Source organism: Bifidobacterium sp. wkB338 (genome assembly GCF_003688325.1).
GTDB lineage: Bacteria > Actinomycetota > Actinomycetes > Actinomycetales > Bifidobacteriaceae > Bombiscardovia > Bombiscardovia polysaccharolytica.
Window position 1 is genome coordinate 1 of the sequence record NZ_NPOR01000018.1, and the last position, 57,671, is coordinate 57,671.

General features: G+C 59.6%; 49 protein-coding genes and 2 pseudogenes (1 of these 51 running past the window's edge). 36 read left to right on the forward strand and 15 right to left on the reverse strand.

Going from position 1 to position 57,671, the window contains the following annotated elements:
- Positions 1-246, reverse strand: a pseudogene (locus tag CI603_RS04020) (IS256 family transposase); the annotation flags it as partial.
- A 208-nt stretch (positions 247-454) separates the two neighbouring features.
- On the opposite strand from CI603_RS04020, the gene guaB reads away from it, so the two are divergent.
- The 3 genes from guaB to CI603_RS04035 all read left to right on the forward strand — a co-directional run bounded on the left by guaB (position 455) and on the right by CI603_RS04035 (position 4,345).
- Positions 455-2,002 carry an IMP dehydrogenase gene (guaB, locus tag CI603_RS04025; protein WP_029678705.1) on the forward strand — a complete coding sequence of 516 codons (1,548 nt, stop codon included), beginning with the start codon at positions 455-457 and terminating at the stop codon, positions 2,000-2,002.
- 194 nt (positions 2,003-2,196) lie between these two features.
- A complete protein-coding gene (gene orn / locus CI603_RS04030; RefSeq protein ID WP_046323853.1) occupies positions 2,197-2,898 on the forward strand; it encodes an oligoribonuclease in 702 nt (233 codons plus the stop codon).
- 40 nt (positions 2,899-2,938) lie between these two features.
- Positions 2,939-4,345 carry a PIF1 family DEAD/DEAH box helicase gene (locus tag CI603_RS04035; protein ID WP_121913137.1) on the forward strand — a complete coding sequence of 469 codons (1,407 nt, stop codon included), beginning with the start codon at positions 2,939-2,941 and terminating at the stop codon, positions 4,343-4,345.
- 45 nt (positions 4,346-4,390) lie between these two features.
- On the opposite strand, the gene CI603_RS04040 is transcribed toward CI603_RS04035, so the two are convergent.
- From CI603_RS04040 to CI603_RS04055, 4 genes are all read right to left on the reverse strand, one after another.
- Positions 4,391-4,861: an N-acetyltransferase gene (locus CI603_RS04040; protein WP_121913138.1), complete on the reverse strand. Its 471-nt coding sequence runs from the start codon at positions 4,859-4,861 to the stop codon at positions 4,391-4,393.
- A 265-nt stretch (positions 4,862-5,126) separates the two neighbouring features.
- Entirely contained in the window at positions 5,127-5,825 is a 699-nt protein-coding gene (locus CI603_RS04045; RefSeq protein WP_147438278.1) for a hypothetical protein, read from the reverse strand.
- A gap of 80 nt (positions 5,826-5,905) precedes the next feature.
- Positions 5,906-7,351 carry a hypothetical protein gene (locus tag CI603_RS04050; RefSeq protein ID WP_147438279.1) on the reverse strand — a complete coding sequence of 482 codons (1,446 nt, stop codon included), beginning with the start codon at positions 7,349-7,351 and terminating at the stop codon, positions 5,906-5,908.
- Between the two features lie 56 nt (positions 7,352-7,407).
- Complete coding sequence (locus tag CI603_RS04055; RefSeq protein ID WP_121913141.1) at positions 7,408-8,193, reverse strand: ABC transporter ATP-binding protein; 786 nt, start codon at positions 8,191-8,193, stop codon at positions 7,408-7,410.
- 430 nt (positions 8,194-8,623) lie between these two features.
- On the opposite strand from CI603_RS04055, the gene CI603_RS04060 reads away from it, so the two are divergent.
- Positions 8,624-10,438, forward strand: a complete 1,815-nt coding sequence (locus CI603_RS04060; protein WP_121913142.1) for a proline--tRNA ligase — start codon at positions 8,624-8,626, stop codon at positions 10,436-10,438.
- Positions 10,439-10,567: 129 nt separating this feature from the next.
- Here the strand turns inward: CI603_RS04060 and CI603_RS04065 are convergent, their stop codons facing one another.
- Positions 10,568-11,422 carry an exodeoxyribonuclease III gene (locus CI603_RS04065; RefSeq protein WP_121913143.1) on the reverse strand — a complete coding sequence of 285 codons (855 nt, stop codon included), beginning with the start codon at positions 11,420-11,422 and terminating at the stop codon, positions 10,568-10,570.
- A gap of 1,171 nt (positions 11,423-12,593) precedes the next feature.
- Between CI603_RS04065 and CI603_RS04070 the strand changes: the two genes are divergently transcribed.
- On the forward strand, positions 12,594-13,109 hold the full coding sequence (locus tag CI603_RS04070; RefSeq protein ID WP_121913144.1) for a single-stranded DNA-binding protein: 516 nt from the start codon (positions 12,594-12,596) through the stop codon (positions 13,107-13,109).
- 119 nt (positions 13,110-13,228) lie between these two features.
- Here CI603_RS04070 and CI603_RS04075 read toward each other — a convergent pair whose 3' ends face one another.
- Complete coding sequence (locus CI603_RS04075) at positions 13,229-15,322, reverse strand: M13 family metallopeptidase (RefSeq protein WP_121913145.1); 2,094 nt, start codon at positions 15,320-15,322, stop codon at positions 13,229-13,231.
- A gap of 174 nt (positions 15,323-15,496) precedes the next feature.
- Here CI603_RS04075 and CI603_RS04080 point away from each other — a divergent pair, with 174 nt between their 5' ends.
- The 3 genes from CI603_RS04080 (at position 15,497) to CI603_RS04090 (ending at position 18,714) form a co-directional block, all read left to right on the forward strand.
- A complete protein-coding gene (locus CI603_RS04080) occupies positions 15,497-16,195 on the forward strand; it encodes an HdeD family acid-resistance protein (RefSeq protein ID WP_121913146.1) in 699 nt (232 codons plus the stop codon).
- A 103-nt stretch (positions 16,196-16,298) separates the two neighbouring features.
- A complete protein-coding gene (map, locus tag CI603_RS04085) occupies positions 16,299-17,075 on the forward strand; it encodes a type I methionyl aminopeptidase (RefSeq protein WP_046323210.1) in 777 nt (258 codons plus the stop codon).
- A 349-nt stretch (positions 17,076-17,424) separates the two neighbouring features.
- Positions 17,425-18,714 (forward strand): citrate synthase, encoded by a 1,290-nt coding sequence (locus tag CI603_RS04090; protein ID WP_121913147.1) that lies wholly within the window; start codon positions 17,425-17,427, stop codon positions 18,712-18,714.
- 19 nt (positions 18,715-18,733) lie between these two features.
- Here CI603_RS04090 and dapD read toward each other — a convergent pair whose 3' ends face one another.
- Positions 18,734-19,693 carry a 2,3,4,5-tetrahydropyridine-2,6-dicarboxylate N-succinyltransferase gene (gene dapD / locus CI603_RS04095; RefSeq protein ID WP_046323208.1) on the reverse strand — a complete coding sequence of 320 codons (960 nt, stop codon included), beginning with the start codon at positions 19,691-19,693 and terminating at the stop codon, positions 18,734-18,736.
- Positions 19,694-19,838: 145 nt separating this feature from the next.
- Here dapD and CI603_RS09155 point away from each other — a divergent pair, with 145 nt between their 5' ends.
- From CI603_RS09155 to CI603_RS04150, 12 genes and pseudogenes are all read left to right on the forward strand, one after another.
- Positions 19,839-19,970: a hypothetical protein gene (locus CI603_RS09155; protein ID WP_255297770.1), complete on the forward strand. Its 132-nt coding sequence runs from the start codon at positions 19,839-19,841 to the stop codon at positions 19,968-19,970.
- A gap of 107 nt (positions 19,971-20,077) precedes the next feature.
- Positions 20,078-21,211, forward strand: a complete 1,134-nt coding sequence (gene prfB / locus CI603_RS04100; RefSeq protein ID WP_110425579.1) for a peptide chain release factor 2 — start codon at positions 20,078-20,080, stop codon at positions 21,209-21,211.
- A gap of 97 nt (positions 21,212-21,308) precedes the next feature.
- Positions 21,309-22,340, forward strand: a pseudogene (gene ftsE / locus CI603_RS09160) (cell division ATP-binding protein FtsE); the annotation flags it as partial.
- A gap of 770 nt (positions 22,341-23,110) precedes the next feature.
- On the forward strand, positions 23,111-24,034 hold the full coding sequence (gene ftsX / locus CI603_RS04110) for a permease-like cell division protein FtsX (RefSeq protein ID WP_046323206.1): 924 nt from the start codon (positions 23,111-23,113) through the stop codon (positions 24,032-24,034).
- An 87-nt stretch (positions 24,035-24,121) separates the two neighbouring features.
- Positions 24,122-25,510, forward strand: coding sequence for a CHAP domain-containing protein (locus CI603_RS04115; RefSeq protein WP_121913195.1), 1,389 nt, complete (start codon positions 24,122-24,124; stop codon positions 25,508-25,510).
- Positions 25,511-25,602: 92 nt separating this feature from the next.
- Entirely contained in the window at positions 25,603-26,079 is a 477-nt protein-coding gene (gene smpB, locus CI603_RS04120) for an SsrA-binding protein SmpB (RefSeq protein ID WP_046323204.1), read from the forward strand.
- 309 nt (positions 26,080-26,388) lie between these two features.
- The gene (locus CI603_RS04125; RefSeq protein WP_121913149.1) at positions 26,389-27,327 is read left to right on the forward strand and encodes an ABC transporter substrate-binding protein; all 939 of its coding nucleotides are present in this window, start codon (positions 26,389-26,391) and stop codon (positions 27,325-27,327) included.
- Between the two features lie 107 nt (positions 27,328-27,434).
- Positions 27,435-28,409 carry an amino acid ABC transporter permease gene (locus CI603_RS04130; RefSeq protein WP_121913150.1) on the forward strand — a complete coding sequence of 325 codons (975 nt, stop codon included), beginning with the start codon at positions 27,435-27,437 and terminating at the stop codon, positions 28,407-28,409.
- Positions 28,410-28,425: 16 nt separating this feature from the next.
- Complete coding sequence (locus CI603_RS04135; RefSeq protein ID WP_183122239.1) at positions 28,426-29,238, forward strand: amino acid ABC transporter ATP-binding protein; 813 nt, start codon at positions 28,426-28,428, stop codon at positions 29,236-29,238.
- Between the two features lie 87 nt (positions 29,239-29,325).
- Complete coding sequence (glmS, locus tag CI603_RS04140) at positions 29,326-31,218, forward strand: glutamine--fructose-6-phosphate transaminase (isomerizing) (protein ID WP_121913197.1); 1,893 nt, start codon at positions 29,326-29,328, stop codon at positions 31,216-31,218.
- Between the two features lie 9 nt (positions 31,219-31,227).
- The gene (locus CI603_RS04145; RefSeq protein ID WP_121913151.1) at positions 31,228-31,980 is read left to right on the forward strand and encodes a pseudouridine synthase; all 753 of its coding nucleotides are present in this window, start codon (positions 31,228-31,230) and stop codon (positions 31,978-31,980) included.
- A gap of 110 nt (positions 31,981-32,090) precedes the next feature.
- On the forward strand, positions 32,091-34,193 hold the full coding sequence (locus CI603_RS04150; protein WP_121913152.1) for a beta-galactosidase: 2,103 nt from the start codon (positions 32,091-32,093) through the stop codon (positions 34,191-34,193).
- Here the strand turns inward: CI603_RS04150 and CI603_RS04155 are convergent.
- A complete protein-coding gene (locus CI603_RS04155) occupies positions 34,150-34,947 on the reverse strand; it encodes a type III pantothenate kinase (protein WP_121913153.1) in 798 nt (265 codons plus the stop codon). The genes CI603_RS04150 and CI603_RS04155 overlap by 44 nt on opposite strands.
- Positions 34,948-35,146: 199 nt before the next feature.
- On the opposite strand from CI603_RS04155, the gene CI603_RS04160 reads away from it, so the two are divergent.
- The 10 genes from CI603_RS04160 to CI603_RS04205 all read left to right on the forward strand — a co-directional run bounded on the left by CI603_RS04160 (position 35,147) and on the right by CI603_RS04205 (position 45,442).
- Positions 35,147-36,739, forward strand: coding sequence for an ABC transporter substrate-binding protein (locus tag CI603_RS04160; protein WP_183122243.1), 1,593 nt, complete (start codon positions 35,147-35,149; stop codon positions 36,737-36,739).
- 2 nt (positions 36,740-36,741) lie between these two features.
- Complete coding sequence (locus CI603_RS04165; protein ID WP_121913198.1) at positions 36,742-37,719, forward strand: ABC transporter permease; 978 nt, start codon at positions 36,742-36,744, stop codon at positions 37,717-37,719.
- Positions 37,719-38,759 carry an ABC transporter permease gene (locus CI603_RS04170; RefSeq protein WP_395947967.1) on the forward strand — a complete coding sequence of 347 codons (1,041 nt, stop codon included), beginning with the start codon at positions 37,719-37,721 and terminating at the stop codon, positions 38,757-38,759. The genes CI603_RS04165 and CI603_RS04170 overlap by 1 nt, the downstream gene beginning before the upstream one ends.
- Positions 38,759-39,553: an ABC transporter ATP-binding protein gene (locus tag CI603_RS04175; RefSeq protein ID WP_121913155.1), complete on the forward strand. Its 795-nt coding sequence runs from the start codon at positions 38,759-38,761 to the stop codon at positions 39,551-39,553. Before CI603_RS04170 ends, CI603_RS04175 begins: the two co-directional genes overlap by 1 nt.
- Positions 39,540-40,388 (forward strand): ABC transporter ATP-binding protein, encoded by an 849-nt coding sequence (locus CI603_RS04180; RefSeq protein WP_121913156.1) that lies wholly within the window; start codon positions 39,540-39,542, stop codon positions 40,386-40,388. Before CI603_RS04175 ends, CI603_RS04180 begins: the two co-directional genes overlap by 14 nt.
- A gap of 217 nt (positions 40,389-40,605) precedes the next feature.
- Entirely contained in the window at positions 40,606-40,971 is a 366-nt protein-coding gene (locus tag CI603_RS04185) for a GntR family transcriptional regulator (protein ID WP_015022206.1), read from the forward strand.
- Positions 40,968-41,828, forward strand: coding sequence for an ATP-binding cassette domain-containing protein (locus tag CI603_RS04190; protein WP_121913157.1), 861 nt, complete (start codon positions 40,968-40,970; stop codon positions 41,826-41,828). The genes CI603_RS04185 and CI603_RS04190 overlap by 4 nt, the downstream gene beginning before the upstream one ends.
- A 131-nt stretch (positions 41,829-41,959) precedes the next feature.
- Positions 41,960-42,787, forward strand: coding sequence for a hypothetical protein (locus CI603_RS04195; protein WP_147438280.1), 828 nt, complete (start codon positions 41,960-41,962; stop codon positions 42,785-42,787).
- A 90-nt stretch (positions 42,788-42,877) separates the two neighbouring features.
- A complete protein-coding gene (locus CI603_RS04200) occupies positions 42,878-44,881 on the forward strand; it encodes a RecQ family ATP-dependent DNA helicase (protein WP_121913159.1) in 2,004 nt (667 codons plus the stop codon).
- Positions 44,882-44,959: 78 nt separating this feature from the next.
- Positions 44,960-45,442 carry an S-ribosylhomocysteine lyase gene (locus tag CI603_RS04205; RefSeq protein WP_029678668.1) on the forward strand — a complete coding sequence of 161 codons (483 nt, stop codon included), beginning with the start codon at positions 44,960-44,962 and terminating at the stop codon, positions 45,440-45,442.
- Positions 45,443-45,522: 80 nt separating this feature from the next.
- On the opposite strand, the gene CI603_RS04210 is transcribed toward CI603_RS04205, so the two are convergent.
- From CI603_RS04210 to CI603_RS04225, 5 genes are all read right to left on the reverse strand, one after another.
- Positions 45,523-46,422: a dihydrodipicolinate synthase family protein gene (locus tag CI603_RS04210; RefSeq protein WP_121913160.1), complete on the reverse strand. Its 900-nt coding sequence runs from the start codon at positions 46,420-46,422 to the stop codon at positions 45,523-45,525.
- Between the two features lie 2 nt (positions 46,423-46,424).
- The gene (locus CI603_RS04215; protein WP_121913161.1) at positions 46,425-47,222 is read right to left on the reverse strand and encodes an amidohydrolase; all 798 of its coding nucleotides are present in this window, start codon (positions 47,220-47,222) and stop codon (positions 46,425-46,427) included.
- Position 47,223: 1 nt separating this feature from the next.
- Positions 47,224-47,358, reverse strand: a complete 135-nt coding sequence (locus tag CI603_RS09165; RefSeq protein ID WP_259465469.1) for a hypothetical protein — start codon at positions 47,356-47,358, stop codon at positions 47,224-47,226.
- 8 nt (positions 47,359-47,366) lie between these two features.
- The gene (locus tag CI603_RS04220; protein WP_046323190.1) at positions 47,367-48,158 is read right to left on the reverse strand and encodes an SDR family oxidoreductase; all 792 of its coding nucleotides are present in this window, start codon (positions 48,156-48,158) and stop codon (positions 47,367-47,369) included.
- Positions 48,159-48,239: 81 nt separating this feature from the next.
- The gene (locus tag CI603_RS04225) at positions 48,240-49,523 is read right to left on the reverse strand and encodes an enolase C-terminal domain-like protein (RefSeq protein WP_046323189.1); all 1,284 of its coding nucleotides are present in this window, start codon (positions 49,521-49,523) and stop codon (positions 48,240-48,242) included.
- A 150-nt stretch (positions 49,524-49,673) separates the two neighbouring features.
- On the opposite strand from CI603_RS04225, the gene CI603_RS04230 reads away from it, so the two are divergent.
- The 6 genes from CI603_RS04230 to dnaG all read left to right on the forward strand — a co-directional run bounded on the left by CI603_RS04230 (position 49,674) and on the right by dnaG (position 56,891).
- Positions 49,674-50,729, forward strand: coding sequence for a LacI family DNA-binding transcriptional regulator (locus tag CI603_RS04230; protein WP_046323188.1), 1,056 nt, complete (start codon positions 49,674-49,676; stop codon positions 50,727-50,729).
- 146 nt (positions 50,730-50,875) lie between these two features.
- Positions 50,876-51,511, forward strand: coding sequence for an N-acetyltransferase (locus CI603_RS04235; RefSeq protein WP_121913162.1), 636 nt, complete (start codon positions 50,876-50,878; stop codon positions 51,509-51,511).
- Between the two features lie 42 nt (positions 51,512-51,553).
- On the forward strand, positions 51,554-52,912 hold the full coding sequence (gene alr / locus CI603_RS04240; protein ID WP_121913163.1) for an alanine racemase: 1,359 nt from the start codon (positions 51,554-51,556) through the stop codon (positions 52,910-52,912).
- A 70-nt stretch (positions 52,913-52,982) separates the two neighbouring features.
- Positions 52,983-53,441, forward strand: a complete 459-nt coding sequence (locus CI603_RS04245; protein WP_024626651.1) for an Ohr family peroxiredoxin — start codon at positions 52,983-52,985, stop codon at positions 53,439-53,441.
- 18 nt (positions 53,442-53,459) lie between these two features.
- Positions 53,460-54,743, forward strand: coding sequence for a deoxyguanosinetriphosphate triphosphohydrolase (locus CI603_RS04250; protein WP_121913164.1), 1,284 nt, complete (start codon positions 53,460-53,462; stop codon positions 54,741-54,743).
- A 57-nt stretch (positions 54,744-54,800) separates the two neighbouring features.
- Entirely contained in the window at positions 54,801-56,891 is a 2,091-nt protein-coding gene (gene dnaG, locus CI603_RS04255) for a DNA primase (RefSeq protein ID WP_121913165.1), read from the forward strand.
- A 93-nt stretch (positions 56,892-56,984) separates the two neighbouring features.
- Here dnaG and CI603_RS04260 read toward each other — a convergent pair whose 3' ends face one another.
- Positions 56,985-57,671, reverse strand: partial view of a CocE/NonD family hydrolase gene (locus CI603_RS04260; RefSeq protein ID WP_121913166.1) — the 3' portion only. 1,233 nt of this gene lie beyond the right edge of the window; only the last 687 of its 1,920 coding nucleotides appear in the window; its start codon lies beyond the right edge, outside the window; it ends in the stop codon at positions 56,985-56,987.

Here is a 57,671-nt window from a genome sequence, read left to right on the forward strand (position 1 = left end):
GCCGACCCGTTTACGCCAGGCCCTGGCGCCCATGGCCCCCATCTGTTCCCGGGTCCTGCCCGTCAGCAGCCGGTCCAGGAACTCCCTCAACTGCGCGGCGCGGGCCCGGTCCTGCCTGCGCGCGGTGGACGTGATCGAGCAGGACGGACACATCCAGCGCTGCGTGCCTGATCTGTTGCGCCCATGCTTGCGCATCCGCCCATGGCATATGGGGCAATGCCTGGCCCTCTTCGATCTGGTTCTCATTCCCCGATCGAACAGGAACGGGCACCCCTGCAAGACCCCTATTAACAACCCGACCTATTAACAACCACCCAACACGCTTACAGCCACAAGGCCAAACCCCCAACATAAACAACGCGTTTAGTTCCTATAGCCCCTGAATCACTGGATGAAATAGTACGGACACGGTACCGTTCCGTTAACGGTCAAGAAGCACTTGTAGCATGGTGCTATGGCTATGGAAAACCCACAAAGCGAACCCTCCTCCTACACTCAACTCCCCGACGCCTTCCAGAAAATCGGTCTGGCCTATGACGACGTCCTCCTGCTACCCAACGAATCCGATGTCATCCCCTCCGAAGTAGACACCACCACCCGGCTGACTCGGAACATCACCATGAAGTCCCCGGTCCTTTCGGCTGCCATGGACACCGTCACTGAGGCCACCATGGCTGTGGCCATGGCCCGTAACGGCGGCATCGGCGTCCTCCACCGCAACCTCAGCATCGAAGATCAGGCCAATCAGGTCGACATTGTCAAGCGGTCCGAATCTGGCATGATCTCCGACCCCCTGACGGTAACTCCAGATGCCACACTGACCGACCTGGACAAGCTCTGCTCCACCTACAAGGTCTCCGGTCTGCCCGTGGTGGATCGTCGGCAGCGGCTGGTGGGCATCATCACCAACCGCGACATGCGCTTCGTCAATCCCGCTGACTTCGACCGGCTCAAGGTCAGCGACATCATGACCAAGGACCACCTGATCACCGGTCCGTCCAACATCACCAAGGAAGACGCCCACCAGCTTCTGGCCAAATACAAGGTGGAGAAGCTTCCCCTTGTTGATGATGAGGGCAAACTGACCGGGCTGATCACCGTCAAGGACTTCGTCAAGACCGAGCAGTACCCCGAGGCCACCAAGGATGAGCGCGGCCGTCTGCGTGTGGCTGCCGCCGTGGGCTTCTTCGGCGATGCCTGGCAACGCATCACCGCCCTGGCCGATGCCGGGGTCGACATTCTGGTCGTGGACACCGCCCATGGTCACGCCAAGCTCATGCTGGACATGATCCGCAGGATCAAGGCTGATCATGCCTTCGACCATGTGGATGTGATTGGCGGCAACGTGGCCACCCGCGAGGGTGCTCAGGCTCTGATCGATGCCGGTGTTGACGCGGTCAAGGTCGGTGTGGGCCCTGGCTCCATCTGCACTACCCGCGTGGTGGCTGGCGTGGGTGTGCCCCAGCTGACTGCCGTTTACGATGCCGCCCTGGCCTGCCGGCCTGCCGGGATTCCTCTGGTGGCCGACGGTGGAATCCATTACTCGGGAGACATTGCCAAGGCCATCGTGGCCGGGGCCGATTCGGTCATGCTGGGCGGTCTGCTGGCAGGCACTGAGGAGGCCCCTGGCGAGAAGGTCCTCCTGCATGGCAAGCAGTACAAGGTCTACCGGGGCATGGGCTCGCTGGGCGCCATGGCCCCGCGCGGCAAGAAGAGCTACTCCAAGGACCGCTACTTCCAGGCTGACGTCACCAGCTCCGACAAGGTGGTGCCCGAAGGTGTCGAGGGCGAGGTGCCCTACCGTGGTCCGCTCAACTATGTGCTCTACGAGCTGGTCGGCGGCCTGCATCAGACCATGTTCTACACCGGTGCCCGCACCATTCCCGAGCTGCAGCGCAAGGGCCGGTTCATTCGGATCACCGATGCCGGTCTGCGTGAATCGCACCCCCATGACATCGTCATGACCAAGGAAGCTCCCAACTACTCAGGCTTCCACAACTGAGCCTACGTAGGCAGGTGATTGGCGCAGGATCTCATCAGGACCTGCGCCGATTGCATATCTCAAGTCAGTCATGGTCCGGTCGGACGGCCTGGCGAACCCTCCGCCAGTCACGTGCTGGCGGTATCTTGTAATGTTCCGCCCGAGGCGGCGGAAGGAGCGATCCGGTGCGCGACCCGGATCTGAAAGGCGTACAGATGAGCGACAAGAATGATCTGACCTTCACTGCAGAAGAATCCCGCATGATCTGGATAGACTGCGAGATGACCGGTCTGGATATTTTCCATGACGAGCTGTGCGAGGTCTCCGTGGTTCCTACCGACTTCAACATGAAGGTCCTGGACAAGGGCATCGACCTGGTCATCAAGCCCTCCCAGGCGGCCCTGGACCATATGGGGGACTTCGTCAGGAAGATGCACACCTCCTCCGGTCTGATTGAGGAGATGAAGACCGGTCTGGACCTGGAGGACGCCCAGCGCCAGGTGATCGAGTACGTCAAGCCCTTCCTGCCCAAGAACGGCAAAGCCCATCTGGCAGGCAACTCAGTGGGCTCCGACAAGAAGTTCCTTGACCGGTACATGCCCGACCTTATGGCTCTTCTGCATTACCGGGTCATCGACGTGAGCACCCTCAAGGAGCTGTCCCGCCGCTGGTACCCGGACGTCTACAAGAACAAGCCAGCCAAGCATGGCGGCCACAGGGCTCTGGCCGACATCATCGAGTCCATGGACGAACTGCGCTACTACCGCTCCATGTTCTTCCTTCCGGCTCCCGGACCTGACGGGGCGCAGTCCAAAGCCGGAGCGGAACAGATCGAGCAGACCAGCCTTCTGCGCCATTACGAAGAGTCCGGCGATCCGGTAGAGGATGCCAACAAGCCTGAGAAGACCGACTACTGACAGGCGTAGCCATGTACCTCTGACGTGGCACCATGGAGGCATGCAGCAATCCGAAGCCTTGACCATATTGAGTGCGGGGGCCAATGCCTTCATCACAGGCGCCCCCGGGTCAGGCAAGACCTTTGTGCTCAATGAGTTCGTCGCCCAGGCTCGTCAGGCCGGGGCGGTTGTGGCGGTGACGGCCTCGACCGGCATCGCCGCCACGCACATCAACGGCCAGACCATCCATTCCTGGAGCGGTGTGGGAATCGCCACCTGCATGACCGAATCACTCTTGAAGCGGATCAAGACCCGCCGTCGTAGACAGATAGAAGGCACCGACATCCTGGTCATCGATGAGGTCTCCATGATGCATGCCTGGCTCTTCGACATGGTGGACCAGGCCTGCCGGGCGGTTCGTCACAGCCCCGAACCATTCGGAGGGATCCAAGTGGTTCTTTCCGGGGACTTCTTCCAGCTGCCACCGGTGACTCGATCCAACCGAGCTGCAGGAATACTGCCCAGCCCTGAATTCCAGGCAGCACGGGAACGCTATGCCCAGGCCGGCAAGGACCCGGACGGGTTCGTCACCGAATCACTGGTCTGGCAGGACCTGGACCCGATCATCTGTTACCTGACCGAGCAGCATCGCCAGGACGATGGCCAGCTGTTGACTGTCCTTACTGACATCAGGGAGGGCGGCGTCACCCAGGAGGACCATGAGGTCCTGGCCTCCCGCGTCGGCGCAGTGCCCGCACCCGGTCAGGTGGCAGTCCACCTCTTCCCGGTCAACAAGCAGGCAGACACGCTCAATGACCAGCGCCTGGCCGCCATCAACGAAGAGGCCCACCATTACCAGGCCACATCCCGAGGCGAGGCCAGACTGGTGGAGCGGCTGAAGAAGAACATGCTGGCCCCCGAGGATCTGGCCCTGAAGACCGGAGCCGCAGTAATGGCCCTGCGCAACGACCAGGACCATCAATATGTCAACGGCTCTATTGGTACAGTCAGCGGATTCACCAACTCGGCCAAGGGGGGATGGCCGATCGTCTCCTTCCAGAACGGCAACATAGTCACCATGAAGCCGGCCGCCTGGGAGACCATGGATGGGGACACCGTCTTGGCCGCCGTCAACCAGGTGCCTCTTCGCTGTGCCTGGGGGATCACCATCCACAAGTCCCAGGGGATGACCTTGGACAGGGCGGTCATGGACCTGAGACGGACCTTCGCGCCGGGGATGGGCTACGTGGCCCTCTCCCGTGTGGAAAGCCTGGATGGGCTCTACCTGACGGGCATCAATGAGCATGCCTTCCTGGTCTCTCCCGATGCCGTCGTTCTGGATGCGGGATTGAGGGCCGAGTCCAAGGCGGCCTGCGCCCGTCTAAAGGATGAGGGTCCTGAGTCCTTCACCAAGCGCGCCGTCGGTCAGGAACCAGAAGACGAATTCAGCCAGGACGAACTTTTCTGATTGGTCGCCCTTACCGGTCTTGGCCCGGTGTAGTCATCCGGGTCGCTAGAGGCACCATGACAGACGGACCATGTCTCTCAGGGTGATTCCGTTCTCGACAATGGGCTGCTGGTAGCGGTCTACAAAATAATCCCGTTCAATGCGGTCCATGCGAAACCCGCATGTTTGGTAGAAGCAAAGGGCCTCAAAACTGGTGGATCCGGTGCCTACTTCCAATCTTCTCAGACCCAGCCTGACGGTCTCCATCTTGGCTCGGTCTATTAATCTGCTTCCAAGTCCCTGTCGGCGATAAGCACGGCCCACACTGATATTGGCGATTTCCAAGGTATCCGTGTTTGGTCTGACAAGCAGCATGACACCAGCCAGAGCTTGTCCCACTCGGATTTCAAAAGCACAGGAATGGGTGAAAACGTCACGGATTATCGGTTCTGAAGGATCGGCCTCCAGGAGGAGTGTCATGTGCTCTGCGTCAAGGTTGGTAAAGGTCTGGATGGTCACACCTGGCTCTGATGACATAGGTGCCCGCCTTGTCCTTGTAAATCAGAAAACCTGTTCGATATACAACCATCATATCTTGGCTGTCCGTAAGGGGAGGGTAGGGCTTGAGAGATGTCAGGTTGCGAATTTACTGACCTTTTCCTGTATGCGCCATTTGGCTTCGGTTTCGGTTGTGCTGGTCATATATGTAGGTCCTGTTGACAGCTAGGTGGACTCGGACAAACTCCTGCGCCGTTAAAGTCGGTAGGGTCTCACACATCTCACAAGCAGCTGTGCTGGCGCTTTATTTCTTGTCCAAGATCATTCCCCGTCCTCCGGTGACCGTCCAGAGTAAGACGGCGAAGACTGTCAAGACCGCTGCAATCGCCGGCCAAGTCCCCTGTCCAGGAACGGGCGGTTTGATGTCCTCGGGGTATAGACGGAGCGTCATTCCCATGCCTACCTGCATACCTTGGCTGGCGATATTGATCACTGCCAGTCCTACGCCCAGGCCAAGCCCGTAGAAACGACCAAGCAATGCGATGCCGAGCATGACCAAGGACGCGTCGACCAGGCCATTGCAGGCAGCCAGCCTGAGCAGCGACTGCACGCTGGTTGGGCTGCCGTGGGAGTTCGGTATGGTAAAGAGAACGCTGAGAAGAAACGGCAGCATCAGCACGCCTGTACCTGCGGCCAGGGCTCGCCAACGGACGCGTGCCAGGTTCAGGCGCTCCCAGGTGGGCATAAGCGGGGCAAGCATGACCAAGGCGCATGCGCTGAACGCTGCGTAGGCCAGTTCGGCCATGGGCACCATACTGGGCACGGCGCTTTTGCCTTGTGGGCATTGGGTATGCACGGCGCTGTTGAATACCGCTGCATGTGGATCAGGAACGCAGACGTACCCATAATAGGCTGGCCGGGCATAGATCTCCCCGCCGGTAGCGGAAGCGGAGGCGGTGGCAAGCAGGAAGGGCACGGTCACAGCCAGCACGACAAATGCCAAAGCCGCCCATGGGCGTCGCCCAGCCAACCATCCGACCGGGATTCCGCCTTTCAAGGTACCACGTCGATGCCGGCCGCCCATCAGTGGTTCTTCCCCAGATTATTGATGACATCGGACGGCGTGATGGCGCAGCGTTCGAGCCCAGAGAGGTTGCGACGCACATAGGCATGGAACTCTTCATTAGTGGCATCGTTGAGCAGATCGGCGGCAGGGCCTCGGGCGCTTCCCATCCCGGATGCCCCGCTTCCTCTGCTGCCCATCGACTCGTAGACGGTCTCTCTCATGCGCTGGGGCAACTGCTCCAGCATGAAGGCGGACACGCTGGCACCATCATCCAATGTCCGTTGTTTATACACGTTTTTAAGTGCAGTAGCCGCGCAGTCGGCATGAATAAATTCCTTCACGATGGCCTCTGTGACATCAGCTAGGTCGCTGTATCGTCCAGTGCGTTCGGTGACTGTGTCGGTCATTATCTGTATCTTCTTGCCGCCCAAGTGCTCCAGTTCGGCCAGGCCTTGGCCGGTGAGATTCCACGCCTGGCCGTGGGACGTAGGCGTAAAGGCGTTGCCCAGCAAAAGCACAAGACCCGAGCTGCTTTCCACACTGTCTCTGGGGAACCATGAGGCGACCGACCGCATATACCGCATGTAGCGTCTCAGGTGGGCGCCATCATCCGGGTGGGAGCACACTGACAGCGGCACGCCGTCTATGCTTTTGCACACCGGGGTGAACGGAGCGGACCGTTGCCATTCCGCCGGGCCGGACATGGCTACCAGGCCCCCGGCAGCAGTCGGAACTAAAAGAAGCACAGCCAATGGGGCGACTATCCATGACAGGCCGGGCCGCCACTGGTGTGTGGTCAGCACGCATGCCGCTATGGATGCGGCCAGCACTACTGCGACCAAGATCCAGCGCACTGTCACCGCTGAAAGGTTAATACTGAGTCCCGGCTCGGCACCGATGCCCGTGTCCATCATCGGCATCACCACGGCCAGCGGCGACCCCCAGGCTCGGGGAAACACGTCACCCTTGGGTATGCGCGGCATCAGCAGCACTAAGCTGCCCCAACACAGGGCGGCAGGCAAAAGCGTGGCCGGCACCAGGGACCAGCGGCTGCCCATGATGGCCCCGAGCGCATAGCCGAGGGCGAACATGGCCGCCGGCACTGCCATACCCATGAGCAAGGCCCCCACGGGAACCGACCCGCCTGTGAACCGCAGTGTCTGGACGATGGCGGGAAGACAACCTGCCGCATAGGCCAGGGAACCCAATGCGGCACCTTTGAGGACAGGCACGCCATACCTGCGGACAGACGGGCCCCCGATCCAGGGCGGCGCGACCATGGACCGCGGGGAACACGCTTTCCAGGCGCTCCATGCGCCGAACATGCAGGCGATTACATCCGTCACCAGATGCATCCAGGTCAGGTCGAACTGCAAGGCCGCATCTGTCAGTGCCCACGGGGACGCATCTGATTGGCCGACTCCGTAGTTGCGCACCGATAATGCGGCCGGATACGCCATCATTGACAGAAAGAACACCAGCGAGCTCACAGGTGACAAGGGATTGAGCAGACGGGCCATCATGAGACCTCACCCTGGTCGGATGGCAGGTGTTCGGATCCCGTCAGCAGCCGTCGATAACCGGATTCCCAAGGCGATGCCATTGAGTCCTCAGAATCGGCCAAGGCAGCGAGATCATCCATGCGCCCGTCCAGGAGCAGACGCCCGTGGTCGAGCACCAGCACGCGGTCGGCGATTGCGGCCAGATCCTCGACCAAATGCGTGCTCACCAGCACTGTGTGGCTGTCCGCATATGCGTCGAGGAATTTACGCACCTCAATACGTTGCACTGGATCGAGGCCGACGGTTGGCTCGTCCAAGACAAGCACGTCGGGACGGGCCACAATTGCGCACGCGATGCCCGCACGTTGACGCATGCCACCGGACAGGCTGCGCACCGGGCGGCGAGCTTCCCCGGACAATTCCACCTGCTCCAGGGCCCACACCGCTGCATCACAGGACGCCTTCCATGACAGACCGCGCGCCCATGCGGCGTACCGTACATTGCGCATCAGGCTGGAAGCATTCATCAACTCGAACGATTGCGGCAAATATCCGATCCGGCTCCTGGCCCGACGTCGTCCAGCGCTTGTCAGCACATTCGCCCTGGCTATCCTTACACTGCCCGAGGAAGGATGCGACAAGGTGGTCACAATATTCATCAGGGTTGTTTTGCCGGCACCATTGGGACCCAAGAGCCCGAATACGCCGTTGCCGAAGCTCAAGGACACATCCGACAGCGCCTGTTTACGGCCGTAGGAGAAAGACACGTGCGAGAGGGAAACATCTACTTTATAATTCACCATTGAACCAAACTAATAAAAGTTGAATCTTTACTTCAAAGTTAAATCAAACGTACATTACATAACCGCTTGAGTCAAATTGATGTGCCTGGCAAGGCGCATGAACGGTGTTCGGAAATGTTCAAAGAAGATGCAATCGCGGTGTTCTGCAGCGTCATGATTGATCTCAAGTGATGATCCGGGCGTGGCCGCCAGAACTACGTATGATTGGCGCGATGAATAATGTTGGTTTTCAAGAGCTTCCACCTGCTAGTGGTGAGCGCGAGTCAACCCACCGCTAGTCCTCGACGTTGTCGAGCGGCCGTATGCGGCCATAGTGACTTTCTCTGTGAAAGCGTCCGTAATCATAGGGGTTTCTGGCTTGCTTTCAACAAATCGTCATAAGGCGTCCTTTATGGTTGCTTGTCCCTTTGCGCGCATATCTTTAGGAGGTATGAGAACCAAAGCCATGCGCATGTCAACCCTCTTTTTGCGGACCCTCAGGGAGGATCCGGCCGACGCCGATGTGGACTCGGCCAAACTCCTGCAGCGGGCAGGATACGTTCGCAAGGTGGCCCCGGGCATCTTCACCTGGCTGCCACTGGGTCTGAAAGTCCTCGACAAGGTCCAGGCCGTGGTTAGGGAGGAGATCGACGGCATTGGCGCCCAGGAGGTCCACTTCCCGGCCCTGTTGCCTCGCGAGCCCTACGAGGCCACCCACCGCTGGGAGGAGTACGGTGAGAATCTCTTCCGCCTCCAGGACAGGCACGGCGCTGATTACCTGCTGGCTCCCACCCATGAGGAGATGTTCACCCTTTTGGTCAAGGACATGTACTCCTCATACAAGGACCTGCCGGTTGTCCTCTACCAGATTCAGACCAAGTACCGCGACGAGTTCCGTCCCCGTGCCGGGCTGATCAGGGGTCGCGAGTTCATCATGAAGGACGCTTACTCCTTCACTGTGGACAAGGAGGGGCTGAAGAAGGCCTACCAGGATGAACGCGGCGCCTATGAGCGAATTTTCAAGCGTCTGGGTGTCAACTACGTAATCGTCCATGCGGTCTCCGGACCCATGGGGGGATCTGAGTCCGAGGAATTCCTGGCTCCGCTGCCTATAGGCGAGGACACCTTTGCCCTGGCGCCCTCGGGGAAGGCGTGGAATGTGGAGGCGCTGACCACCCCGCGTCCTGATCCCGTCGACTATGCTGAGACCCCAGTTATGCAGGAGCTGAATACTCCCGACTCGACCACCATCGATACCCTGGTGGATCGGTTCAACCAGCTGCATCCTCGCGAGGACGGCCGGGACTGGACCGCTGCCGATACTCTGAAGAACCTGATTGTGGCTGTCAAGCATCCTGCAGATGATGACCATCCAGAGGGCTGGCGGGAACTGGTGGCCGTCGGCCTGCCGGGTGACCGTCAGGTGGACATGAAGCGGTTGGAGGCCCAGTTCGCTCCGGCCGAGATTGAAGAGGCCAATGAAACTGACCTGGCGGCCCATCCCGAGTTGGTCAAGGGATATATTGGCCCCCGTGTTCTGGGCCCTCAGCGTTCGGATACTGAGTCCGCTTCTCATATCCGCTACTTCCTCGATGCCCACGTGGCACCTGGATCTGCCTGGGTGACCGGGGCTGATTCTGAAGGTGTGCATCTGGCCAATGCGGTTTATGGGCGTGACTTCCAAGCTGACGGAGTAGTGGAAGCCGCCGAGGTGCGTCACGGGGATATGAGTCCTGATGGTTCCGGGCCGCTCAGTTTCGAGCGTGGCGTGGAGATCGGACAGGTCTTCCAGCTTGGGCTGAAATACTCTGACGCATTGGGGCTGAAGGTCCTGGACCGCAACGGCAAGGCTGTGCCGGTCTGGATGGGCTGCTATGGCATTGGCATTTCCCGTGTACTGGCTTGCATCGCTGAGATGCATCACGATGATAAAGGTCTGGCTTGGCCCAAGGCTGTCGCTCCTGCCGCGGTCCATGTGGTGGCCACCGGCAAGAAGCAGGAGGCCTTCGATGCCGCTGAGAAGCTGGTCACCGACCTGGAGGACCGCGGCGTTGAGGTCATCTACGACGACCGGCCCAAGGTATCTCCCGGGGTCAAGTTCAAGGATGCCGAGCTAATCGGGGTCCCCCTGGTCGCTATTGCTGGTCGCGACACCATCGCCAACGGCACTATTGAGATTCGCAACCGCGATGGCTCGGATGTGCAAGCTGTTCCTGCTGATCAGGCCGATCAGGTGATCGTGGATCGGATTACGGCCTTGCAGTAGGTTATGCCATGCTCATAGTTGCTTATTCGCAACCAACGTAGAGGGGTGGGGCCTAGGCCGCGTCAAGATGCACGCGACCAAGGCCCCACCCTTTTGGTTGTATCGGTTTGGGTTCGGGTATCTATCCAGTCAGATGCGCAGCAGAATGGGCAGATGATCCTGGCGCTCGCCTGTGTCCACGGGTTCGCTGGTGCTGACTTGGTCAGCGATCCGGTTGGAGGTCAGCCAGTAGTCGATGCGCCAGCCGGAGTTGTTGATCTTGCTCTTTGGGGCACGCTGTGCGAACCAGGTGTAGACGCTGCGGTGATCGTCGTAGAAGCCGGCGGCATCGCCATGAATTTTTCGGAAGGTGTCGGTGAAGCCTGCATCCAGCAGAAGGCCGAACTTCTCACGTTCCTGATCAGTGAAGCCGGCGGAATGGTGGTTGGATGCCGGGTTGGCGATGTCGATCTCCTCGTGGGCCACGTTGAAGTCGCCACAGGCCAGGACCGGCTTGCGGGCATCCAGTTCCTGCAGGTAGCGACGGTAGCAATCATCCCAGACGCCGCGCGGCTTGAGCCTTACCAGTCCCGATCCGGAATTGGGAGTGTAGACCGTGGTGACGAAGCAGTCCGGGAACTCCAGAGTGAGCATGCGGCCCTCGTCATCCATGGTGTCGGGAGCGCCGATGCGGGGGCGGGTCACGGTAGGCTCTGGCAGGCTCTTGCGGTAGAGCATGAGCGTGCCTGCGTAGCCTGTGCGGGCCGGGGCCGCGGAACGGCGGTCCACCTCCTGATAATCGGGAAAGTAGCGCATGAGTGCCTTAAGGATACCCGCCGATTTCTTCTGATCGCCGTTGAGTTTGGTTTCCTGGATGGCTACGACATCGGGGTCCAGATCCCGAATGGTTTCCACCACCTTCAGGGAGAGGGCGCTGCGGCTGCTCTTGCCCAGCAGGGCGGCGTTGAGCGAATCGATGTTCCAACTGACCAGCGTGTGAACCATGACTGCGGGTCCTTCCAAACCGTGCCGATGTATCTGCTTTCACAGTTTAGCCCAGGACCAATGCTCGATGGTCCTGGGCTGTGAAGGGACATTGCGGATCCAGTTATGGGTTCCGCTGATGTGTCCTTCGGCATCAGCACAGAAAGCATTGGTAAATCAGGCCTCAATCGAGATACCCGGGTGAATGCCATCTTCGAACGTAGCTCACCTGGTTCCTCTCGTCGATCTTGCGGCCTTGTCTTCAGGCCTGCGCGTCAGCCTCGGCCAGAATGATTCACACCTAGTGACTGTTCGGGGATGCTGCTGCCTTCTCCGGTTCGGAAAGGAGTTGCCTGAGTCTTGAGTCTCTCATTCTTTTTGTACAGTCGTGTGTTCCTGACGGATAGTGACTGGTTGTGATTGTCCATCTGGAGTGTTCATAAGGTAATCGGATCGGTATCGCTGAAAGCGGCCGGGAACAAGATAATGGGTGGCGGCTTGTTTTATAGCGCAGGCAGCCACCCATTGTCGGTGATGAAGTCATAGGAATTAAAAGCCAGTGCCGCCCATAGGATATTGTCTGGATTCATGTATGCTGTGTTCTGTTCTTCCTGAAGTACCGAATCAACAATGTAACGGGTATGGCAACTGCCGCTATCCCTGCTACTCATCCCACTATCGCTACTACGCCCGCAATCGCTCCTGTAATCATGTTGTGTCCACCTCTCTCCTTGAACAATCAGCAATTATGAGTCGTCGAGGCATTATCGCCATTGACGTCTACCTGCATCCGAGCCGTTCATTTTTCGTTATCAAGTTTTCCTCTGTTCTCGATTTTCATAATTATGGGTAAATCCACTCCACTTTACCTGATGAGATAGGTATTACTGACAAGAGACCTGTCTCAAGTTTTTATGGAAGAAGGTTGGTTTGTCCACAATCTGAATCAGTCCGAGTTCGTTCGACCACAATGGTCTGCAGGTCGTGTACGTGGACGTGGGCGGAGGCAGGATGGACTCACCGTTCGACGGAGGGTTCCTGGCCGGGGCCAGTCCCTTCCCCCGCTCCGATTATCCGCGCTCTGGTCGGGGATTCTCCGTCGAATGGCCTCGCCGCTGCAAAATCAGGAATCCAGGAATCGACTGGCAGATTTACAGCGTCGGATTCATAACATCAACAGAGAGGTTTCGGTATGGCCATCAACGAAATAAAAACGACTGTCTTCGGCTTTATGGGGACCCAACCAACGCGTCTGGGACAGCCGGGGTCTACGGCTGTCTGCTCCTTCAGGCTGGGCTCTACTCCGGCCCATTACGATGCTGCGGCTGGAGTGTGGAAACGAAAATCCACTACTTGGCTTACTGTCAAAGCTTTCAGGACTCTGGCGGTCAATGCCCTGGCCTGTCTGCATAAGGGCGATCCGGTCATGGTGACGGGATCTTTGGTGACGGAGGAGTGGATCAGCGATGGCCAACCGCACAGCAGTCTGGTTTTGGTGGCAGATGGCATCGGTCACGACCTAGCCCGGGGGCAGGATACCTTCACCAGGACCCGATCGGATACCGCGCCTATTGATGAGGGAGCTGACGGTCCGGACCCTTGGACCACGCCGCCATCGTCTTTATCGTCCGAAACTGCATCTGTCTCTGCATCATCTGCGTCATCTGCAGCCAAGGAGACATCGGTGAAGGCTTCCGATGCCGAATGAGCACAGGTTGTTTCGGCCTAGCAAAACGAAAGCGGGAGACCGACTGATTTTCGTCGGCCTCCCGCCTTGAACAGTAGGCTGATTAAAACCGTCAACCAACGGTTTTAATCAGAACAGGTTTACCAGATCTTGACTCGTGCGTCGGGTTCCAGCCACATGCCGTCGTCGGCGGTGACTCCGAAGGCCTGATAGAAGCGATCCACGTTCCTGACGATGCCGTTTGTGCGGAATTCAGCAGGGGAGTGGGGATCGATCTGCAGATACTGTTCGGCCAGCTGATCCCTGTTCTTGGTCCTCCATATGGAGGCATAAGACAGGAAGAACCGTTGCAGGCCAGTGTAGCCGTCCATGACTGGAGCCGAGGCTAGCGCCTGGTCCATGGCAGCATCGTCTGTCTCGGCTGTGCCGCCCTCCTTCTTCTGCAAGGAGATGGCATAGGCCTTGATGGCGATGTTGACGCCTCCCAGGTCCCCGATGTTCTCGCCAATGGTCAACGCTCCATTGACATGAGGTGCTTGCTCGGGCTTGTCGGCGTACTTCTCGGCAAGTTGCTGGGGGACAAATCCGTTGTACTGCTCAATGAGTGCTTTGGTCCGTTGTTCGAAGTTTTCGCGGTCCTGCGGGGTCCACCAGTCCTGCAGACGTCCGTCACCGTCGTACTTGGAGCCCTGGTCGTCGAATCCGTGGCCGATTTCGTGGCCGATGACCGACCCGATGCCTCCGTAGTTGACGGCGTCGTCGGCGTCTGGGTCGAAGAAAGGCGGCTGCAGGATGGCTGCGGGGAAGACGATGACGTTCAGGGTGGGCTCGTAGTAGGCGTTGACCGTCTGAGGATTCATCAGCCACTCTTCCTTGTCCACAGGCTGACCGGCCTTGCAGAACTGGTAGCCGGACTCGTAGAGGTTGGCCTGCCGCACGTTGTCGACCAGACCCAGCTTTTCGTCCACAGCCAGGGCCGTATAGTCGCGCCAGTGCTCGGTGTAGCCGATCTTGGGCGAGAATTTGTCCAGCTTGGCCAGAGCCTTGACCTTGGTCTGTTCTCCCAGCCAGTCGCTGGAGGTGATGGAGACCCGATAGGCATCGATCAGGTCTGAGACCAGGGCCTCCATGCGGGCCTTGCTGGAGGCAGGGAAGTGCCGGCGTACATATTCGCGTCCGACCTCCTCGCCGCAAATGCCATTGACCAGGGAGACAGCCCGCTTCCAGCGGTCACGCATCTTGGTCGTGCCTGAAAGAACCTTGCCATAGAAGTCGAACCTGGCCTGATCGAAGTCGCTGCTGAGCAGGCCTGCCCACTCGATCAGGGTGTGCACGCGGGCCCAGAGTTTGAGATCCTCCAAATCGCTGGTTTTCCAAAGCTCGTTCAAACCCTGCAGGAAGGAGGGTTCGTGCACTATGGTCCTGGACAGGGCTGAGCTCAGATCGACCGGTTGCAGATTGGCGACAGGACTGGCTGCATATGCATTCTGCCAGGACTCGATCCAGGTGTGCAGATCGAAATCGGCGAGTGTAGACTCCAGGTCGGCCAGGGTGGTGGGATTATAGGTGCGATCTTCGTCTCGGGTCGACACGTTGTCCCAGTGGCGTGCCGCTATGCGCGTCTCGACATCAAGGAAAGACTCCGCCTGTCTGTGGGCAGCCTCCTGGTCATCGGCGTAGCCGGAGATCCTGAGCAGGGAGGCCACCATGTCGGTGTAGGACTGACGGACCGGAGCGTAGCTCTTCTCCCGGTAGTAGGCTTCGTCGGGAAGTCCCAACCCGGCCTGTTCCATATGAGCCACGTTGACGCCAGCGTTGCCCGGATCGCCATAGATGGCGATGCCGAACAGATCAGGTCCGCCAGTGGGGTTGAGCCGGCCCAGCAGGCTGGTCAGCGCCTTTTTGCCGGACACAGCGTCAATGGCCTGCAGGTCTGGGCGGATGGGTTCCATTCCCGCGGCTTCTATGGCATCAGTATCCAGGAAGCTGCGGTAGAGCAGGGCTGATTTGACTGCCGGGGATTCCGGGTCCTCGAGGATTTCACGGATCTGTGCTTCGGCATCCTCGGCAAGCTTGTCGAAGGAGCCGAACCGGGAGCGGTCCTCGGGCAGACTGTAGGTGTCGATCCAGGGACCGTTGACAAAACGAAAGAGATCGTCCTGCGGCCGAATGACCGAGGAGAAGGAGGCCGGATCAAGTCCGGAGGAGGTCTTGGGTTCAGTAGATTGTGCCATGCCACAAGCCTAGCCATCTTTGATGACATGCCAAGCCCTGGGTTGCCGGCAATCAGCGGACCGGCGAACCATCGCCAAAGGGGAAAAGCCGCGATTGCCCCCTTGGTGATTTAAACTTGGAAGACAGTAACAGGACGGCCGCTTGGCCGCCCTGAGCGAATGAAAGAGGACGGTATGACGGATCCCATGCAGGGCGGTCAGCCCAATCAGTACAGTGGTCAGGATTCTTCGCAGAATAACGGCCAATACCAGAATAATTATGGTCAGTATGGGCAATACCCCGGCTATCAGGGGCGCCCGCCACGGATGGATCCATTTTCCATGATTGCCGAAGATCTAGGATTCAGAACCTTGCGGGCCATCCGAGTCATCATGGGTGTCATGGGTGTGATTGGAGTCATCCTGGGCCTGGCTCTGCTGCTCAGGCCGGATAAGACCCTGATTGCCGTGACTGTGGTGCTGGGCATCTACTTCATCATCTCCGGCGTGGTCCGTCTGGCCACTTCCATCGTGTCCAAGGGACTTCCCGGTGGATGGCGGGTTCTGGGTGTCCTCTTTGGCGCCCTGATTGCCGTCGGCGGCATTGTCATCGTCAGGAACACGGCCCTATCCGCTTCAGCGCTGACCTTGCTGGTCACCATCATTGTGGGCATCAGCTGGATCATGGAGGGCGTGATGAGTCTGGCAGCCTCCTGGGGGCTCCCGCATTCAGGCTGGGCCATCTTCTCAGGCGTCGTCTCCATCATCGCCGGGATCATCGTCATGATCTACCCGCTGAGCTCCGTCATCTTCCTGGTCATCTTCAGCGGGTGCGCTCTTCTGGTGCTGGGAGTCGTTTCCATTATCAGGGCCTTCACCTTCGGCCGGAACTGAGAGCCGGACTCGTCCGACTGACCCGATAATACTGAGTGGTAGTACTTGGGCAGGATCCTGAGGGGCGGCACCCGCGGGCACCAATCATGAAAGGACGCAGAGGATGATCGAGCTCAAAACCAAGCAGGAGATCGAACAGATGAAGCCGGCGGGCAGGTTTGTCGGCAGCATCCTCAAGGAGCTCAAGTCCATGAGCAAACCCGGGGTCAACCTGCTGGAGCTGGATGACTACGTCAAGGACAGGATCAACGCCCGCAAGGGAGCCACATCCTGCTACGTGGACTACGCGCCTGACTTCGGCACCGGCCCCTTTGCGCACTACATCTGCCTATCCGTCAACGATGCCGTTCTCCATGGAGTGCCCTATGACTACAACCTCAAGGATGGCGACCTGCTCTCCCTGGATCTGGCCATCAACGTGGACGGCTGGGTGGGTGATTCGGCTATCAGCTTCGTGGTGGGCGAGCATGCCGATCCAGAGGATCTGCGACTGATTCGAACTACCGAAGAGGCCTTGAAGGCGGGCATCGCCCAGGCTCAGCCCGGTAACCGCCTAGGTGACATCTCCGCTGCAGTCGGTGAGGTTGCCCATGAAAACGGATACAGCGTCAACCTGGAGTTCGGCGGACACGGGGTAGGGCGGATTATGCATGGTGATCCCCATGTGCCCAACGACGGCACTCCTCATCACGGTTACAAGCTGCGCCCGGGTTTGGTCATTGCCATTGAGCCCTGGTTCCTGGCAACCACCGATCAGATTTACCAGGATCCCAAGGATGGGTGGACCCTCCGTTCTGCAGACGGATCGCGCGGCGCCCACAGCGAGCACACCATCGCCATCACTGAGCAGGGGCCTGTCATCCTGACGACCCGGGACTGAGTCAGAGGTTGTTCGAGGTCGAATTAGGACTAAAAGGGATTTAGGAATGTCCACGATGTGGATGCTCCTGGATCCCTCTTCGATACCGACCTTCTTTGATACCGGCGCTTTCCTCCCGGGCCTTGTGCCCGCAGGCTGGTGCGGGAATGAAGACGGCGCTGGCTTGGACCTGCGCCTCGTGGCTGGAGGTGACGGGTTCATGCTTGTGGTTACAAGCCGGTAATCGAAGTCGTGGTTGTTTCTGCTAGCATGTCGGCAATTCCACGCCGGTACAGGTGCCGGTAGCCTGATCCGGCACGACCGTCGACTCCCACTGGCACCTCACTGGTTGATTAACAGGAGGTGCGTGATGTCTACAGCACGGTTGTCCATCGATTCCGAACAGGTAGATCTTCCCCTGGTTCGCGCCACCGAAGGGCCCGACGGCATTCTGGTCTCCTCCCTGCGCAACGACGGTTGGGTTACGCTGGATCCCGGCTTCCAGACCACGGCCCAGTGCGTCTCGGGAACCACCTTCATTGACGGCAAGCGGTCCATACTGCGCTACAGGGGCTATGCCATAGAGGATCTGTGCGCTCAGTCCAATTTTCTCGAAGTAGCCTGGTTGCTGTCCCACGGTGAGCTGCCTGATGCCGAGCAGTACCAGCGGTTCCGCAGCCATGTCTTGGGTCACACGGTCGTAGGGGAGGACTTCCGTCATCTGCTTTCGTCCTTCCCTCGCCAGGCTCATCCCATGAGTGTGCTGGCTGCTGCGGTCAACGCCCTTGCCGGCTTCCATCCGGACACCTGTGATGTGGACGATCCCGACCAGCTGGATGAGGCCAGCGCCATCATCATGGCCAAGGTGCGCACCATCGTCTCCTTGATCCACCGTCGTCGCCGCGACCAGCCCCTGCTCTACCCGGATAGGACCTGGGGCTATGTGGAGGACTTCCTGCGGATGAGCTTCGCCATGCCCTATCAGCCCTATCAGGCTGATCCTCTCAAGGTGCAGGCCCTGGACAAGCTTCTGATCATCCATGCCGACCATGAGCAGAACTGCTCCACCTCAGTGGTCCGGATTGCCGGATCAGCCCGAGCCAACCTGTATTCGGCAGTGGCTGCCGGCATCAATACCCTGTCAGGCCCCCTGCACGGCGGCGCCAACGAAGCCGTGCTGCGCCAGCTGAAGAGCATACGGGATTCCGGTCTGGGTGTGCGAGGCTATGTGGACCAGACCAAGAAGGAGGGTCGGAAAATCGCAGGTCTGGGCCACCGGGTCTATAAGTCCTATGACCCGCGCGCGGCCATAGCCAAGCAATGGCTCTACAAGCTCATGGATGAACCCGACCAGAATAGAAATACGGATGATGCAGGACTTTTCGACGTGGCCCTGGAGCTGGAGGATCTGGCCCTGCACGATGACTACTTCGTCGAGCGCCACCTCTATCCCAACGTGGACTTCTACACCGGGCTTATCTACCGCGCCATCGGCTTCGACCCGGAGATGTTCACCACGCTCTTCGCATTGGGGCGCATCCCCGGATGGATCGCCCAGTACAGGGAGATGCTGGACGATCCAGACACGAAAATCGGTCGTCCCAGGCAGGTCTATACCGGGCAGGGCCCACGCGACTACCTGCCCATGGAGCAGCGCTGAGTCCGATGACCGACTGGGCTCAGTTGGCGTGCAGCCGCTCGTTCAGCTCGATGCCCTTCTTACGGGGCAGGGCTTTGACCTGGCCGGTGCGGGAGTCGCGGATGAAGAGCAGATGATCCCGTCCGCTCAGTTCCGCTCCCTTGACCACATGGTCGCCCAGACCGATCTTGGTGCCGGCGGTGACGTAAAGACCGGCTTCGACCACGCAGTCGTCGCCCAGGGAGATGCCGATGCCGGCATTGGCTCCCAGCAACGAGTGCTCACCGATGGAGACCCGATGGCGACCTCCGCCGGATAAGGTGCCCATGATGGAGGCTCCGCCGCCGATGTCCGAACCGTCGCCGACCACGACCCCCTGTGAGATCCGGCCTTCGACCATGGAGTGGCCGAGGGTTCCGGCGTTGAAGTTGACGAAGCCCTCATGCATGACCGTCGTTCCCGGCGCAAGATGGGCGCCGAGCCGAATCCGATCAGCGTTGCCGATGCGGACGCCCTCGGGAACCACGTAATCAACCATGCGGGGGAACTTGTCCACGCTCAGCACCGTTACCTGCGTCACCGGGATGCCTGGCATGGATCGGCTGGCTGCGGCCATGACCTCTGACCTGCGCAGGGCGAAGTCCTCCACGGCGAAGGGGCCGTAGTTGGTCCACACCACCGTGGTCAGCTGTTCAAAGATTCCATCAAGGTTCATGCTGTTGGGCTGGGTCAGACGCATGCTGAGCAGATGGAGCCGCAGATAGGCATCGGCGGCATCCGCTATCGGGCCATCCAGATCGGCCACGGTGAAGACCGGCACCCGGCGGATGCCGCGTGCGTCGGGCTGGTTGTGGACTTGGTCACCGAAGTCGTGATTGGGACGGTTCGCCGGGGTCGGCGGCGTCGAGATCTCGGCCTTTGGATACCAGACGTCCAAGGTCCGGCCCTGCTCGTCCTGGCTGGCCAGGCCCCAACCCCATGCGGTGCGTGCTTTACTCATCGTTCCTCCCTCAGGCGGTGCAGTCAATTGATATAAGTTGTCTTACAGAATAAACCGGTCGACGTTCAAACAGACACTATCCGTCCGACAGTCGGGTCTGGATCGTCGCCAGCCAGGTCCCAGCCGATAGGTAAAATTATCAACTATGAGTGCCTACAGTCATGAGCGTGAGCGCCGAGAGCGTCGGCGCCGCAATACGGCCAGAGCGGTCTGCCTGGTCATTGCCGTGGCTTTGCTGGCCAGCCTTGTCATCCCTGCTATCTTCAGCGGCCTTTGACCTGGCCCGTCCGGTCGGCGGGAATCCGGCCGTCACAGGCAAAGGCGGATGGGAATGAAGACAGCGGTCGGCTCGTGTGGAGCCGGTCTGGAAAGCGGTGAGACAGTATGGCAGAGATGGATTTTGCTCAAGCATTGGAGCAGGCCAAGGCCAAGTACGAGATGATTTCCAAGGCGCTGGACCCGGAGGGCCTGCGCTCGCGAATTGCTGATCTGGAGCGTCAGGCCAGTGCGCCTGGACTCTGGGACGACCAGGAGAACGCCCAGAAGGTGACCAGTAGGCTCTCGGCCTTGCAATCTCAGCTCAAGCATTTGGAGTCAGCATCCTCCCGGCTGGACGATGTCCAGGCTCTTGAGGAGCTGGGCCAGGAGGAGCATGATCAGGACACTCTGGTGGAGGCCCGCAAGGAGATCGACTCTTTGAGGTCCGACCTGGCTGACATGGAGATTCAGACCCTGCTGGACGGTGAGTACGACGAGCGTGCTGCCGTGGTCACTATCCGCTCGGGTGCCGGCGGAGTGGATGCAGCCGACTGGGCGCAGATGCTCCTGCGAATGTACATGCGGTGGGCTGAGAGGCATGGTTTCTCTACCAAGGTCATGGACACCTCCTACGCGGAGGAGGCCGGTATTAAGTCGGCCACCTTCCAGGTGGACGCCCCCTACGCCTACGGCCGTCTGTCGGTGGAGGGCGGCACCCATCGTCTGGTGCGGATCTCGCCCTTTGACAACCAGGGTAGGCGGCAGACTTCTTTCGCTGCTGTCGAAGTCATCCCCCTGGTGGAGCCCACCGACCACATCGACATCCCAGACTCGGACATCCGAGTGGACACCTACTGCTCCTCCGGCCCGGGGGGCCAGGGAGTCAACACCACCTATTCGGCCGTGCGCATCACTCACCTGCCGACCAACATCGTGGTCACCATGCAGGATGAGCGCAGCCAGATTCAGAACCGTGCGGCTGCCATGGCTGTTCTGCAGTCCCGGCTGCTGGTTTTGCGGCACGAGGAGGAAGCCAAGAAGAAGAAGGAGCTGGCCGGTGACATCAAGGCCAGCTGGGGGGACCAGATGCGTTCCTACGTGCTGCATCCCTACCAGATGGTCAAGGATCTGCGCACCGGATACGAGACCTCTGACACCCAGGGGGTTTTCGACGGTGACATTGATGCCTTTATCGAGGCCGGCATCCGTTGGCGGCACCAGCAGCGGGTCCAGGCTCGCGAGGAGGAAGCCAGTAAGTAGAGCTTTTTCCGGCCGCGGTTTGGTCGGTGTTTCATGAGTGAGTAGTGTCAGTCTTCTTGATAGCCTCTGTAGGTGAATACCGAGGAACGGAGTGTCAATGGCGTTGATTTCGCTCAAGGACGTGACCAAAATCTATCCCAAGGGGTCCCGCCCAGCCTTGGATGACATCAGTCTGGATGTCAATCGTGGGGATTTCGTTTTTCTGGTAGGCGCCAGCGGATCGGGCAAGACCACATTGCTGCGCCTGCTCCTTCGTGAGGAGGAGGCTACCGAGGGCGAGATCCGTGTGGCCGGCAACGACCTAAGACGTCTGCGCAACCGCGAGATCCCAGGGTATCGGCGCTCCATCGGTTTCGTTTTTCAGGATTACAAACTGCTCAACAACAAGACCGTATGGCAGAACGTGGCCTTCACGCTGGAGGTCATCGGCGCCCGTCGGTCCACCATCAAGACTCTGGTGCCGCAGGTGCTCAAGACCGTGGGCTTGACTGGCAAGGAGCACAACTACCCCCACGAGCTTTCCGGCGGCGAGGCCCAGCGAGTGGCTCTGGCCCGGGCTTATGTAAACAACCCGGAAATTCTGCTGGCGGATGAGCCCACCGGCAATCTTGATCCCACCACCTCCCTGGGCATCATGGAGGTCTTGGATGCCATCAACAGGACCGGCACCACCGTGGTCATGGCCACCCACAACGAGGAGATCGTCAACTCTATGCGCAAGCGGGTGGTGGAGTTGCATACGGGTCGGATCATGCGCGACGAAGCCCACGGTTCCTACGATTCTTCGCGATTTTTCCCAGATGCCGAGGTTGCGGCGCGCTCTCATCACGCCATCGGGGATCCCAATGACGGTGATGCCCTGGACCGTGCACGCGAGGCTGGAGTTGCAGGGCGCCGTCCGGTGCAGATCGTCGTGCAGGATGGGAACAACTCGGCTACCGGGCCCATCGCGGATGGAACCAAGGGGGCCAAGCAGGTAGTCCAGGCGGCGGCACAGGCTGTCAACCAGGGCCAGTATGGCGACGAGGGAATCGCACGTCTAGCCAAGTCCATGCATTCGGGGAGAACCGGACGCTATGGAAAGGTCTTCACCTCGGTGGAGGACACCCTGACCTGGGGCAAGGGTCTGGGCAGTCTTGAATCCGCGCAGGAAGATTCCAATCGGCATGAAGATGTGGCTGCAGGGCAGCCCGATCAAGGGAACGACTCTGGCTCGGATGAGCGATTCCGCAGGCCTGCGACCCATGGCGGCCAGGATCGGTCAGGTCAATCAACTGACGGTTCCGGCCACAGAGGACACGACAAGGCAGGAACTGATCGTGATGAGTCTGCGAAACACCTCCAGGCTGAACATACAGCTTCCCGGAAATCCCGGAAGTCTGCCCCTGATTCTGATGCTGCTCGGCCCAAGCCGACCGCCGAAAGCAGGTTCCAGGATCGGCAGACTGGAGATTCGAACAGTCGGGATCGGGACAAGAACCAAGACGATGACCGCAATCGTGATCGTGGCGAAAAAGCGTCTCAGAAAAACGTCAACGCCAAAGATCGCCAACCGATGAAGAACTCCTATGCCAAGACTTCTGCTTCTGGGCAACAGAGTAAGAGGCCCGATCAGCATTCGAGGTCTGATGGTTCCGGCCCAGCGGAATCGACCGGCAAATCCGGTCAGACTGCAGGCCAGATGAAGCAGGACGTCGCGAAATCCTCAAAACAGACCTCCAATAAGAGCAGGGCCAATAAAAAGGTATCAATGGGCGAGAATCATCATGGTATCGAGTCCATGGGGGCCCCACCGGCACCTCCTGCACCGCCTGAAGCCCCCAAGCAATCAAGGAAGTCCCAACGAAAGAATGATGCATCGGCTCGGGATGAGCGAGATGACGAGAAGAAGGCGGCACGATGAGACTGCGGTTCATCCTTTCCAGCACCTGGGACAACCTGCGTCGCAACGGGTCCATGATTCTCTCGGTCATGCTGGTCACCTTCATCTCTTTCCTGTTCATAGGCGCCTCAGGCCTCATGCAGGCTCAGATCAGCAAAGCTAAGGGAGACTGGTACGACCAGGTGGAGGTAGTGGTCTGGCTCTGCCCGGATGGCACCAGCCAGGCGGCTTCATGCGCGACCGGCAAGGCACCCACCAACGACGAGATCGTCAAGCTGGAGAACACCATCAATACCGAGTTGCGCGACTCCGTAGCCAAGATCACCTACCAGAGCCGTGAGGACTTCTTCAAGAACACCTTCCTCAAGCAGTACCCTGAAGGCACTTATGAGGGAAGGACCATGACTGCGGCAGATATGCAGGCCTCCCTGCGTCTAAAGCTCAAGGATCCGACCAAGTACCAGGTGGTCTCCGAGGTGTTGTCCGGACGCGATGGGGTGGAGGAGGTCTCCGATCAGCGTCAGATATTCGACCCGGTCTTCAAAATCCTCAATAGAGCCACAGCGGTCACCTTGGTCCTTGCCGTGGTCATGGTGATTGTGGCTATTCTACTGACCGGCACCACCATCAGGATGAGTGCCGCCTCCCGTCGAAACGAGACGGAGATCATGAGACTGGTGGGAGCATCCAACTGGACCATCAGGTTGCCTTTCATCCTGGAGGGGGTGGTGGCATCCTTGCTGGGTTCGCTTCTGGCTGTCGGCGCTTTGAGCGCCATCGTCAAACTTTTCATCACGGATTGGCTGGCTCAGACGGTCCAGTGGATGCCCTACGTGGACCAGTCCACAGTCCTGCTCATGGCTCCGGTGCTGATCCTAGGGGCCATGCTGTTGTCCGCATTGGCCTCTTCCATCTCCCTGCGGAGGTACCTGCGAACCTGATCCGCAGCGACGGGCCGACCGACCTTATGGGCACGAGCTCTGCCATAATGATGACTAGCATGGATGAGTGATAGTGAGGACTTGACCATGAATCGCACGAAACATTTGGAAGCCATCTGTGGCCTGGTGGGGTCGTTGGCCATGATGTTCGGGGGAGGAATACTGGGATTGACAGTGGCCCCCGCACCGGCGCAGGCTGATTGGAGCAGCTATCAACAAAAGGTACAGAACCATGAGGCCCTGAAGAGCAAGCTGGCGGGTGTCAGCAACGAACTGGCTAACCAAATTTTGAGTCTCAACGATTTGACCGCCAACCAGATTCCGGCGGCGCAGCAGAAGGCTGTCGAAGCCCAGCAGCAGGCCGAGCAAGCAGACAGCTTGGTTCAGGCCACCAACGATCGTCTGCAGGCGGCCCGGAAGGATCGAGCCGACTTGGAGACCAAGATCCGTCAGACAGGCATCGACTATGACGACGCCAAGGCTGGTGTGGCACAGATGGCAAGAAAGAGCTTCCGCGGCTCTGAGGTCTCCCAGGTCATGGACGTGGTGACTAAGTCTTCCAGCACCAAGGACTTTGTGGACAAGATGCAGGCTGATGCAGCCGTGACCCGGTCCGAGGCCAACGCCGCCAATGATGCCGCCAACACACTCAATTCCTCTATGAACCGCAAGCAGCGCCTGGAAGCCATTGAGGAACAGATCAGCACCTTGAAGGCCAAGGCCGACCAGCAGCAGGCGGCAGCTCAGCAGGCTGCAGCCGAGGCACAGGCCAAGCAGGACAGCCTGCAGGCCTTGCGGGATCAAGGAACCGCAGCACGCAAGCGGCTGGAAAGTCAGAAGGCTGCCCTGACCACGCAGTCGGCCCGTGAGGCCGCTGATATTGTGGCCACCGAGTCTATGATCGATTCCTTGAACACGGGCAATGCTGGCGGCGGTGCTGATCCCCATGCCGGCGGCGCCCAGCAGATCGGCGGAGGCGGATCCGCACCAGCGCCGGCTCCGCGGCCTTCTCAGCCGAGCAACGGGGGCGGTGGAGGTGCTTCCGGCATGAACTATGGGGTACCCGGTAATTGCCCTGAGGGCTCGGGGTTCTGCTATGGTCATCCCACCGGCAACTCGGTGGGCGGCAGTGCCTATCCGGCTCGTCAGTGCACGCTCTGGGCATATATCCGTCGCTCGCAGCTGTCCCTGCCTGTGGGATCCTATATGGGAAACGGGGCTGATTGGGCTAATACGGCACGTAGTCTGGGCTACCTGGTCAACAACACTCCGCATGTGGGCGCCGCCATGGTCTTCGCCCGTGGCCAGCGGGTCGGTTCCTGGAATGCGGACTGGACCTATGGCCACGTGGCTGTGGTCGAGCGGGTCAATGCAGATGGATCGGTGCTTATCTCCCAAGGAGGTACCGGCTTCGCATCCTTCCCCGCTTATGAGACGGTCTATGGGGCCGGCAACTACCAATACATTCATTACTGATGCCGTTGCGGGCCAGGTCCGCCGCTTGGAACGTTACTATCGCTGTCCGGAGTGCCAGGTAGCCTCCTTGGCGCGATCAAGAGGAGGATATTATGGCTAAGGAAACCGGTACATCCATGATCGCCCAGAACCGCAGGGCCCGTCATGACTACCAGATCGAGGACCGGTACGAGGCCGGCATCGCGCTGACCGGGACTGAGGTCAAGTCCCTGCGCGAGGGGCGTGCCTCCTTGGCCGAGTCTTTCGTCAGCATTGACAGGCGGCACGAGGTCTGGTTGGAGAACGCCAATATCCCTGAATACCTCAATGGAACATGGAACAACCACGCACCCAAGCGCAAGCGCAAGTTGCTCCTCCACGCCAAGCAGATCTTTCGCCTGGAGCGGCAGATTCAGGCCAAGGGCTACACGATCGTCCCCTTGAGCATGTACTTCAAGGATGGCAGAGTCAAGGTGGAGATCGCCGTGGCACGAGGCAAGCGCGAGTATGACAAGCGCCAGTCTCTGCGGGAGGAGCAGGACCGCCGCGAGGCTCAACGAGCCATGCGCTACCGCAACCGGCGAGGCTGAGCTTCAGGTTTAGTCTCTTCTTGATTTTCAGATAAATCTACTGAATTTTCCCGGTCTCATAACAACCGACAGTCGTCTGCTGAGAGCTTCCCGTTCTATGCAGATCCGACACGCCCGGGGCCGATGTCGATAAGCAGCCCTCGGTGGCGCCTTTGGCTTGTTACAGAGCCAAAACATCAGAGTATGTAGTTTGCAAAGACGGAGCAAGTCTTCATCTGTATGCATAAAAATACAAATGTGTGCATAATAGTGCATGTCAATCAAGGGCAATGAGGGGTCGCTTCGGGGCGGTCCGGAAGAGGAGAAGACATGGGCAAGATCAAGGCGGTGTTGGCGGCGGCTCTGAGTGTCACCCTGCTGGCCTCCATCGGGGCCTGCGGAACCACCGACGAGGCGGACACCAGTAGTGCATCGGGCAAGGCCACCACAAGCTCACATCCAGCGGCTTTTGACGTCAGCGGCATCAAGAAGGATCCTGCCATTGCGGCCAAGGTGCCTGAGTCGGTTTCCAAGGACGGTAAGCTGACCGTGGGCATGGAGACCTCATATGCGCCTGGCGAGTTCATGAATGAGGATGGAAAGACCCCCATTGGCTATGACGTGGATCTATCGAACGCCATTGCGAAGGTCATGGGGCTCAAGGGGGAGATGGTCAGCGCCTCCTTCGATACCATCATCCCAGCCATCGGCAGCAAGTATGATGCTGGCATCTCCAGCTTCACCATCACCAAGGAGCGGATGCAGTCGGTCGACTTCGTCACCACTTTCAAGGCGGGTACGGCCTTTGCCGTCAAGAAGGGCAACCCCTCAAAGATCAATCCCGACGACATCTGCGGCGTCAAGGTCGGAGTACAGACTGGGACCATCGAAGAACAGCAGGCTGCCGACAAGATCTCGGCCGAGTGCAAGGCCAAAGGCAAGAAGCCGGTGGATGTTCAGTCTTACAAGCAGCAAACTGATGCCGCCACGGCAGTGGTCAACGGCAAGATCGACGTTTTCTACGCCGACTCCCAGGTGACCGGGTATGCCATCAAGCAGACCGATGGACAGCTGGAGAAGCTGGGCAAGGATACCGACATCGTCCTTCAAGGCGCCGCACTGAAGAAGGGCAGCGGCATGGCCGAGGCCACCCAGGCGGCTCTTCAGAAGCTGATCGACGACGGCATCTATGTCAAGATCCTCAAGAATTGGGGCGTTCAGAGCGGCGCAGTCGAAAAGGCTGAGATCAACCCTGCGGTCTCTGATTAAGGCAAGGCCAGGCGCGGGTCGTCCCATCGGGCGACCCGCGCATAAGCAGGTGATTCAGCCAATGGGCTTAGCCGAAATAAGTTCAGTGGTGCGGAAGGAAGCAGGAGATGCATACCAAGAAGGGGACGGACCAGATTCAGATCCCCGGGAGAATACATGCCAGGCCGGTGCGCAAGCCAGGGCCTATCGTGGCTGCGGTCATCGTAGCCATTTTCGTGGCCATGCTGATCCACGGCATGGTGACCAATCCCAATTTTGATTGGCCCACGGTCTGGAAGTATCTTTTCAACGAGCACGTCCTTGACGGCATCAAGTGGACCCTTCTGCTGACCGTCTACGCCATGGTCCTGGCTACAATCCTGGCCATCATCCTGGCGGTCATGCGCAAGTCATCCAATCCGGTGCTGCGCTGGGTCAGCTGGTTCTTCATCTGGTTCTTCCGTGGCACTCCTGTGTACACCCAGCTGGTCTTCTGGGGCCTGCTTTCCGTGTTGATTCCTAAGCTGGCCATCGGCATCCCCTTCGGGCCTGAATTCTGGAGCATCGACACCAAGACCGTACTGAACGCCACCGTGGCTACGGTTCTGGGCTTGGGACTGAACGAGGCCGCCTATCTTTCCGAAATCGTTCGTGCCGGAATCGAGGCTGTGGATCCCGGCCAGGAGGAGGCGGCCAAGGCTCTGGGCATGCCCCCGTCCATGATCATGCGGCGGATTGTACTGCCTCAGGCCATGCGCATCATTGTGCCGCCTACCGGTAATGAGACCATCGGCATGCTTAAGACCACATCCTTGGCTCTTGCCGTGCCCTTCACCCTGGAGCTCCAGTTCGCCACCAACGCCATTGCCAACCGCATCTACAAGACCATCCCGCTGTTGATTGTGGCCTGCATCTGGTACCTGGTCATCACCTCCGTTCTGATGGTCATCCAGGCTCAGCTGGAGAAACACTTCGGCAAGGGTTTCGACTCGCGTCCCCTGGCTGGGTCAGAGGCCAAGGGCGGCAAGGATGGCGATGACCCGCAGACCCGTCAGGAGACCGATAAGGTCAACAAGGTCATGATGGCCGGGCTGAACGCCTGAGTGCAGGAGGAGAATCATGGACGAGGACAGGCAGACCGAGCACGATGGCAAGGGCGGCAAGGATCCGGCCATCGTCATCAGGAATGTGCACAAGGTATTCGGCGATCAGCATGTGCTGCGGGGAATCAACCTGGAGGTCATGCCCGGCACGGTAACGGCTGTTCTAGGACCTTCCGGCTCAGGCAAGTCAACCTTGTTGCGGCTGATCAACCAGTTGGAGACCCGTACAGCCGGCGAAATCTACGTGGACGGCGAACTGACCGGTTACCGGAAGGTCGACACCGGCAAGGGTCCCGTGCTGCAGACCCTGGATGATAAGGCCATTGCCAGGCAACGCTCCAAGATCGGCATGGTCTTCCAGCGTTTCAACCTCTTCCCACACATGACTGCCTTGGAGAACGTCATGGAGGCGCCGGTCCATGTGGGTAGGGTTCCCAAGGCCGATGCCCGCAAGGAGGCTCAGGCCCAGCTGGAACGTGTAGGGCTCGAGGACAGGATGGACTACTATCCCGCTCAGCTCTCCGGCGGCCAGCAGCAGCGTGTGGCCATCGCACGAGCCTTGGCCATGCACCCTGACATCATGCTCTTTGACGAGCCCACCTCAGCCCTGGATCCAGAGCTGGTGGGGGAGGTTCTAGGGGTCATGCGGCAGGTTGCTCAACAGGGTATGACCATGGTGGTGGTCACCCATGAGATGGGCTTCGCCCGCGAGGTGGCCGAGCAGATCGTCTTCATGGACCAGGGTGTCGTGGTGGAACAGGGAGGCCCTGACATCATCGACCATCCTCGCACCGAGCGGTTCACTGAGTTCCTGCATACCGTGCTCTAGAAGCAGGCACTGTTCAGGTTGTAGAAATTCCGGCAAGAAGCCTTCTGGATGGTCGGCGGCCGAGCTCCCATGGCTAGACTGGGGCCCATGTGCGGAATCGTCGGTTATGCGGGATCAGTACGGACGGCGTGTGGCAGGCCCTTGGAGGTCTGCCTCAAGGGTCTGGAACGCTTGGAGTACCGTGGTTATGACTCGGCCGGAGTGGCCCTGGCTGCCCCTGGGATGGCGCGGGTGGCCGTGCGCAAGAAGGCCGGGCGCCTGGGCAATCTGGTTGCAGATCTGAAGGCCAAGCCCATGCCCGAGGCCACTGTGGGCATCGGTCACACCCGTTGGGCCACCAATGGCGAACCCACTGACGTCAACGCCCATCCCCACATCAGCCGTGACGGCAAGGTCGCGCTGATCCACAACGGGATCATCGAGAACGCCTCCAGGCTGCGGCTGGACTTGGAGACCGAAGGTTATACTTTCGTGTCCTCCACGGACACCGAGGTGGCCGCCAAGCTTCTAGGCAAGATCGCCCAGGAGATTATCGATGCCACTGGCCAGCCCGACATCTTCGAGGCCATCAGGCGGCTGGCCCGCATGCTCAAAGGGGCTTTTACCATCCTGGCTGTGGATTCACGGCAGCCCGATCTGGTGGTGGGCGTCCGACACGATTCACCGCTGGTGGTCGGCCTTGGGGACGGAGAGAACTACCTGGGCTCCGATGTAGCGGCCTTCGTGGCCTATACCCGTCAGGCTATGGAGTTGGGGCAGGACCAGGCTGTCTGCATCAGCGCGGACCAGGTCTTGGTCACCGACTTCCAAGGGCATCCGGTGGAGCACCCCCGCCGCTATACCATCGACTGGGATGCATCGGCCGCCGAAAAGGGCGGGTGGGACTCCTTCATGGACAAGGAGATCCACGAGGATCCGGCGGCGGTTTCCAACACCCTGCTGGGCCGGTACGACGAGTCGGGCGACCTGGACCTGGATGAGGTCCACATCGACGAGGATGTCTTCCGCCAGATCGACAAGATCATCGTTGTGGCCTGCGGAACAGCCTCCTACGCAGGGCTGGTGGCCAAGTACGCCATCGAGCACTGGGTTCGCATTCCGGTGGAGGTCGAACTGGCCCATGAGTTCCGCTACCGTGACCCCATTCTGACCCCGCGCACCCTGGTTGTGGCCATTTCGCAGTCCGGGGAGACCATGGACACGCTGATGGCGCTTCGGCACGCACGAGAGCAGGGTTCGCGGGTCCTGGCCATCTGCAACACCCAGGGATCCACCATCCCCAGGGAGTCCGATGCTGTGCTCTACACGCACGCCGGTCCCGAGGTGGCTGTGGCCTCCACCAAGGCTTTCCTGGCTCAGATTGTGGCGGCCTACCTGCTTGGGCTCTACCTGGCCCAGGTCAAGGGAACCATGTATCGGGACGAGATCCACCAGACCATCGACAATCTCAAGGCCATGCCTGCCAAAATCCAGAAAGTGCTGGACAGTCAGGCCGATGTCATCAATCAGACGGCCCAGCGCATGTCCAAGGCCCGTTCCTTCCTCTTTCTGGGGCGGCATGTGGGTTATCCGGTAGCCCTGGAGGGGGCGCTCAAGCTCAAAGAGATCGCCTACATCTTTACCGAGGGGTTCGCCGCCGGCGAGCTCAAGCACGGGCCCATCGCCCTGGTGGAGCCGGGGGAGCCTGTGGTGGTCATCGTCCCCAGCGCCCGGGGCCGCAATGTGCTGCACGACAAGGTCATCTCGGCCATCGAGGAGGTCAAGGCACGCGGTGCCTTCACCATCGTCGTAGCCGAGGAGGGCGATCCGGATGCCGACCGCTATGCTGATGTGGTCTTTTGGCGTCCGCCATGCCCGACCCTGCTCAGCCCTCTGGTGGATGTGGTTCCCCTGCAGCTATTCGCTCTGGACATGGCCCGGCTCAAGGGCCTGGATGTGGACAAGCCCCGCAACCTGGCCAAGTCGGTCACTGTGGAATAGAGGTTGTCCATGGTCGTCGGGTCCGAGGAGCGGGGGCATCGGATCGTTCTGGAGGAGCCGCAGATCCCTTTTGAGCCTAAAGTCATCTACGAGGATCGCCGCATCATTGTGGTCGACAAGCCCCACTTCCTAGCTACCATGCCTAGGGGGATGTGGTACGAGGGTACCGTGCTGATTCGAATGCGCCAGCAGTACGAGGAGCCCGACATCGTACCTGCCCACAGGCTGGACAGAGCCACCGCAGGTGTGCTGGTCCTGGTGCGAGATCCGGCTGCGAGACGGGCCTATCAGATGCTGTTCCAGGAGCATCGCGTGTGCAAGGTTTACCAGTGCCTGGCGCCGGTACGACCCATGGTTCGTCCGCGGACCGGCACCGTGCGACACCTGGACCCGCCCAGGGTCTTCCCGCTAGAGCGCCGCTCCAGGGTGATCAAACGCCGAGGGATTCTCCAGGCCTGGGAGGAGCGCGGACCGGTCAATGCCGTTACCAGGGTTGAGCTGACGGCGGGTCGGGGATGTCTTGCCACCTACACGCTCTACCCGCAGACAGGCAAGACCCATCAGCTTCGCGTGCACATGAACGCTCTGGGCCTGCCCATAGTGGGTGACGATCTCTATCCCCGGATCCAGACCCGGGCCTATGACGACTTCTCCCGACCACTGCAATTGGTAGCCCGTCGCCTGGAGTTCACCGACCCGTTCACCGGGGTTGAGCGCATCTTCACCTCCTCCGTTCCCTTGGAACCTCAGGGAGAGGCCTGAACAGTCAGCCTGGTGGGACATAATGGTCTGGGGATCCCGGAGCCGTGGGACGACGTGGACGCGGCAGGCATCCCCGTCCGAAAATTGAGACGGACCAGGAGGTTCTACCCATGAGCAAACCGACACGGCGGGCCTATCGATGGCCCAAGCATCTCAAGGGTCAGCAGTCCCTCTGGTACGGCTGTGACTACAACCCCGACCAGTGGCCCGAGGATGTTTGGGATGAGGACATCAGGCTGATGACCAAGGCAGGGGTCAACGTGGTGGCCCTGGCGGTCTTCTCTTGGTCGCGCATTGAGCCCAGCGAGGGTGTTTTCGACTTCGATTGGTTGGACCGGATCATCGACAAGCTCGGTCGGACGGGCATCGGGGTCAACCTGGCCTCGGCCACGGCCTCGCCGCCGCTCTGGCTGACCCAGGCCTATCCCGAAGTCCTGCTCAGGGACGAGCGTGGCGACACGGTTTGGCCCGGTGCCCGGCAGCACTGGCGGCCCACCTCGCCGATCTTCCGCTCCTACGCTTTGAAGCTCTGCCGGGCCATGGCCGAGCACTACCGGGACAACCCCTATTTGGTGGCCTGGCATGTGGGCAATGAGTATGGTTGCCACAATCGCTTTGACTATTCCGACGATGCCATGAGGGCCTTCCAGCGCTGGTGCCGCCGCCGCTACAAGGACATCGACGCCGTCAACCAGGCCTGGGGCACGGATTTCTGGTCACAGAGGCTGAGTGATTTCTCGCAGATTCTGCCCCCGCGTTTTATCGGCCAGGGGAATTTCCAGAATCCGGGCCGCATGCTGGACTTTGAGCGGTTCAGCTCCGATGCCCTCAAGGATTTCTATATGGCCGAGCGTGACACCCTGGCTGAGATCACCCCGGATATACCTTTGACCACCAACTTCATGGTCAGCGCCGGCGGATTTACCCTGGACTACGACGACTGGGGCGACCAGGTGGACTTTGTGGCCAATGACCACTATGCGATGCCGGGCAGGGATCATCTGGAGGAGCTGGCCTACTCCTCCAGCCTGGTGGATGCCATCGCCCGCCGGCATCCCTGGTGGCTTATGGAGCAGTCCACATCGGCGGTCAACTGGCGGCCGGTCAACCCCCGCAAGGAGCCCGGACAACTGGAGCGCGATTCCCTGGCTCATCTGGCGTTCGGTGCTGATGCCATCTGTTACTTCCAGTGGAGGCAGTCCCGGGCCGGCGCGGAAAAGTTCCACTCGGCCATGCTGCCTCATGCTGGGGAGGACACGGCGGTCTTCCGGGATGTCTGTCAGCTGGGAGGGGACCTGCAGGGGCTCTCGCAGGCTGGTCTGGCCGGCAGCACGCTGGCCAATGCTCCGGTGGCCCTGGTCTTCGACTATGCAAGCCAGTGGGCCAGCTCTCATACAGCCTCACCCAGCGACAGGGTCGGGCATGGCCAGGAGCCGCCGGTCTGGTACCGTGCCTTTCTGGACAACGCCATCCGGCCTGATGTCCTGCCCGTCAGGGCTACCTGGGAGGAGTATCCGCTGGTGGTCCTGCCGGCCCTCTACCTCATTGACGCCGATCTTTCCAAACGGCTGCACAAGTATGTACACAGTGGAGGGCGGCTGATCGTCACCTGGGGCAGCGGTATCGCTGACGAGCAGGACCGCGTCTGGACCGGCGGATATCCGGGGCCCCTTCGGGACCTGCTGGGTCTGTCGGTTGAGGAGTTCGCACCCATGGCTCCCGGCACGCCCGGTCTGTTGGACCATCTGGACCTGACCAACGGGGTTACGGCCCACGACTGGGCCGATGTCATCGGTCACCTGGACAAGGGCACCAAGGTCCTGGCAAGCTACCGGGCGGATTCCTGGACAGGGATGGACAGCATGCCGGCCATAACCGTTCATGACTGGGGTCATGGCAAGGCCGCCTACCTAGGTTGCCGTATGGATGCCCAAGGTCTGGCCAAGGTTATTCCTGCCCTGCTGGAGGCCCTGGATGTCGCCGAAATGAGGTCGGCCCAGGGCGATTCCGATCTGTTGAGAGTTGAGCGAGTCAGCCAGGATAATCGGACGCGCTTCGTATTTCTGTTCAACCGGACCAGGCATCCGGTGCAGGTTCAGCTGGAGGGCCAGGTTCTGGTGGGCTCACTGGTCAGCATCGACGGGGATGGCCAGCAGGCCAGTCTGCAGGTCAATGGCGCTTTGGTACAGCGTGTGGTCGGCCATCGGCATTGAGCTGGTGAATCCTGTACATGCCGGTGAATATCAGCTCGGGGTCGTAGACCTCGATCAGGTCAGTGTCCTGTGAGAATGTACGGCCCATGCCGCCCGTGGCCACCACGTGAAAGTCCCGGCCTATTTCGCTACGGTATTGGCGGATGATTCGCTCCAAGCCGCCGAGGAAGTTGTAGTAGAGTCCGGCCTGCATGGCGGTCCTGGTGCCCGTGGCCATGATGGTCTGAGGGCGGGTGATCTCCACCTGGGGCAGCTGGGCGGTCTGACCGGCAAGGGCCTGGGCCCCCGAGCGGATGCCAGGCACGATCAGGCCTGAGCGAATGGCGCCCTTGTCATCCACATAGTTGAATGTTGTGGCTGTGCCGAAATCGATGACCAAAACCGGCCCTCCGTAACGGTTGAATGCGCCTACGCAGTCGGCCAAGCAGTCGGCGCCCAGGGAACGCGGGTCGTCCAAACGGATGTTCATGCCTGTCTTCACGCCGGGGCCTACCACCATGGGGTCGATGGAAAAGAAACGGATCAGGCAGGACCTGACGGCATGCATGACTGCAGGAGCCACCGAGGAGATGATGGCGTCCTGCACATCCGAGGTCTTGTACCCGGCCAGGGCCATGAGCTGCCCCAGCAGAAGCCCGAACTCATCGGCCGTGTGGTCGATCCTTGTGGTCAGCCTGTAGGAGGCGGCGACCTGGTCGCCCTCCATGAATCCGACCTCGATGTTGGTGTTGCCGATGTCGATGGCCAGCAGCATGTCTCTTCCTCCCTGCCGTCGTCCGGGCGCGTGACGCTTTCCGAATCCATCCTAAGCGCATAAGCCTGGGTGATGGCTTCGGGGAGTATGCTGGTGGGCGGTGATCGACCAGAATGGCGGTCAACCGCAGCATAAGGATTCGTCAATGAATGCAGATCGACACGGCACGCATGCCCATGGCAGCGTGACCGCAGCAGATATGGATACGGCCCAGGAGCCAGGCCCCAGCACTGACCCCGAACTCAATGCCAGAATCAGGCCTATGAGGTCGGGCGGCAACACCTTGCCCTGGAAGCTGCTCAGTCTCCTGTTGGCCCTGGCCTTGGCTTTCTCCCTGTGGACCGGGCATCGCGGAGCCTCCGGTCAGGCTGGAGGCGGAACCGTGGCTGACACGGTCACGGTGGGGCTCAAGCTGGCTCCCACCAATCTGGATATCCGCAACCAGTCAGGCACGGCGTTGGATCAGCTCCTGATCGGCAACGTCTATCAGGGCCTGGTGTCGCGGGATTCCCGGAATCGGGTGCGTCCGGGGCTGGCCAGGAGCTGGAATGTCTCCGAGGACGGCCTGGTCTACACCTTCCACCTGCATGAGGGCATCCGCTTCTCCAACGGCCATGCTCTTCAGGCGCAGGACGTGGTCGACTCCATTCGTGGGCTCATGGCAGGCCATTATCAGGGCAGCGAGATGCTGGAGGGCTTCCAGGGCGTTCAGGCCACAGATCCGCTGACGGTGCGCCTGGCGCTGTCCAGACCATACCAGGATCTGCTCTGGCAGCTGAGCGGCCGGGCTGGTCTGGTCTTTGACCGGCGGGCCGATTATGACATGAAGACCCAGGCCGTGGGATCCGGCCCATACCTGCTGGAAAGCTTCCGACCAAACGATTCGGTCACACTCAAGGCCGATCCTCACTATTGGGGCAGCGACAAGCCTAAGACGCCAACCATCGTCATCCGCTACCTCAATGACGACAACGCCGCCGTCAACGCCCTGCGCAGCGGGGATGTGCAGGTGCTGGCTCCGGTCACCGAGAACCTGGCCAGCCCATTCCGCAACAGCCCCGACTTCCAGGTCAAGGCGGGCGACGACACCGACAAGTACGTCCTAGCCATGAACGGCAAGGGTGCCGCTACATCCGACCCGCGGGTACGTCAGGCCATCCGCCATGCCATTGACCATCGGCAGCTGATTGCCTCCCGAGGCGGATCGGACAGGGCATTGGGCGGACCCATACCCTCTCTGGATCCCGGCTATCAGGATTTGACCGGTCTCTACCCCCACGATCCGGAGCAGGCACGGAGGCTCCTGGCCCAGGCTGGGTATGGTCCCGACCACCCTCTCAAGCTGCGGTTGACCTACGCCAACACCTACGGCAGCGAGTTGGGTGATCAGCTGCGCTCGCAGTTGCGCCAGGTGGGCATCGACCTGGATGTGAGGGTGGTGGAGTTTTCGGTATGGCTGCAGGACGTACATGCCAACAAGGACTATGACATGTCTCTGGTGGATCATGGCGAGAGCCACGACTTCCATCAGTGGGCCAATCCTGGCTACTACTACAACTATGACAATCGTCAGGTCCAAGAGCTCTACCAGAAGGCCATGGCCACGACCTCCGCCGATGATTCCAACAGGCTCCTGGCCCAGGCCGCCCGGATCGTCAGCAGCGATGCGGCGGCGGACTGGCTCTTCAACTACCGGGTGACCACGGCCTGGCGGACAGGGTTGGAGGGCTTCCCGGTCGATCTGAACCAGTCCCTCATGCCCCTGTCCGACGTGACTTATAGGCGGGGATGACCATGGTCAGATTCCTGATGCGGCGTCTGGTGCTCTTCGTTTTGGCGTTGATGGGCATCTCCCTGCTGATCTTCCTGGCCCTGCGCATCTTGCCCGGGGATGTGGCCGCCGTCATGGCCGGACTGGATGCCCCGCCCGAGCGTGTCGACCGGCTCCGTCGGCAGATGGGTCTGGACCGCTCCTACCCAAGGCAGTATCTGGATTGGATCAGCGACTTTCTGAAAGGGGACCTGGGCAGGTCCATTCTGACCAACCGTTCCATCGCCTCCCAGGTGGGCATCCGGGCCCAGATCACCTTCCCGCTCATTCTTTTGGGACTGGGCGTGGCTCTGCTGCTTGGTATTCCCCTGGGCTGTGCGGCAGCTCTGGCGCGCTCGCCACGGATGCAGTCCTTCAGCCACATGGCAGCCATCGTGGGCGGATCCGTACCGGCCCTCTGGTCAGGACTGCTGCTGATCATGCTCTTTGCCAAAGGCAGCGGCCTGATTGGCCTGCTGCCCTCCCAGGGCTTTCCTGCTCCCGGCTGGGCTCAGCCGGGGCAGGCTCTGGCGGCTTTGATTTTGCCTGCTCTGTCCACCGGCATCATCGTGGGCGCCGGCATCATGCGATATACCCGCTCTTTATTAGGCGACATGCTCTCTTCGGGGTATGTGGACATGGGCATGGCCTGCGGGATGACTCGGACCCAGGCTGCTCTACGGATCGGTCTGCGGCTGGCCTCTCCTCAGCTGGTTTCGGTGGTCGGGCTGACCATGGCTGAGATGATTACGGGTGTCATGGTCAGCGAGAACCTGTTCGCCCTTCCGGGACTGGGATCCATGCTGATCACCGATGTGGGCAACCGGGATCTTCCGGCCGTTCAGTCCGAGCTGCTTCTTCTGGCGGCTTTCTTCCTCTTCCTGGGACTGCTGGTGGACGTTATCCATAGGCTGATCGATCCGCGTTTTCGAGGTGCGGCCAGGCAGGGGGCGGCTGACTGATGAGCTGGGAGCATGCAGACAGGCCTCGTTTGGGATTGAAAGCAGCCTTTCCCGGTCGACTGGGATCTTTCGGACGGACGCGGGTGGTGCTGGCCAGCATGTGGCGCAAGGTCTCAGGGCGATACTCGCTGATTGTTCTGGCCATTTGGATCCTGGTCTCCCTGGTTTCCAGGTTCTGGACCCCGGTCCCTATTTGGACCACCGACGGGTACCGGATCTGGCAGGCACCCAGCCGCGCCCATCTTCTGGGAACGGACGGCACCGGGGCAGACATTCTCTCCTGGCTGATGGCGGGGTCAGCCACCAACCTGGCCATCAGCCTTCTGGCGGTCGTCCTGTCAGGCGTATTGGGACTCCTTCTGGTCATGGCTATGGTCTCGCGCCGTTCAGGAGTATCCCAGACGGTCGTAGTCCTGGTCGACGCTCTGATTTCCCTGCCCACAGTTCTGCTGGCTCTGATCCTGGCCGTCCCCCTGGGCCCCAGCATTGCTGTGGTCGTCGTGGCCTGCGGGTTCGGATACGGACTCAACCTGGCCCGGATCGTACGGCCCCAGGCGCTCCTGGCGGCAGAGTCGGACTACGTTCAAGCCGCCCGGAACAGCGGGGTCGGGGCCTTCAGAATCTTCTGCACCCACCTGGTGCCCAATGTCGTTCCTGTCCTGTGCGTGCAGCTTTCCATGTCGGCGGGGACCTCCGTTCTGGCTGAGGCAGGGTTGACATATCTGGGGGTGGGCGTTCCCTCTGGCCTGCCCTCCTGGGGTCATTCGCTGACTACCTCGGTCAAGTTCATCAACGTCTTTCCGTTGACCGTGCTCTGGCCCGGCCTGGTGGTCACCATGGTTGTGGTGGCGCTGAACCTGTTCGGTGATGCCCTGCGTGATGCCATCGATCCGGTTACCAACCCCACTCTCAGAGCAGCCGTGGCTGCCGCTGGACGATCTGCTCTCCCGTCTGCGGAGCGCCAGGAGATGTCTGCACAATTAGATGACTCCAGTCATCATGTCGAGAATGCGATTCATGCAGGCGAGGGAGGTCAATGATGTCCCTGAGTATTGACGGCCTGGGCCTGTCCATCAATGGTCGCACCATTCTTGACCAGGTGGACCTCAAGGTGGCAGACGGTCAACGGGTCGGCCTGATCGGCTCCTCTGGCTCCGGAAAGTCGATGATAGCCCGCAGCGTTCTGGGCACCGCACCGTTGACGGCCTCCCTGTCTGGATCCATTCTGGTGGACGGGTTTCAGATTCTCGGTTCGGATGACCGGTCCCTGGCGGACCTTCGCGGTTCCCGGATGGGCATGATCTTTCAGAATCCTTCTACGGCCCTGAACCCGGTCAAGAAAATTTACAGTCAGGTCGAGCTGCCTCTCCGTCGCCACTACCGTCTGAGCGCCCAGGAAAGGCGCAGACGAGTCATGGAGATATTGTCCCAGGTCGGGTTGGATGCGGAACTGGCTGGCTCCTATCCACATGAGCTGTCCGGGGGTCAGCAGCAGCGGGCGGCCATAGCTACAGCCCTGGTCACCAAGCCCAGACTGATCCTGGCGGACGAGCCGACCACGGCCCTGGACGCCATCACCCAGCGGCAGATTGTGGACCTGCTGGTCTCGCTGGTTGATCAGAGTGGGGCCTCCCTGCTGTTCATCACCCATGATTTCTCCGTCCTGGCCCGGGTTGCTGATTACTGTTACATCCTTGACGCGGGCCGAGTGGTGGAAAGTGGACAAACGCAGAGCATTCTGCGCAACCCATCCAGTCCACAGGGCAGGACTTTGGTGACAGCGGCCAAGGAGCTGACGCTGAGCGCAGATGGAGGCAAGTATGAGGACGACTGACGATGCGCATGCCGACCCGATCCTGACCGGGAAGGGCCTGATCAAGGTCTATGCCTCCAACGGCAGCGGCATGGCTCGAAAGGCTGCGGTCGACGGAATCGATGTCTCCCTCCAGCCGGGGGAGTGCTTGGCGATTATAGGGGAGTCTGGTTCGGGGAAAACCACACTTTCCCGTCTGCTTTTGGGTCAGTTGAGGCCTGATGCCGGACAGGTGACATATCAGGGCAGGCCAGTTCTGCATGGTTCCCCGGCCGCCAAGGCGCTTGCCCGAGACTCTGCTCTGGTCTTCCAGAACCCTTTTGCCTCCTTGGACCCTCGGTGGACCATCGGCCGGTCGGTCGCCGAGCCTCTTTTGGCTGCCAAGCGCAGGGAGAGTGGGCGCGTATGGTATCGATATCAGAAGGAGCGAGACCTCGCTGATCAGGTGGCCGAGGCGCTGTCAGAGGTTCAACTTGATCCGGACAGGATCATGACGGCTTATCCTTCCGATCTATCAGGTGGCCAGGCCCAGCGGGCGGCCATAGCCCGGGCCCTGGTCGTCAAGCCCCGGATACTCTTGGCCGATGAACCTATGAGCGCCATCGACGTCTCAGCACGCGTAGGGATTCTCCATACCCTTCAGTCCATCATGGCCCAGTCAAGACAGCAAAGCGATTCGTCAAGCGGGATGTCCATGATCATCATCTCCCATGATTTGGGTGTGGTCCAGCACATCGCGGACAGGGTTATGGTGCTCAGCCAGGGGAAGGTTGTGGAGGAGGGGCCTGTGAGGACCATCCTCGATCACCCAAGTCAGCCCTATACCCGTCAGCTACTGGCAGCTGCAACCCTCTAGGTACCGGGGCCCGTACGGCATCCTGCCCAAGCGGAATCGGGTGAAAGCAGTGAGATGAGCCATGCAGAGCCAACCGACGGATTACGACTGCACATGATTTGACGGTTGGGAGAGCAAATTATAGACTGTTGGTTAGTTACTCAAGTAACTAAGTAATAAACAATAGTAAAGGTCCTAACTCGACGCCCTGATTCAAGGCAGACAAGGCGGTCAAACGATGGCGATCGAAATACCGGATGGTCGGCCCGTTTTCGTGAAGGTGGCAGACAGGTTGGCCGAAGCCATAGCCGAGGGTCTGGTCGCCGACGGTGAAAGGATTCCCAGCACCACGGAAATCTCGACCGCCTACCAGATCAACCCGGCCACGGTCCTCAAGGGGATGAACCTGCTGGTCGACCGGGGTCTTCTGGAGAAACGGCGGGGGCTGGGCATGTTTGTCACTGCCGGTGCTGGCCGAAGCGTTCGTGAGCGTCGCAGGAGTGAACTCCTGAACGGAAGGTTTCAGGATCTGGTCGAAGAAGCCAAATCTCTGGACGTATCCCGTGAGGACCTGGACGCCATCATAGAAAGGGTCTACCAATGAGTCTGACAGTTTCCAAGGTGGACAAATCGTACGGAAAGCTGAAGGCCCTGGATGAGATCTCGCTCTGCTTTGAGCCCGGCACCATATACGGACTCTTCGGACGGAACGGGGCCGGCAAGTCCACCCTGTGCAATCTGATGACGGGCAGGGCGCTTCCTGACCAGGGGCTGATCCACCTGGATGGAAGCGATCTGGTCAGCGACTCAAGAATTGTTCGCCGCGTGGCCTTGGTCAACGAAACCTGGCCCTATCCATCCCGACGGCACATTAGGCAGGCATTTGCCATGGCCGAGGGGTTTTACGGTGATTTCGACTGGCACTTGGCTGAGAGTATTCTTAAGAGCTTCGCATTGAGGCTGACTGACACTTTTGCCTCCCTTTCCACAGGGCAGCGTCAGGTGGTCAAGGATATCATCGGACTCTGCCTGCCTGTGGAATACCTCATTCTGGATGAACCGACGACAGGAATGGATGCGGCGGCCAGGGAGAGGATCTACACCTTCCTTCTGGAGGCCTATCAGCGCCGCGGACCGACCATGATCATCGCTACACATATCATCAACGAGGTCAGCCAGCTCATCTCCCGCGCTACGATCATCGACCAGGGGCGGGTCCTGCGATCTTTCAGCGTGGATGATCTGTCAGTCCTGGGGACCACTGTTACTGGCCGTCCGCGTGATGTAGAGAGCTACCTTGCCCAGGGCGACCCGCAGCTGCTGAGCAGGCAGCGCATCGGCGACCTGCTGCGTGTCAGCTTCGAGGGGCCGGTGCCTGACGAGCAGCCCAAAGGGCTTATTGTCGCCCCCATGGATCTGCAGACCTACTTCGTCCAGATTACGGAAGGTGCGACACAATGAATAACATGCAAGTTGCAGAGGCAGTGCGGACGAAGACCAGGCCGGGGCCAGACAGGCCCGACGTCGGTGCGGGACCGGCTGAAGGATGGGCCCGAATCAAACGCTTCCTGTCGCCTGCGGTGCAGACCCGGATGGCCCTGCGTGTACAGGTGATGCCGAGGCTGATCGTCTTTTTGATTTGGGCTCTCGTCCTCGCTCTGGGAGTTGTGGGGTTTATTCCCCTAAGCTCCGGTTTCACTGGTCTGTTCACCGAGATGGTGTTCATGGCCACCGCCCTTGTCTGCTCACTGGCGACTTTCCGGCCCCTGATCTCCAACGCCGTGACCCGGTCCACGATCGCATGGACCCAGATCATCTCCAATGTGGTCATGGCCCTAGCGACAGCCACTTTCATGATTGCGGTCGCCATTATCAGCAGCCTGGGTCAAATCGGATGGATGCCCTTTACGGAAAGTTACCAAATGTTTCTCGAGCAGGGCTGCTCACCTTGGAGGCTCACTCTTGATCCCTGGAGTGCATCATGCTTTAACAGATCGTATGACCAGCAGCCGTCCCGTTGGCTGGCTCTGGCGCTGCATGTCTTCATGGTGCAGGTAACCTTCGTTCTTCTTGGCCAGGTGCTGGGTGACCTCGCTGCCCGTGTTGATCGAAAAGGCGGGTGCCTGTTGCTGGCAGGGCTGTTGATCTGTGTTGGTTTCTGGCATTCGATTTCCGGCTGGAATTTCTGGGGGTGGCAGCAAACGGCGGTTCAGATGATCAACCTTATGCGCGGCCATTGGATGTACAAGACCTTAAGCCCCTTCATGAATGTTGACTTATGGGGATACGTCACCGTGTATTTACTCTGGCCCCAAGTGGTCTTCACATTAGTCTTCTCCGCCATATGCATCCTGTTCAGCTACTGGCTCACCAGCCGTCGGCAGCTACCAGCCATCCAAGGTTTCAGCCTTCTGAACTAGCGTCAGGATAGCTATGCATACCGGCGACGATTGACCACATGGTCGTTCGCCCACTGCTTGACTCCTGCAGGGGCAATAGACTGGGGAATCATGGTGGATATCCAGGATGCAGGGCAGGCGCTGAAGCGGTATTTCGGATATGAGTCTTTTCGCCCGGGTCAGGAGGATCTGGTCAAGGCCATCCTGAACGGGCAGGACTGCTTGGGTGTTATGCCGACCGGTGCCGGCAAGTCCATCTGCTATCAGATTCCTGCCACCCTTCTGGACGGTTTGACCATCGTCATCTCTCCCTTGGTCTCCCTGATGAAGGACCAGGTGGATGGGCTGGAGGATGCCGGCATCCAGGCCTCATTCGTCAATTCCACCCAGGACATGGATGAGCAGTCCCTGGCCCTGGCTCAGGCTGCCCGGGGACGTAGCAAAATCCTCTACGTGGCTCCCGAGCGGCTGGATGCCCCCAGATTCAGGGAATTCGCACAGCATACGAGGATCTCCCTGCTCGCTGTGGATGAAGCCCACTGCGTATCCCAGTGGGGTCAGGACTTCCGCCCTGCCTACTTGGGTATCGGGGACTTCATAAAATCCTTGCCTAACCGGCCCACGGTGGCAGCCTTCACTGCTACGGCGACCGAGAAAGTCCGGCGCGACATCGTATACATGCTGGGCTTGGACGACCCCTACGTGGCGGTGACGGGATTCGACAGGCCCAACCTCTTCTTTGACGTGATCAAACTGGAGAGCAGATACAAGAATCGCTGGGTGGTCCAATATGCCCTGAAGCATGGAGACGATTCGGGTATCGTCTACTGCGCCACCCGCAAGGAGACCGAAGCTCTGGCCGATGATCTGACCAAGGCTGGTGTAAGCGCTGTCAGCTACCACGCTGGTATGGATGCCCAGGACAGAGAACAGGCGCAGCGGGACTTCGTCAACGACAAGGTGCAGGTGGTCGTGGCCACCAATGCCTTCGGCATGGGCATTGACAAGTCCAACGTGCGCTATGTCATCCATCACAACATGCCCGAGAGCATCGAGGCTTACTACCAGGAAGCTGGCAGGGCAGGACGTGACGGTGAGCCCGCCCGATGCTCCCTGCTGTGGAACGAAAGCGATATCGTCACCCGCAGGCGCCTGCTGGACATGGACAACGGCAATGACAGACTGACCGGTGAGCAGGCTGAAGCGGTCAGGGCCGAACACCGGCGTCTGCTCAACGTCATGATCGGCTACTGTCGGACCACCGGTTGCCTTCACCGGTACATGCTGCGGTACTTTGGCGAGGAGGTGGATCAGGCTGCCGCGGGTCTTTCTCCTGCGGAGGCCGACAAGGGCAAACCCGTCCCGGTCGGGCATCCCGACACCGGCAGCACCGGCTGCCAGAACTGTTCCAACTGTCTGAGCACCTTCAAAACCATCGATGTCAGCCATGTGGCCCGTGCCATAAGCAGGTGCGTGCATGACGTGAATCAGGGGTTCGGCTCCGGCAAGATCGCCCAGATTCTCCGGGGCTCGCGCTCGCAGGATCTTCTTCGGCGAGGGCTGGATCGGTGTCCCAGCTATGGCGTTCTGGCCCAGGTTCCAGAGGCGCGCATTCGCGATGTGCTCAACCAGATGGCCTCGGACGGGTATCTGTATATCACCGAAGGACGGCTGCCCATGGTCCATTTCGGACCCAAGGCCGCGCAGACGGTCAGTCCGGATTTTCATTACGAAATCAAGCGGACGGAACGCCCGAGTACTTCAGGCAAGGTCTTCGGCGGCGTATCTTCTGCGACGCTCGACGGTGACGGTCTCGATCAGGCCGGTGCAAGCGATGCCAGCCCAGAGGACGAGGAACTTTTCCAGAAGCTGCGCGATCTGCGGACCAGCATAGCCCGCGAGATCGGCAAACCTCCCTACATTGTCTTCTCCGACAAGGCGCTGCGCGATATGTGTCGTCTGCGTCCAGTCGATGATGCGACCTTCTTGGCCGTCAACGGGGTGGGACAGCACAAGCTGGAGCAATATGGACCCCGGTTCATGGGGGTCATCTCCGAGTTCTCGGCAGGAAAAGGAGCGAATGTGGTCATAGGCGCTGCCGGATCTGATAGGTAGGTCCGCCTACCATGAGGTATACATGACTTCATCGCGGCTGCCTTTCAGATTAGACGCCCGGGAGGAAAGGAAACAACAATGGCTGACAAACCAATCGTAGAGAGCTTCCAGCTGGATCACACCAAGGTCAAGGCGCCCTACGTTCGCCTGATCGACGAGGAGAAGGGCCCTCAGGGAGACATCATCTCCAACTATGATCTACGCCTGGTTCAACCCAATCAGAACGCCATTCCAACTGCCGGTCTGCACACCATAGAGCACACGATTGCCGTGCTCCTGCGCGAGCGCATCCCTGGCTATATCGACTGCTCGCCTTTTGGCTGCCGGACGGGCTTCCACCTGCTTGCCTGGGGCCGTCATTCTACCGAAGATGTGGCCAAGGCACTGAAGGAGTCACTGGAGTTCATCGCCGAAAAGGCCACCTGGGACGACGTGCCGGGTACCGAGATCACCTCCTGCGGCAACTACCGCGACCATTCGCTCTTCTCGGCCAAGCAGTGGAGCCGTGATATTGTCGCTGCCGGCATCAGCTCCGATCCTTACGAGCGCAAGCTGGTCTGAGCGCGGACAGGCAAACAACAGGGCCTGAGGAGGGGGTAGGTTCCTCTTCTCAGGCCCTGTTCGATGCAACAGGTGAAAGCTCAACTACGCAGTATGGTCTCGATCTGTTTCATCTGGTCGTCATCAATCTGCATAGCCGGTTCGCGGATGCGTGTGCTGATGGGCAGACCCTGCAGTCGCACAGCTCCCTTGATGGCCGACACGAACAAATCCGCAGTGTCGTAAATAGCCATCAAGTGGTTGATGCGTCGGGCCTTGTCTAGTGCGGTTTGGTAATCGCCATCTTGATAGGCCTTATGCATGGCAACGAAGGTTTCCGGCTCCACGTTGGTCAGGCCTGATAAAACACCGTTGCCTCCACAGATGCGGTTGACCATATAGTATTCGTCGAATCCTGAGAACACCGAGAACTCAGGGCTGACATGCCGGACTGCCGCAACGACTCGACGTGTGTGGCTGATTGTATCCACAGTATCTTTGATGCCAACGATGTTCGGGCATTCCTGGGCAAGTCTTGCGACCAGCTCCGGGGAGCAGTCGTTGCCTGTACGAGCGGGGAAGTTGTAGAGGATCACCGGCACAGTCGAGGCATGGGCGATGCTGGTGAAATACCTATAAGCGGTTGGTTCCGAAGGGCCGAAATAATAGGGGCTGACAGCCACCACGGCATCGGCGCCGATTTGTCCGGCAAACTTGGTCAGATCCATGACCCGGTCCATGTTCGTGTCGCCAACTCCGACGAACACCTTCATGCGTCCTTGTATATGGTCGACGGCGAATTGCAGGGCCGAGCGCTTCTCTTGGAGATCATAGGCATAAAACTCGCCGATGCTCCCGAACAGCAGGACCCCGTTGATGCCAGCCCGGATCAGATGGTCCAGATGTCGTCCCCACAGGTCGGTGTCGATGACTCCTTGATCGTCGCTGACGGTTATCGACGGGCAGAAAATTCCTTCGAATTTGGCTGATGATGTGCTCATGTTCACCCTTCCGCAGTAAGTGTATCGGTATCGATTCCATAGGCCCTCATGGCATTGTGCTTGAAGAAGTCCTCATCCGGGCCAAAGGTATCCAGCATCAGTTGCCAGTGTTCCCTGAGCGAGGAGTGTACGGTGACTACCGGCCAGTTGGAGGCGTAGAGGATCCTGTCCGGGGGAAAGGTATCCCTGACGAAGGCGACGATGTCGCGATCGACCGGCTGGTCGCCTGACACCTTGATGTAGCAGTGCGGCAGGGCCGCCATAGCCTGCATGGCTTTTTTGCAGGCCGGTGACAGGTTGGGCATATTGCCCAGATGATCCATGATGACAGTCAGGGAAGGAACCTGAGAGAATGCCTGGGCCATGTCCGGCAGTTCTGCGCCCCTGTTGCATAGCTCGAAGGGCATCCCCTTATCAGCCATGGCGTGGAGCCCGGCGATGAAGGAGGGTTCAAGGCAACGGCCGCGCGAGGCAGATTCAGTATGCAAGGGCTCTCTGATGCCCGTAGCATTGATAGGTACCCTCATATAGGGCCCTACCTGTGCCCTTAGCATTCTGGCGAGAATTTTCGGGTCATCGTTCTCATAGACCAAGCGGTCCTCTAATAGGGGGTCATCCGAGTCAACTTCCACATAGACTCCGCCCAAAAATTCCACTCCCAACTGCCCGTACTCGTCTTCCAGCTCATGAAGGGGAAAACTCCGGTTCAGTGATGGCATTCCTTCCAGCCAAGGCAGATGTTGCCGTCCAAGATCCCACATGTGAAAGTGAGCATCGATGACCTGTAATTGTCGCGTCATGTCAGGTTCCCTGCTTAAGCCCTATGTGGCACCCACGAAAAGCATACAAGGCGATGTAGAGGAATCTGGGAGCGGTTACCAGCATGGCGACGGTGGCCTGGGAACCGCCTTTGCTTTGCGTATTTGCATTTTCCATGGCAGAGCTCAATTCAGTGCCCGGTCCAGGTGGACGTATCCGCCATCGACAAACACCCATTGGCCGGTGGTGTGTGATGCGCGATCAGAGAGCAGGAAGGTGGCGGTGTTCCCGATCTCCTCGGGTGTGGTCATGCGATGTTCCAGGGGGATCTTGTCTGTGATGGCTGAAAGACGGGCTTGCTGGGCCTTTTCATCGCCAAACGTCTTGATCCAGTCGGCGTAGAGGGGGGTCCAGCATTCCGAGACCACGATGGCATTCACTCGTACGTCATCGTGGACCAAGTCTGCGGCCCATTCTCTGGTCAGGCCCAGAACTGCGCCCTTGGCCGCCGCATAGGCGCTGGTCTTGCCCTGACCGGTCACGGCGGTTTTGGAAGTGATGTTGATGACGGATCCGTGGCTTTCCTTGAGATAGGCACAAGAGGCGTGCATGAGTTCGTAGTAGTGGGTGAGATTACCGTGTACGGAACGCTCGAACTCCCGCCAGTCAGTAGTTTCCAAGGCCTTGTTGTCGTTGACTCCAGCGTTGTTGACTATGCCATCGATATGGCCGAATTCCTTGTGCACCTGCTCCACAATGGGGGCTATGCCGTCGGTGTCATTCAGATCCAGAATGAAGGTCCGGTAGGTATCGGTATAGGCCTCGATGTCTTTGCAGAACTGGTCTCTGGCTGACTCGTCACGGTCTATGACTGCGGTTATGGCGCCCTCCTGGGCCAGTTGTAGGGCGATGCCCCTGCCGATGCCCTTGAAGCCACCGGTGATGATGAATACCTTGTTCTTGAGATGCAGATCCATGAAAGCTTCTTTGTCTGTATGAATGGATGATTTGCTAGGGCTCCAGCGATTGGGCCTGGTTTTGATTGAGGTGACCCGGAGTCACTCCTGGTGGAGGTAGCGCTGTGCAGTCTCCACGGTCATTTCAGCCCCGTTGCCGGGAGCGGTTGGCGCTTGATACATGCCCTGGCTGATACGCACGGGGTTTACGAAATATTCGTGCTGGTTGTCCACGTATTCGATCATTCGGCCCTGCGTGGTGCAGGAGACGGCTGCGTAGTCGAACATGGCGAAGTGACAGACCATCTCGCACAGTCCGACCCCGCCGGCGTGGGGGCAGACTATCTTGTGGAATTTGCGAGCCATCAGGTATTCCAGAACTATCTCCTGGGGGCCCGCCACTCTGGTGGCGTCGATCTGCATGATGCCGAAGGCATTGGTCTGTAGGAATTGCTTGAACATGATGCGGTTCTGCATCTGTTCGCCGGTTGCCACGGGGATGGGATTGATGGCCCTGGCAATGGTTGCGTGGCCGATGATGTCGTCGGGGCTGGTGGGCTCTTCGACCCATGCCAGGTCGAAGTCATGGAAATGGTTGATCCAATCAATGGCTTGCGGGACGTCCCAGACCTGGTTGGCATCGACGGCCAGACGCACGTCGGGGCCGATGGCATCCCTGGCCAATCCCAGACGGCGTATGTCATCATCGAGGTTCTGGCCTACCTTGAGCTTGATTTGCTTAAAGCCCTTTTCCTTTGTCTCTCGTTTGGCAATCTCCACCATCTTTTCGTCGCTGTAGCCGAGCCAGCCTGGTGCTGTCGAATAACCGGGGTATCCGTGCTGGCGAATGTCCTCGATGCGCTCCTGCTTGCCGGATTGCCCATCCTTGAGGATGTCTATGGCCTCCTCGGGGCGCAGGGCATCGGAGAGATATCTGAAGTCCAGGGTGTTGACCAGGTCTTCGGGGTCCATTTCAGCCAGCAGCAACCACAAAGGTTTCCTCGCTCTTTTGGCTTTCATGTCCCAAAGGGCGCTCAGCAGTGCGCCGATGGCCATATGCTCGACTCCCTTTTCGGGTCCCAGCCAGCGCAGCTGCGAGTCATGGACCAGTAGGTCCCAGGCTAGGCCCATGCTGTCCAGCAGACGTTCAACCTCCAGGCCACACAGAGTCTCTCCTATGGAATCTATGGCTCTGCATACGACATCGTTGCCTCGTCCGATGGTGAAGACCAGACCGCACCCTTTGATGCCATCGTCAGCCGAGGTGTGTATTTCCACATAGGCGGCCGAATAGTCCGGGTCCTTATTCATGGCATCCGATCCTGACAAGGTCAGAGAAGTGGGAAAACGAAAGTCATACGTTTTCACCGCAGTGATAGTACTCATCGTGGCTCCTTTGCCAATCTAGTGAACATAGACGTCAGTATACGCGCAGAAATAGAAATTTGAAAATTAAAAATGTAAAAATTCTAAACTCGACATGAATGTTATCGCCGCTTCATTGGTTACGATTGTTGGGTACTGGAAAGGATGCACATGGCCAGACAGGAACCCGGCAATCCGCACGTCGGCGCTATAGCCGAGCAGCTCGGCATCTCGGCTTCGACCGTTTCCAAGGTGATCAACGGTCGACCGGGCGTGGCGGCAAAAACCCGTCGGAGGGTCGAAAAGGCCTTGGCTGATCAGGGTTATGCACATCCGCTCGTCAGTACCAAAATTGCACAGACCATTGAACTGGTGGTGGATTATATCGCCAACAATGGCACCATCGAGATGATACGTTATGCCTCGAAGTGGGCTTTGGATGCCGGTCTGGCTCTGACTGTGACGCAGACCGATCACCAGCGGCGTGCCGAGGAATGTCTGAGGGGGATCATTGATCGCAACCCGCTGGGTGTGATTACCCAGATGTCCTCCATAGACCAGAAGGGCAAGAATGTGCTCAAAGCAAGAGGTATTCCCTTGGTGGCGGTCGATCCGGTGGACCTGGTCAACGATGAGGACATGAGCATAACGCTTGACAATTGGACTGGAGGATACCAAGCCGCAAAATGCCTTCTTGATGCCGGGCATCGGCGCATTGGCGTTATAGCCGGACCGGCGAATGTGCAATCCGCGCAGGCCAGACTGGCTGGATACCGAGCAGCATTGGCAGCCATTGGTGCCAGCCTGCCGTCTAGCATGGTTCTGCAGGGAGACTATCTGCCCGACAGAGGGTACCAAGCCGCCTGTGATCTGCTGGACCGTGCTCATCCACCGACCGCGATCCTGGCCTGCAACGACTTGACAGCCGTCAATATCTACAGAGCGGCGCGTGAACGTGGACTGGAGCCCGGTCAGGACCTGTCTGTGGTCGGATTCGACAACGTCTATCCATCCTCCTACCTGATGCCTGCACTTACCACAGTGGATCAGCCATTTGATCTGATGGCCAGGTTGGCCGTGGGAATGATTCTCGATGCACGACAGGGCAAGGAGTTCCAGCGGCATGTGGTCATGCCGACCCGTCTGGTCAGCCGACACAGTGTGGTCACTCTGACCCATGCCAGTCATTTGCGATCGGAAAGTCGGGTTCAAGAGGCCGCACAATAGCCCAAACTATTCCCCGATTCGCTCAATGCGTACTCACTTCATGACTGCCTGCTGATGGATACACTCGTACTTCGGCAATCGCAGGGGCGGGTTTCGTCCCTGCCGCACCGGTCGAGAAAGAGGTAGCCACAGTGAGCAGGTACGCGATGGAAACTGCACGTTGGATCCGTCATGCCACCATGGACGACTTTGAGGCGATCATGCCTGTCTACGCCTACGCCAGAAAGCGGATGGCCGAGACCGGCAACCCCCGTCAGTGGGGGGACAAGTACCCCCTGCCTGAACGCATCCGCGAGGACATCGCCGGGGGCCACACCATGCTCTTGGTCGATGATGCAGCTGGTATGGATCAAATCCCTGAAGATCCCGTCTACCCTGAACCGGAGTTGGACGAGCACAAGGGTAGCCATGAGCGCATCATCGGCGTTTTTGCTCTCTTCCATGACCCGGAACCAGATTATAAGGTCATTGATGGCAGCTGGCTGGACGACCGGCCCTATACCACCATCCATCGGGTGGCCGCCTCGGGACTGGGGCGTCACGCGGCCGGGGACCTGCTCGATTGGAGCATGCGCCGGTACGAGAACATCCGCGCCGATACGGGACTGAAGAACTACGCCATGCAGCACATCCTGGAGACCCATGGCTTCACCCGCTGCGGCAACATCATCATGCCTGAAAACAAGGAGATCGAGAACGTGCGGGTGGCCTATCAGCTGCACAATCGTCCCCTTGACCTGGCTGAGCGCGAAAGGGCCGCTAAGCGCTTGGTTGCCGTCTGAGGGCGGGTTCCGACCGTCGCAGCGCCGTCGCACAATGGAGCCATGACATTGAGTGCAGCACCTGCATGGCAGTTCTCCGGGCCCGAGGGCCAAAAGCATTATGAACAAGCTCTTCGGGCCTATCCCGGCCAGATCATCGTCGACTTGAGGACCTTGAAGGCCAATATGGCCACCCTGGTGGATTTGGTCCATTCCACGAACCCTGGTGCTGCAGTCATGGGTGTGGTCAAGGCCGATGCTTACGGCCACGGGCTCATCCCCGCCGCTCTGGCGGCCTTGTCCGGCGGGGCGACCTGGCTGGGAACGGCCCAGTCCAGCGAAGCCCTGCGTCTGCGTCGGGCAGGCATTGGCCCCGACCGTTGCAGGATACTGTCCTGGATGTTCAACGGGGACCGCGCGCCCTTCGACCAGCTGATTCAGGCTGACATCGACCTGGGCGTCGGTTCCCTGAAGACCATGAACATGGCGGCTCAGGCGGCAGGCCAGGTCGGCAAACCTGCCCGCGTCCATGTCAAGGTGGACACCGGCTTCGGACGCAACGGCTTCACACCTGAGACCTTTGGGGATGCCTTGCGTGAGCTTTCCCGCCTGGCATCCCAGGGCCTGTTGGAGCCTGTGGGGCTTTTCAGCCACCTGGCGGTAGCCGACATGCCCGTCGTTGACGAGTTCGTGTCGTCCACTGACGAGCAAATCGCCCTTTTCGAGGAATTCTCTGACAGGATGGCGGCCGCCGGCATGAATCCCGCAATTCGGCATCTGGCCAACACCGCCGCCACGCTCACCCGTCCTGGGATACGTTATGACCTGACTCGTCCTGGCATCGGCCTGTACGGGTACGAGCCCGATCCCTCCATGGGGGTCTCGGCCGATTATGGTCTGCGTCCGGCAATGACCCTTCAGGCTCAGCTGGGCACCGTCAAGGATATGCCGGCTGGTCATGGCATCTCTTACGGTCGCACCTATCTGACGGAGAAGCCCACAAGCACGGCCATCATGCCCTTGGGATATGCCGACGGGATCCATCGGTCTGCCTCTGGCTTTGACCGCGAGGGCGCTATGGGTCGAGAGCATCTGGGAGGTCCCGTCCGTCTGATGACTCGCCAAGGGCCCAGGTTGGTTCGTGTCGCTGGAAGGGTCTGCATGGACCAGTGTGTACTTGATTTGGAGGGCATGGCTTCCGACTTGGGAGTGGGCGAGGGTGATACCGTTGTTCTCTTTGGGCCAGGTCAGGGGGAGGACAAGGCTGAGCCAACCGCTGATGACTGGGCACGGGCCGCTGACACCATCAGCTATGAGATCTTCACCTGCCTGCGTAGTAGGATTCCACGGCTCTACCTGGGTGTGCATGAGGTGGTCGAACCCTCCGACCTGCACCTGATTGCCGCTGAATCCATTCTTTGAGACTACTATCACAGGTTGAACCTGGGCTTGAGGCCTTGTCAAGGGGCAATATAAGTGGTGAGATGAGGTTATGACTACATATACAGGAAATGAACCCAGCAATATCTCATACACAGCCGTAGCTGACATCACCGGAGGCCGCGAGGGCCATGCGGACAGCCACGAGCCCGATCTTTCCCTGGACTTGGATACACCCAAGGCTATGGGAGGCAAGGGCCAGGGCACCAACCCCGAGCAACTCTTCGCCATCGGCTGGGGTGCCTGCTTCCAGGGAGCCATGGGACTGGCCGGAAAGGAGCTGCGCGTGCCAGCCACCAAGCTGGCCCAGAGCAAGGTGCGCACTCACATCTCCCTTGGCGACCAGGGCGAGTCCTTTGGCATCAAGGCTCTGATCGAGGTCTGCCTGCCCGGCGTCGATCGTGATCTGGCCACCCGTCTGGTGGAGCGCACCCAGGAGCTTTGCCCCTATTCCAAGGCCACAGCGGGCAATGTGCCCACTGAAGTGGTGGTCGTGGATAATCTGGACTGAACGGAGCGGGCGCGCCTGATGGGCACTGATGAGGAGGGCAGATCCCGCCTGCTGGCCGAGGGCTACTCCGCCCAGGATCAGGAACGGTGGGCGCCAGAGCCTCCAAAGACCAGCAGCAGGACCGCCTTCGAACGCGATAGGGCGCGTCTGGTCCATTCTTCGGCGTTGCGTCGACTGGGGGCCAAGACGCAGATCCTGGTCGCCGGCACTGACGACTTTGCCCGCACACGGCTGACCCATACCTTGGAAGTGGCCCAGATCGGACGGCAGATCGGCACCATGTTGGGCTGTGACCCCGACGTGGTGGACTGTGCCTGCCTCGCCCATGATCTGGGCCATCCGCCCTTTGGTCACAATGGCGAACGTGCCCTGTCCTCGCTGGCCTCCGGCATAGGGGGTTTCGAGGGCAATGCGCAGACCCTCCGACTGCTGACCAGGCTGGAGCCCAAGGTTTTCCACCCGGACGGACGTTCGGCAGGGGTCAACCTGACAAGGGCCGCCCTGGACGCTGCGGTCAAATATCCTTGGACCTTGGCTGAGGCCTCGGCTCATCCAAAGGGGGAGAGGACCGCCAAGTTCTGCGTCTATCCGGACGACCAGGAGGTCTTCCATTGGCTCAAGCAGGGGGCGCCGCAGGCCAGCACGCCTATGGAGTGCCAGGTTATGGACTTGGCTGATGACATCGCCTACAGCGTTCACGACGTGGAGGACGCCATTGTGGTTGGCTCCTTCGTGCCTGAGCGGCTGGCTGAGCCCAGGATCATCGATGGCGTGGTCCGAGCCGCCCGATCCTGGTATGGCGACCGCTGGGATGCTGACCAGCTGGTCCGAGCCTTGGAGACCGTCCGTGGCATGTTGCCGACGGGCTTTGATGGTTCACGCCGGGCCTTGGCTACTTTGAAGAACACCACCAGTTACCTGATCGGCCGCTTTGCCGACTCCGTGGAGGCGGCTACCCGAAGCCGCCACGGCCAAGGCCCGTTGACCAGGTACTCGGCTGGACTGGTCATCCCATCCCGGACCTCTTATGAGATTGTTGCCTTGAAGGGGATTGCCGTCTACTTCGTCATGGCTCCCCGTGAGAAGGAGCCCTTCCATGCAGAGCAGCTGAAAATCGTGACCGACCTGGTTGAGGTGATGATGGCCGATTCGCCAGCCCCTTCTGATGCCTTGGAGGATGTCTTCCTGGAGGATTGGCGCCAGGCGGGTTCGGATGGGGAGCGCCTGCGGGTGGCCATCGACCAGGTGGCCTCCCTGACCGACGGCTCGGCCTTGGCCCTGCATTCCCTGGTCTGCCCTTAGGCCTGCGGTGTTTATGCCGGGCGCAACACATCGGCCTAGCCCGGTAGGCTGGGTGTCATGTCCGGAATGATCAAGAAGGAAGACATCGAGAAGGTCAGAGCCAAGGCCGATCTGTATGAGATCGTATCTGAAAGCGTGACCCTGAAGCCTTCCGGTTCCGGAACCTACATGGGTCTGTGCCCCTTCCACGACGAGAAGTCTCCCTCCTTTTCGGTGCGTCCCTCCATGGGGGTCTGGCACTGCTTCGGTTGCGGTCTGGGCGGCGATGTCTTCACCTACGTGGAGCAGGAGGAGAACGTCGAGTTCGGCGACGCCGTCGAAATCCTGGCAGACAAGTACCAGATCGAGCTGCATTACGAAAATTCCCGTCAGGACAAGCGTCGCGGGTCCAAACGTTCCCGGCTGCTGGAGGCCAACGAGGAGGCTCAGCGTTTCTTCGTCTCACAGATCATGAGCAAGGAGGCGCTTGCGGCCCGCAAGCTCTTGGCGGGCAGGACTTTCTCCCAGGCTGACAGTGCTCATTTCGGCTGCGGATACGCCCCACGTGGATGGGACAATCTGGTTCGACACCTGTCCACCAAGGGTTTCACCCAGCAGGAAATGCTGGATGCGGGGCTGGCCAGGCAAGGGCAGCGGGGGATCTACGACTACTTCCGGGGCAGGGTCACCTGGCCTATCAGGGATTCCACGGGTCGTACCCTGGGCTTCGGCGCTCGCAAGCTCTACGAGGACGATGGCATCAACGCCAAGTACATCAATACGCCCGACACCCAGCTTTACCGCAAGAACCAGGTGCTCTACGGCATCGACCTGGCCAAGGATGCCATCGTCAAAAAGCGGCAGGTGGTCATCGTGGAGGGCTATACCGACGTTATGGCCTGCCATCTTGCTGGTGTCGATACGGCTGTAGCCACCTGTGGCACTGCATTCGGTGAGGACCATGCCAAGATCGTCCGTCGACTTATTTCCGACGATGCCTTAGGGGCCATCCAGCTGGTAGGACCGGTCCAAGGCTCCCGGGTGGTCTTCACTTTCGACGGGGATGCAGCCGGGCAGAAGGCCGCCCTGCATGCTTTCGGCCTTGACGGGAGCTTTTTGACGCAGACCTTCGTGGCGGTGGCCCGGGAGAATTTGGATCCCTGTGATCTGCGCATCCAGTATGGTGATGAGGCTGTGCGTTCTCTGGTCGAGCATGCCCGGCCGCTGTACGATTTCGTCATCGACACGGCCGTAGCCATGTTCGACACCCAGTACACCACCGGGCAGATGGGGGCGGTCAAGGCTGTGGCGCCCATCCTGGCCCAGATCAGGGATCGCTCCCTGGTGGGGGCTTACACCCGCAAAACCGCCAGAAAAATCGGCGTGGATCTGGATCTGCTGCGCCAGGAGGTCAACAGGGCCCGCCGCAAGCTGCATGTGAAGGACCAGGATGCCTATGCGGTCCGCGCTCCTCACCGCGGTGCGGGTGAATCGGAGGGTCGCGCGGGCCATGGCAGTGACGATGCCATGCAACGTCGTAGGGTACAGCGTGAGGATGCTCTCCGACAGGGTTATCATCACATCGATGATTCCGTCTTCATTTGCGAGCAGCAGTTCATGGGCGTGCTTATCCAGATTCCCAGAGCAATCGGTTCAGATGCCTTCGCTCAGCTGAGTCCGGACAGTTTCGAGGTTCCGATTTTCCGCTCGCTCTATCGGGCTGTGCAGGCCGCCGGAGGACTGCCTGACATGAAGACACCCCAAGGACTGTGGATGCATAACTTGACCAAGGCGGGCGGGCCCATGCTGGAGTCGGCCATCAATGAGCTGGCCGTTATGCCTTTGCCACTGAATTTGGATAAGCAGGAGGATAGGCAGAGGGGCTCAGGACCGGGCTCCAAGAAAAACGATAAGGGGGACGATCAGGGCGCGGGCTCCGAGGACGCGGATGTTCAGCTGAAGCAGCCTAGCCCGGAGGAGCGTCAGTATGCCTCCGAGCTGCTTGCAAGACTGCTGGACGCCACATACATGCGGCTGATTGCCTCGGCCAGGCACCGGATGAATCAGTTGCCCGACGGTCAGGAGAAATTCGACCTTCTTGGTCAGCTCACCCAGTACGAGACCCAGCGCAACGAATTGCGCAACCAGGTCTTCGGCAACGCGGAGTGAACTGGTGGTCAGATACGTTGGTCCTCCCTGTCCTTGTCGAATTTTGCTTGTAGACAGGGGCAGGAAGGACTTAGGTTAGGTGTGGTCTCCCCGTTAGGCGGGGAATGATATCTGTGAGTTGATGCAGGTCATCACGGTGACAATGATCGCGGTAATGATGCCACCCAGATAGGGATTTCTGGTGTGACGGTAGATCGCCCGGGTCACCATAGGCATGACGGCCAGCGGGACCAAGGGTGTCAGCATCCAGTCCGGTATCTGTGTGTTGTTACCGAACAGGCCGTTGACTCCAGTGACGAAGAAATACCCGTATCCAACTACAGCTATAAGCAGTGCCGGCAGCATGTTGAAGAACGCCAGCAGACCTATGTTGGCTGTTGAGTTCCTCCCGAATGATGTGGAGTAATTCAGACTATTGATGAAGACCGATGTGGTTCCGTAGGCTACAAGGAAGAAGGGCAGTAGCTTGAGCATCTCAGGAATCTTGTCGGCGGTGAATGGTCTGGCGGCCCAGTACCAGAACCGGAAATCGGAGTTGAAGAGGAACTTGCAGGTGAAGATCAGCAATATAGCCAGAAGGCTCACTGTCAGTGCAAGTGTTATTGTCTGCCAAAGTCTTCGTCCACCGATGGGCAGATCAAGATCCGAGACTTTAGTGCCCCGCTTTCGCGCATACATGCGGTACCACAGAATTGTCAGTCCGATCATGAATATGGCATTCAGACAGCCCCACACACCATAGAACAAGGGCATACCTTGCCGAAAGTAGTTGCCGATATG

Bases quoted from the DNA above. Each gene is read 5' to 3' on its own strand.
- guaB (WP_029678705.1), top strand. From the start codon at position 455: ATGGCTATGGAAAACCCACAAAGCGAACCCTCCTCCTACACTCAACTC.
- orn (WP_046323853.1), top strand. From the start codon at position 2,197: ATGAGCGACAAGAATGATCTGACCTTCACTGCAGAAGAATCCCGCATG.
- CI603_RS04035 (WP_121913137.1), top strand. From the start codon at position 2,939: ATGCAGCAATCCGAAGCCTTGACCATATTGAGTGCGGGGGCCAATGCC.
- CI603_RS04040 (WP_121913138.1), bottom strand. From the start codon at position 4,861: ATGTCATCAGAGCCAGGTGTGACCATCCAGACCTTTACCAACCTTGAC.
- CI603_RS04050 (WP_147438279.1), bottom strand. From the start codon at position 7,351: ATGATGGCGTATCCGGCCGCATTATCGGTGCGCAACTACGGAGTCGGC.
- CI603_RS04055 (WP_121913141.1), bottom strand. From the start codon at position 8,193: ATGGTGAATTATAAAGTAGATGTTTCCCTCTCGCACGTGTCTTTCTCC.
- CI603_RS04060 (WP_121913142.1), top strand. From the start codon at position 8,624: ATGAGAACCAAAGCCATGCGCATGTCAACCCTCTTTTTGCGGACCCTC.
- CI603_RS04065 (WP_121913143.1), bottom strand. From the start codon at position 11,422: ATGGTTCACACGCTGGTCAGTTGGAACATCGATTCGCTCAACGCCGCC.
- CI603_RS04070 (WP_121913144.1), top strand. From the start codon at position 12,594: ATGGCCATCAACGAAATAAAAACGACTGTCTTCGGCTTTATGGGGACC.
- CI603_RS04075 (WP_121913145.1), bottom strand. From the start codon at position 15,322: ATGGCACAATCTACTGAACCCAAGACCTCCTCCGGACTTGATCCGGCC.
- CI603_RS04080 (WP_121913146.1), top strand. From the start codon at position 15,497: ATGACGGATCCCATGCAGGGCGGTCAGCCCAATCAGTACAGTGGTCAG.
- map (WP_046323210.1), top strand. From the start codon at position 16,299: ATGATCGAGCTCAAAACCAAGCAGGAGATCGAACAGATGAAGCCGGCG.
- CI603_RS04090 (WP_121913147.1), top strand. From the start codon at position 17,425: ATGTCTACAGCACGGTTGTCCATCGATTCCGAACAGGTAGATCTTCCC.
- dapD (WP_046323208.1), bottom strand. From the start codon at position 19,693: ATGAGTAAAGCACGCACCGCATGGGGTTGGGGCCTGGCCAGCCAGGAC.
- CI603_RS09155 (WP_255297770.1), top strand. From the start codon at position 19,839: ATGAGTGCCTACAGTCATGAGCGTGAGCGCCGAGAGCGTCGGCGCCGC.
- prfB (WP_110425579.1), top strand. From the start codon at position 20,078: ATGGCAGAGATGGATTTTGCTCAAGCATTGGAGCAGGCCAAGGCCAAG.
- ftsX (WP_046323206.1), top strand. From the start codon at position 23,111: ATGAGACTGCGGTTCATCCTTTCCAGCACCTGGGACAACCTGCGTCGC.
- CI603_RS04115 (WP_121913195.1), top strand. From the start codon at position 24,122: ATGAATCGCACGAAACATTTGGAAGCCATCTGTGGCCTGGTGGGGTCG.
- smpB (WP_046323204.1), top strand. From the start codon at position 25,603: ATGGCTAAGGAAACCGGTACATCCATGATCGCCCAGAACCGCAGGGCC.
- CI603_RS04125 (WP_121913149.1), top strand. From the start codon at position 26,389: ATGGGCAAGATCAAGGCGGTGTTGGCGGCGGCTCTGAGTGTCACCCTG.
- CI603_RS04130 (WP_121913150.1), top strand. From the start codon at position 27,435: ATGCATACCAAGAAGGGGACGGACCAGATTCAGATCCCCGGGAGAATA.
- CI603_RS04135 (WP_183122239.1), top strand. From the start codon at position 28,426: ATGGACGAGGACAGGCAGACCGAGCACGATGGCAAGGGCGGCAAGGAT.
- glmS (WP_121913197.1), top strand. From the start codon at position 29,326: ATGTGCGGAATCGTCGGTTATGCGGGATCAGTACGGACGGCGTGTGGC.
- CI603_RS04145 (WP_121913151.1), top strand. From the start codon at position 31,228: ATGGTCGTCGGGTCCGAGGAGCGGGGGCATCGGATCGTTCTGGAGGAG.
- CI603_RS04150 (WP_121913152.1), top strand. From the start codon at position 32,091: ATGAGCAAACCGACACGGCGGGCCTATCGATGGCCCAAGCATCTCAAG.
- CI603_RS04155 (WP_121913153.1), bottom strand. From the start codon at position 34,947: ATGCTGCTGGCCATCGACATCGGCAACACCAACATCGAGGTCGGATTC.
- CI603_RS04160 (WP_183122243.1), top strand. From the start codon at position 35,147: ATGGATACGGCCCAGGAGCCAGGCCCCAGCACTGACCCCGAACTCAAT.
- CI603_RS04165 (WP_121913198.1), top strand. From the start codon at position 36,742: ATGGTCAGATTCCTGATGCGGCGTCTGGTGCTCTTCGTTTTGGCGTTG.
- CI603_RS04170 (WP_395947967.1), top strand. From the start codon at position 37,719: ATGAGCTGGGAGCATGCAGACAGGCCTCGTTTGGGATTGAAAGCAGCC.
- CI603_RS04175 (WP_121913155.1), top strand. From the start codon at position 38,759: ATGTCCCTGAGTATTGACGGCCTGGGCCTGTCCATCAATGGTCGCACC.
- CI603_RS04180 (WP_121913156.1), top strand. From the start codon at position 39,540: ATGAGGACGACTGACGATGCGCATGCCGACCCGATCCTGACCGGGAAG.
- CI603_RS04185 (WP_015022206.1), top strand. From the start codon at position 40,606: ATGGCGATCGAAATACCGGATGGTCGGCCCGTTTTCGTGAAGGTGGCA.
- CI603_RS04190 (WP_121913157.1), top strand. From the start codon at position 40,968: ATGAGTCTGACAGTTTCCAAGGTGGACAAATCGTACGGAAAGCTGAAG.
- CI603_RS04195 (WP_147438280.1), top strand. From the start codon at position 41,960: ATGGCCCTGCGTGTACAGGTGATGCCGAGGCTGATCGTCTTTTTGATT.
- CI603_RS04200 (WP_121913159.1), top strand. From the start codon at position 42,878: ATGGTGGATATCCAGGATGCAGGGCAGGCGCTGAAGCGGTATTTCGGA.
- CI603_RS04205 (WP_029678668.1), top strand. From the start codon at position 44,960: ATGGCTGACAAACCAATCGTAGAGAGCTTCCAGCTGGATCACACCAAG.
- CI603_RS04210 (WP_121913160.1), bottom strand. From the start codon at position 46,422: ATGAGCACATCATCAGCCAAATTCGAAGGAATTTTCTGCCCGTCGATA.
- CI603_RS04215 (WP_121913161.1), bottom strand. From the start codon at position 47,222: ATGACGCGACAATTACAGGTCATCGATGCTCACTTTCACATGTGGGAT.
- CI603_RS09165 (WP_259465469.1), bottom strand. From the start codon at position 47,358: ATGGAAAATGCAAATACGCAAAGCAAAGGCGGTTCCCAGGCCACCGTC.
- CI603_RS04220 (WP_046323190.1), bottom strand. From the start codon at position 48,158: ATGGATCTGCATCTCAAGAACAAGGTATTCATCATCACCGGTGGCTTC.
- CI603_RS04225 (WP_046323189.1), bottom strand. From the start codon at position 49,523: ATGAGTACTATCACTGCGGTGAAAACGTATGACTTTCGTTTTCCCACT.
- CI603_RS04230 (WP_046323188.1), top strand. From the start codon at position 49,674: ATGGCCAGACAGGAACCCGGCAATCCGCACGTCGGCGCTATAGCCGAG.
- CI603_RS04235 (WP_121913162.1), top strand. From the start codon at position 50,876: ATGGAAACTGCACGTTGGATCCGTCATGCCACCATGGACGACTTTGAG.
- alr (WP_121913163.1), top strand. From the start codon at position 51,554: ATGACATTGAGTGCAGCACCTGCATGGCAGTTCTCCGGGCCCGAGGGC.
- CI603_RS04245 (WP_024626651.1), top strand. From the start codon at position 52,983: ATGACTACATATACAGGAAATGAACCCAGCAATATCTCATACACAGCC.
- CI603_RS04250 (WP_121913164.1), top strand. From the start codon at position 53,460: ATGGGCACTGATGAGGAGGGCAGATCCCGCCTGCTGGCCGAGGGCTAC.
- dnaG (WP_121913165.1), top strand. From the start codon at position 54,801: ATGTCCGGAATGATCAAGAAGGAAGACATCGAGAAGGTCAGAGCCAAG.